The organism is Kluyvera sp. CHPC 1.2972, assembly GCF_036759925.1.
Taxonomy (GTDB): Bacteria; Pseudomonadota; Gammaproteobacteria; order Enterobacterales; family Enterobacteriaceae; genus Kluyvera.
In genome coordinates this window covers 57,672-115,342 of the sequence record NZ_JAPKIB010000005.1, presented here as the reverse complement: position 1 = coordinate 115,342, position 57,671 = coordinate 57,672, and the positions used below count along the sequence as shown (strand labels likewise).

The following is a 57,671-nucleotide window of genomic DNA, read 5'->3' as shown; positions in this document are numbered from 1 at the left end:
TGAGAAACGTTATCTACAAACTTCCCATTTTCATTTTTTCACCCCACATCACTGCGTACCGATGATCTCCCCCTTTCGGACGCGGTGGCACCGGTCTCAGGCGATCGCCGTTCTCATCGAACGCCGCGCTCGCCGGGAAACATGCAGCACCGTGCTGCTTCTTTAACTCACTACGCGCATCTTTGGGCCGATCGTTGTCTGCCCGTGCGCAGGAATGATGATGATTAATAAGAAATATACTCTCTGGGCGCTTAACCCCTTGCTGCTTGCCATGATGGCGCCCGCCGTCGCCCAACAAAGCGATGACGAAAATATGGTGATATCCGCCAGCCGTAACAACCGCACCGTAGCCGAGATGGCGCAAACCACCTGGGTTATCGAAAATGCCGAACTGGAACAACAGATTCAGGGCGGTAAAGAGCTGAAAGACGCGCTGGCCCAGCTGATTCCCGGCCTGGACGTCAGCAGTCAGAGCCGCACCAACTACGGCATGAACGTGCGTGGACGCCCATTAGTGGTGTTGATTGACGGCGTGCGCCTCAACTCCTCGCGTACCGACAGCCGCCAGCTCGACTCCATCGACCCGTTTAACATCGAACACATTGAAGTGATCTCCGGCGCCACCTCGCTGTACGGCGGGGGCAGTACCGGCGGGCTTATCAATATCGTGACCAAAAAAGGCCAGCCGGAAACCCAGGTCGAGTTCGAAGCGGGAACCAAAAGCGGCTTCAACAGCAGTAAAGATCACGACGAGCGTATTGCCAGCGCCGTCTCCGGCGGTAACGAGCATATCTCAGGGCGCATGTCGGTGGCCTATCAGAAGTTTGGCGGCTGGTACGACGGCAACGGCGATGCCACCCTGCTCGACAACACCCAGACCGGTCTGCAGTATTCCGACCGTCTGGATCTGATGGGCACCGGGACGCTGAACATTGATGAAAACCAGCAGTTGCAGCTGGTGACCCAATACTACAAGAGCCAGGGCGATGATGATTATGGCCTCAATCTTGGGAAAAACTTCTCCGCGCTTACCGGTGCCACCAAACCTTACGTCAGCAGCGGGCTGAATTCCGACCGTATTCCGGGCACCGAGCGCCATCTGATGAGCCTTCAGTATTCCAACAGCAGCTTCCTCGGACAGGAGGTGGTTGGGCAGATTTACTACCGCGATGAGTCCCTGAAGTTCTACCCGTTCCCGACCGTCGACAAAAATATGGCATTAACCAGCTTCTCGTCATCTCAGCAGGAAACCAATCAGTACGGTGCCAAGCTGACGCTGAACAGCACGCCGCTGGATGGCTGGCAGCTCACCTACGGGCTGGATGCCGATCATGAGCGCTTTACCTCCAACCAGATGTACTTCAATAAGGATCTGGCGAACGCTTCCGGCGGGATGAACAACCAGCAGATTTATACCACCGGGCGCTATCCGGGATACGACATCAGCAACCTGGCGGCGTTTTTACAGTCAAGCTACGACATCAACGAAATCTTTACCCTCAGCGGCGGCGTGCGCTACCAGTACACCGAAAACAAGGTTGATGATTTCGTCGGTTACGCCGTACAGGAGCAAATTGCTTCCGGCGCTATCAAATCCGCCGATGCGATTCCTGGCGGTTCGACGGACTACGACAACTACCTGTTTAACGCCGGTCTGTTAATGCACATCACCGAGCGTCAGCAAACATGGTTTAACTTCTCGCAGGGCGTAGAGCTGCCGGACCCGGGCAAATACTACGGTCGCGGCAATTATGCGGCGGCGGTGAATGGCCATCGGGCATTGACCAACAGCGTCAACGTCAGCGACAGCAAGCTGCAGGGTATCAAGGTTGACTCTTACGAGCTCGGCTGGCGCTACACTGGCGACAACCTGCGTACCCAAATCGCGGCCTACTACTCGCTGTCGGATAAGAACGTGAAGGCGAATAAAGATCTGACCATCAGCGTAGTGGACGATAAACGTCGTATTTACGGTGTGGAAGGCGCGGTGGACTACTTTATTCCGGACACCAACTGGAGCACCGGCGGTAACTTTAACGTGCTGAAAACCGAGTCGAAGGTGAACGGCAGCTGGGAAAAATATGACGTGAAGGTTGCCAGCCCGTCGAAAGCCACCGCTTATATCGGCTGGGCACCGGACCCATGGAGCCTGCGCGTACAGAGCACGACATCGTTTAAGCTGCGTGATGAAGCGGGGAATCAGATTGATGGTTACACCACTATCGACCTGCTCGGCAGCTACGCTCTGCCGGTTGGTAAGCTGAGCTTTAGCGTCGAAAACCTCTTCGACCGTGATTACACCACCGTGTGGGGTCAGCGTGCGCCGATGTACTACAGCCCTGGCTATGGCCCGGCGTCGCTGTATGACTATAAAGGTCGTGGGCGGACGTTTGGGTTGAACTATTCGGTGCTGTTCTGATAGCGGAGTCGTACTGTCCACTCGGTCCCGATGGAAAAAACCTGATATTTGTGAGTGAGGTGAAGGGTTCCGTTCACTTTACGTCGGGTGGAATATGAAGTTCCATCACCGGTGAACGGGCCAAGGGGTGCGGCCGCGCACCCCTTCGCAATCCCCGCGGCCCCGCAGGGAAATCGGTGCTTCGCACTGCGCTCCCCTACGACTCCAGCCTGCGGCACGGCGAAACTCGACGTCCCTGTCTCGGTTCGCCTCAGTCCGCCATCCATGGCGGACTGACCTTGTCTTTCGTGCTACGGCTCGCCGATTTCCAGCGGGGACTCATCGGTTTCAGTTACTTTGGTTTTTGCTGTTAGCTAAAAGACCGCACGGTTTTTGGTGGCGTCTAAATCGCCGAAGCGTTCCCTGTAGGCCGGGTCAGCCCACATGGATGTGGGCTGAGGGCGTGGTTCACATGGATGTGAACTCGCGCCCGCCCCGAAGCCGGAAGGGATAAGCTGAGGGAACCGCGCAGCGGCGATTTTGCCGCCAGAGCCCGGGGGTGCAGGGGGCGGCGGCGATTGGCCGCCCCTTGCGCGCTCCCTGCGCCCGCGCAGTTTATATGGCTCGCGCTGGAAGGGAGCGCAACAGAGTGATAACCCCAAATGGATCTCCCCTCCATCAAACCACTGCCCCCGTTACAAAACCTTACTTCCCACCCGTTTTCACCGGCGTATCCGGCTTCTTATCATTCCCCGCAATATACGGGCTCCACGGCTGCGCGCGCACCGGCTTATCGGTATTCCACACCACGTTAAACTGACCGTTATCTTCAATTTCGCCGATCATCACCGGCTTATGCAGATGGTGGTTCGTCGCGTCCATGGTCAACGTAAAGCCGCTCGGCGCCGCAAAGGTCTGCCCGGCCATCGCCGCACGCACTTTATCCACGTCGGTCGTCCCCGCTTTCTCTACCGCTTGCGCCCACATATGAATGCCCACATAGGTCGCTTCCATCGGATCGTTGGTCACTACGGTATCGGCGTTCGGCAGCTTGTGCGCTTTGGCATAAGCGCGGTAATCCGCGACAAACTTCTCGTTCACCGGGTTGCTCACCGACTCGAAGTAGTTCCACGCCGCCAGATGCCCCACCAGCGGTTTGGTATCAATGCCGCGCAGCTCTTCTTCACCGACGGAGAACGCCACCACCGGGACATCGGTGGCTTTGATGCCCTGGTTGGCCAGCTCTTTGTAGAACGGCACGTTAGAGTCGCCGTTGATGGTGGAGATCACCGCCGTTTTACCGCCCGCGGAGAATTTTTTGATGTTCGCCACGATAGTCTGGTAGTCGCTGTAGCCAAACGGCGTGTAGACCTCTTCAATATCTTTATCCTGAACCCCTTTCGAGTGCAGGAAGGCGCGCAGGATCTTGTTGGTGGTGCGCGGATAAACATAGTCGGTGCCAAGCAGGAAGAAGCGCTTCGCGCTGCCGCCGTCTTCGCTCATCATATACTCCACCGCCGGAATCGCCTGCTGGTTTGGCGCCGCGCCGGTGTAGAAGACGTTTGGCGACATCTCTTCACCTTCATACTGTACCGGATAGAACAGCAGACCGTTCAGCTCTTCAAACACCGGCAGCACGGATTTACGCGATACCGAGGTCCAGCAGCCGAACACCGCCGCCACTTTATCCTGGGTCAGCAACTGACGCGCTTTCTCCGCGAACAGCGGCCAGTTGGAGGCCGGGTCAACCACCACCGGCTCGAGCTTTTTGCCCAGCACGCCGCCCTTGGCGTTGATCTCATCGATGGTCATCAGCGCCACGTCCTTCAACGGCGTTTCGGAAATCGCCATGGTGCCGGAGAGCGAGTGCATAATGCCGATTTTAATGGTGTCTGCTGCGTATGCCTGCAAAGAGAAGCCCATGCTCAAAAAGGTGGCCGACAGGGCAAATGCTTTCAGTAAAGAACGTCTTTTCATGACCAAAACCCCTAAACGATATTGAGTGATAAAAGTTCCCCACCGGGATGGGGCGGATGCCACATCTACGGTGAAACGGGTTGTAAACGGGCCTGCTGTAGCCGATGTAGGGTTATTTTTCTGACCTCGGCCTTACTCTGAGAAATATGCGCAGTGAGGATCCGCTGCGCCTCTTCGGTTTGCTGCTGCACAATGGCGCGAAGCACCTGTGCGTGTTCGCTGTAGGTCGCGTCCACGCGATCCTCGCGGGTGAAGTCGAGGTGGCGAATAATGCGCATTTTCTCCGTCAACTCGACGTGCACGCGCGCCATCTCACCGTTGCCGGTGGCGCTCACCAGCGCGGTATGAAACGCCTCATCGTGGCGCGAGAGTTCCTTGCCCGGCGGCATCTGCGGCGCATCGCACCAGAAGGCGAGCAGCGGTGCGAGATGGGCCGCGCGCTCCTGCGATGGCATGGCGCACAGACGTTTCACCGCCTCCATCTCCAGCACGATGCGAAAGTCGTACAGCGCTTCGAAATAGGTGAAGTCGAACGGTTTCACCTGCCAGCCGCTGCGCGAATAAACCTGCACGTAGCCTTCGTGCTCCAGCCAGAACAGCGCCTGGCGCACCGGCGTGCGGCTGGCCGCCATGCGCTCGGAGATTTCGTTTTCGCTAAAGTGCTCGCCGGGCATCAGGCGGAAATCAAAAATGTCGTTTTTCAACGCCAGATAGATACGCTCCGCCAGCCCCACCGTGCGCTTTTTGCCGTTCGCTTCCGTCATAGGCTGCTCCCTATTCCAGCCACAGCAGCGCGTCGCCTGGGCTCACCGGGCGGCCCGGCTGGCAGCCGATGCGTTTAACGATGCCCGCCTGCGGGGCGTGAATCGCCAGCTCCATTTTCATGGCTTCCACGATGACCAGCGTCTGACCGGCTTCCACCGTCTCGCCCGGCGCGACCAGCACCTTCCAGATATTGCCGTTCATATCGGCGGTTACCGGCAACGCGTCGTCGTCGATGGCCTCTTCCTGCGTAGGCAGCAGGCTTTCAATGTCAGCCTCCTGGTCGTCCAGATGCCAGCGCTCCACCTCCGCTTCAAACGCCGCAGACTGCAGCTGACGGAAACGGGCGATATCGTCGGCGTTGTCATCGAGGAACTGCAGGTGCTCGGCAAAGTCGAACACCGTCTCTTCAATGCGCACTGCCGCGCGGCCTTCGCGAAAATCATCGCGCAGCAGGGTCAGCTCCGCTTCGCTCACCGGGTAGAAACGCACCTGGTCGAAGAAGCGCAGCAGCCACGGCTCGCCTTCGCTGAACTGCGCGTTTTTGAGGAATTTGTTCCAGATAGGCAGCGTGCGTCCCACCAGTTGATAGCCGCCCGGCGAGTCCATGCCGTAGATGCACATGTACATGCCGCCAATGCCCACCGTACCTTCGGCGGTGAAGGTGCGCGCCGGGTTGTACTTGGAGCTCAGCAGGCGATGGCGCGGATCCACCGGCACCGCACACGGCGCGCCGAGGTAGACGTCCCCCAGCCCCAGAATCAGATAGCTGGCGTCAAACAGGGTCTCCATCACCGCTTCACGGGTCGGCAGGCCGTTAATGCGTTGGATAAAGTCGACGTTGTTCGGCAGCCACGGCGCAGTCGCGCGCACGGTATCGGCGTAGCGGCTGACGGCGTCCAGCGTGGCGCTGTCTTCAAAGGCCATCGGCAGATGGACAACGCGAGATGGTACCTTCATGCGGGTGACATCGCCGATGCGCGCCTCCTGCTCCAGCAGCAGCGCCACCAGCGCGGGCTGGCTGATTTCACGGCTGTCGTAGCGCACCTGCAGCGAACGCACGCCGGGGGAAAGCTCTTTAATCCCCGGATGCGCCCGTTCGCGCAGCTGCTCCATCAGCACGTGAACGCGCAGGCGTAGCGCCAGATCCAGCACATTCTCGCCATACTCAATCAGGATGTAGTTGTCGCCCGCCTGACGATAAACAATCGCCGGGGTGCTGAAGGTCGCAGGCAGCGACACCAGCCCGGTGGCGGAAACGCCGTCGCGGTCGGCAAGCGACGGCATGGCAAATTCCGGCAGCGCGGTGGTTTGCAGGGTGTCGACGCTGCGGTCCATGGCATTTTCCCGCGCCACCGCATCTTCCACGCTAATCGGGTAGAAGCGAATGCGATCGCCCGGCTTCACCTGCCCGACTTTCCACAATTCCGCTTTAGCGATGGTCACCGGGCAGACAAAGCCGCCGAGGCTTGGGCCGTCGCGGGTGAGGATCACCGGGAAGTCGCCGGTAAAGTTAATCGCGCCAATGGCGTATTCGCAGTCATGAACGTTCGACGGATGCAGCCCCGCCTCACCGCCGTTCGGGCGGGTCCAGCTCGGTTTGGGGCCGACTAAACGCACGCCGAGGCGGTTGGAGTTGTAGTGCACCTGCCAGTCGCTGGCGAAGAACTCGTCGATAGCTTCCTGGGTGAAAAAGTCCGGCGCGCCATGCGGCCCGTAGAGCACGCCAATGCGCCAGACTTCGCCGTATTCGGGGATCAGCGCCGTCGAGAGTGCCTTCGGCTCGGAAATAGGCGCGGGCGTAGTGCAGGCCGCCAGCTCAGGACGTGAGATGGGCAGCAGGTCCGCAACCTTCAGCGTGCGCCCCGCGTGGCCGCCAAACTGGCCCAGTGCGAAGGTGGAACGGCTGCCGAGATAGACCGGCACATCAAGACCGTTACGCACCGCCAGATAACCCCGACAGCCGCGTTGCGCGCGGCCCAGACTCAGGGTTTGCCCCGCCTTCACCGCCACCGGCTGCCACATCGGCACCGCTTCATCGTCCAGTGTCGCCTGACAGTCGGCCCCGGTCAGGGCAATCAGCGCGTCGGCGTGGAACTGCAGCACCGGCCCCTGCAGGGTGAACTCCAGCCCGGCCGCCGATTCATGGTTACCGACAATGCGATTCGCCAGGCGGAAGGCAAAATCATCCATCGGGCCGGACGGCGGCACGCCGATATCCCAGTAGCCCTGACGGCCCGGATAATCCTGCACGCTGCTCCAGGTGCCGGGCTGCAATACTTCAATCATCGGCGACTGCGCCACCACGCTGTCGAGCATGCGCGTCCAGGCGGTGCCGCTGACAAACGCCTCGCTGGCGGTAATCTGCCGCAGGTAGTCGAGGTTGGTGGCGATGCCGTGCAGTCGTGTGGCGTCGAGCGCCGTCGCCAGTTTTGCCAGCGCAGCCGCGCGGGTTGGTGCATGGACAATCAGCTTGGCGATCATTGGGTCATAAAACGCGGACACTTCGCTGCCGGTGGTCACGCCGGTATCAATGCGCACATCGTCCGGGAAGACCACTTCGGTCAGTACGCCGGGGCTCGGCTGGAAGTTTTTCAGCGGGCTTTCAGCATAAAGACGCACTTCAATCGCCGCCCCCTGCGGCGCTTTTGCCAGACGCGCCCAGTCGATAGATTCGTCGGCCGCCACGCGCAGCATGCACTCCACCAGATCCAGCCCGGTAACGCATTCGGTCACCGGGTGTTCAACCTGTAAACGGGTATTCACTTCAAGGAAATAAAACGCGTCCAGCGCGGCATCATAGATAAACTCCACCGTCCCGGCGCTGCGGTAGTTCACCAGCTTGCCGAGCTGCACCGCCGCCTCGAGAATGGCTTTGCGGGTGGTCGCCGGAAGATTTGGCGCAGGCGTCTCTTCCACCACCTTCTGGTTGCGGCGCTGGAGCGAACAGTCGCGCTCGCCGAGCGCCACCACGTTGCCTTTGCCGTCGCCAAAAATCTGCACTTCGATATGGCGCGCGCGATCCACGCAGCGCTCAACAAATACCCCGGCATCGCTAAAGAACTGCTCGCCCAGACGACGCACGCTCTCCCACCCCTGCGCCAGCGCCTGCGCGTCGGCGCAGCGCGTCAGGCCTATCCCGCCGCCGCCCGCCGTGCTTTTCAGCATCACCGGGTAGCCAATGTTCTGCGCCGCGTTCAGCGCCTCGTCGAGCGAATTAAGCAGCCCGGTGCCCGGCGTCATCGGTACACCCGCTTCGGCGGCCAGCTCGCGAGCGCGGTGCTTCAGGCCAAACTCGCCAATCTGCTGCGCGGTAGGGCCGATAAACACGATGCCCGCCTTGTCGCAGGCGTCGGCAAACGGCAGGCTTTCCGAGAGAAAACCGTAGCCCGGCCAGATGGCCTGTGCGCCGCTTTCCCGCGCAGCGGCAATCATCGCGTCAATTTTCAGATAGCTGTCGCTGGCCTTTTCGCCACCCAGCGCCAGTGCGATATCGGCCTGCTTAACGTGTTCGGCATTTTTATCGGCGTCGGAGTAGACCGCCACGCTGGTGATGCCGAGACGCTTCAGGGTTCGGATCGCGCGGCAGGCAATTTCGCCACGGTTAGCAATCAGCACGGTGTTAAACATGGTGGCTCTCCTTACGGGCAACCCAGTGCCGCCAGCCCTTGAATTCGGTAATGTCCACGGCATCGTTCAGCGCCGCCGGTTCACAGATAAAGCCTTTCACCCAGCGGCCATCGCAGAGTTCCAGCGAGCCAATGCCCAACGGCGACGGAATTTCCGCCACGAACTCGCCAAAGCGCGCCAACGGGATATCCCACAGCTCAACCTCAATCGCCGCACCGGAGGCATCACGGGCCAGCCCCGGCTTTTGCGGCTGGGTATTGGCCAGCGCGTACAGGCGATAGGTCGCCGCCGTCTGCGTGGCTTCCACAAAGACGGCATGGCGGGTGGTGAGCTGGAAGTTGAGCGGCATACCGCGCAAGTGCGCGCCGACCACCGCAATGCGCACGTGATGCGGGGACGGCGGCAGCGCGGTGGCGTTTGGCGTGAACGGCAGTCCGGTCGCCCCTAATGGCAGCGCCAGCTGTTGCTGCCAGCGTTGACCAAAATCGGCCAGCGCCCGGTCGTGCCACGCGGGGGCAAGCAGGGTGATACCTGCCGGCAGGCCATCGGCGCGAAACGGCGCGGGCAGCGCCAGCGCGCTGAGGTCAGCAAGGTTGGTGAAGTTGGTGTAGGTACCGAACTGGGAGTTGAAGCGAATCGGTTCCTGCTCCATCTCCTTCAGGGTATGGATGGTGGGCGACGTTGGCACCACCAGCGCGTCGACTTCGCCCAGCGTCTGCTGGATTTTTTGCGCCAGCTCGGCGCGCAGGTATTCAGCGTTGTAGGCATCGACCGCGCTGTAGTTAAGGCCCGCAGAGACGATGGTATAAACGGTCGGGTCCATCTGTTCGGGGTGCTGGAGCATGTCGCCCACCGCCGCCGTACGCTCGGCGACCCACGGCCCCTGATAGAGCTGTTCGGCAAGCTGGGTAAAGACGGAGAAGTCGATAGGTTTTAGCGTGACGCCACTTGCACACAACGCATCAATAGCCTGTTCCCACGCCGCCTGCGCCTGCACGTCGCCGAAGAAGTTCAGCGTCTCCGGCACGGCAAAAGTTGGGTTCGGTGCAAGCGTAGCGGGTGCCGTCGCCGGGTTAGCGCGCGAGTAAGCATCCTCAGCATCCGCGCCACCCGCCAGCGAGGCGATATAAAAGGCGTCGTCCACCGTCAGGGCAAATACTGACAGGGTGTCATTGAGGCGGCAGGCCGGGACTACGCCTTTGGCAGAGAGCCAGCCTTTGGTCGGTTTGAGGCCGACGATATTGTTAAACCCGGCGGGCACGCGCCCGGAACCGGCGGTGTCGGTGCCAAAGGCAAACGGCACCAGGCCACGCGCCACCACGGAGGCCGAGCCGGAGCTGGAGCCACCGCTGACGTAATCGGAGTTGAAAGTATTGACCACCGCGCCGTAGGGAGAGCGCGTGCCCACCAGCCCGGTGGCGAACTGGTCGAGGTTGGTTTTGCCCACCACAATCGCCCCGGCGGCTTTCAGCCGGGCAACCGCCGTGGCATCCTGCTCGGCAATATATTCAAACGCCGGGCAGGCCGCGGTGGTCGGCCATCCCGCCACGTCCACGTTGTCCTTGACCGCAAACGGAATACCAAATAATGGCAGGGCTTGCGGGTTATTTTGATACAGCGGAATTAACGCGGCTAATTGTGCCTTCAACTGCGCTTCGCTGGCGATCGCCAGCCACGCGTTATCCTCTGCGGAGAAGGTATTAATATGTTCAATTAAAAGCGTAAGAACGGAGTCGCTGTCCTGACTGATTTGCTGACGCCATGCGGTCAGCGTTTGTCCTGTCATTAATGCCATCGTTGAATTCCTGTTGGTATACAAGATGGAATTCAATTAGCAAGGCACGTGCCAGATATTTAATAGCCTGTTTTTATAGAGTTTTTAAATAAATAATGACGTAGTCATAAAATTAGCACGCACCGTAAAAGCACATCAGGCGCAATAACAGTGCAGCAGGTCATAGGAAAAATAAATAACATAGAATTGGATCAGAATAATCTATTATGAAAATAGCCTCACGAATAACAATGTTATCAATGAGGCTATCTATTTTTTATTTCGTGATAAATTATGCGCCCTGACGGGTCGCCGCCAGCACAATTTCACGGATACAAACGTACTGCGGCTGGGAATAGGCGTACTCGATAGCATGCGCCACATCTTCCGGGCTCAGCACTTTACCGCCCATATCCTGCTTCCAGCTCTGATAACCGGCTTTAATGTCGTCGCTGGTGGTGTGGCTCAGCAGTTCGGTTTCCACCGCACCCGGTGCAATCACCACCACGCGCACATTGTGCGGCGACAGCTCTTCACGCAGGTTTTCGGACAGGCCGTGCACCGCAAACTTGGTGCCGACGTAGACCACGTGGTTGGGGAAGGTTTTGCGCCCGGCAATGGAGCTGATATTGATAATGGTGCCCGCTTTGCGCTCAATCATCCCTTTGGTCACCGCGTGAACGCCGTTCAGCAGTCCTTTGACGTTCACGTCGATCATCTGCTCCCATTCATCCGGGTTTTGATCGTCGATGTTGCCCAGCAGCATCACGCCCGCGTTGTTGACCATCGCATCAACCGGCCCGAACTGCTGTTCCGCTTCGGCAATGGCATCGGCCACCGCCTGACGGTTGGTGACGTCTACTGCACGGCACAGGGTGCGCGGCAGGTTCAGCGCCGTCATACGATCCACGCGACGCGCCAGCAGCAGCAGTGCATGTCCGCGTTCTGACAGCAGTTTTGCAGTGGCCAGGCCAATCCCGGAGCTGGCGCCGGTAATCACGACTAATGGTTTAGATGCAGCGTTCATTGGTATTCCTCATAAATAAAATTGATGGCGCTACTTTAAATCCGGATGAGAATGGTGAAAAATGGTTTGTTTTTTTCACAGCCATAAAATAAATCTATGGATAAGCGACAGCTCAGCGCCTTCATCTGCGTATTTGAAGAGCGCAACATTACCCGCGCGGCTGAACAGTTAAGTCTGACACAGCCTGCGCTCTCTGCCACCGTGAAAGCGCTGGAAGAGGAACTCGGTACGCAACTCTTTATACGTAAGCCCCGCGGCGTGGAGGTGACGGAAGATGCGCGCGCGCTCTATCCACACGCCTGCCGTATGCTTCAGGAGATGGCGACCCTCACCTCACGCTTTCGTAAACGTCAGGACCGCACGCCGCTGAATATCGGCGTCGAGCAGGATATTGCCTCGCCATGTCTGGCCTCACTGCTACAGCGCATTCGTCTTGAAATGCCGGACACGCTGGTCACCCTTGACCCAGGCTGTACCGGAGATATTCGCCTCGGCTGCGAGAGCCTGCGCTGCGAAGACGAGCTGTTTATGCCGCTGTTCGACGAGCACTATATGCTGGCGTTCCCCAGCGACCATCCGCTGGCGCAGGTGGCGGAACTGACGCTGGAGCAGCTCTATAGCTACCCTTGGGTGATGTATCCGGCCCACGATTCTCATCAGCGCTTCCTGCCGTTTTACGGCACGGCAGCCGGTGCGCCCAGCGCCAATGCAGGCAGCTTTACGCTGGCGTTGGATCTGGTCGAGGCGGGATTTGGTCTGGCCATTGCGCCACACTCATTGATAGAAGCCCGCTGCGACCTCAGCGCCCGGGCGCTGCCGGGGTATCCGTTGCTACGGCGAATCGGTATTTGTTATTCAGTTCAGGCGGTGGAGAACCCGGCGGTTAACCGGCTGCTGGAGCTGCTTAACGAGGCGGCAGAACTGGCGGGGTAAAGCGCGGATAATTACGTGCAAATCTTGATTCCGGTCATAGTGACTTTTGTGATCCCGCTCTAATTTATTCACCTTCCTGATTAGAGACCTCCCAAATGTTCATACCTTCTATTGGTGCAACGGCGTTCGTTGCGTCTATTGCCACGCTCGGCATTTTGTCACCCGGCCCGGACTTCTTTATGGTGATTAAAAACGCGGCGCGCTATCGCCGCCTGCCCGCCATGATGACCGCCTTTGGCATCACCTGCGGCGTGCTGACGCATATGTCTTACTGTGTGGCCGGTCTGGCGGTAGTGATCACCACCACGCCATGGCTGTTCGATATTCTGAAGTACGCGGGCGCGGCTTATCTTATCTGGGTGGGTCTGTTGGCGCTGCTGGCGCGCGGGCATAAAAGCATGGACATGACCGGTGTTGTTCAGCAGGAAACCACGCTGAAAAAAGCCTTCCTGCAGGGCTATCTGTGCAACCTGCTGAACCCGAAAGCCACGCTGTTCTTCCTCTCTATTTTCACTCAGGTGCTGAACGTGAAATCCGGTTTTCCGGAGAAAATGTGGTACGCCGGGGTGATCCTTACCGTTTCCGTCATCTGGTGGCCGATGCTGGTGGTGCTTATCCAAAGCGCGCCGGTACGTCGCGGGCTGGCAAAGGCGCAGAAAATTATTGATAAGATGCTGGGCGGGCTGCTGATTGCGCTGGGTATTAAGGTGGCGCTGAGCTGATATCTGGCTATTGGGGTAGCCCATCGGGTTACCCTTTTCTCTTCTCGTTATCATTCCTCGTTTTACCCCTTCGGAAAGAAGAGTGCGGATTTGTGAGCATCAACACAAAACACTATCCATTAAACTTTTTACGACACAAAAGAAAAGAAACCGATTTCATACCCAAAATGAACACCTAAAAAATCGGCAAAAAACCGAGGTTAAATAAATGATAACAATGATAATAAAATGTAAGAAACATTTTTAGTATTAATAACTAATACGTATCTTTCAGAACAATCATGGGAGAAAAATGTGATGCCCGGCATTCTTTAACCGTAATAATGATTCATTTGAAATTTAATTTGATAAATTACACATTAAATTTAAGCCATTTATTGACCGTTAATCAGACGATAATTGCTTGAAAGATCGCCAGATGGTGATTATTAACGACGCAAAAAAATGGTCATCGTTATCGCCATAAAATATTGTTATCCCCCCATTATTTTTTGATTGAAATCAGGGCGAATCGTTATATTAAAAACACTAACTCATTGATACATAATAAATTAAACGAGAAGCAATAGCGCGTGATAATTCATCAAAAAGCAATTTGTGAGTGCTCGCACAAATCCCCAGCCTATTAATTTGTTACACTTATTTCCGTCAACAAAGTAATTAACACGGATTGTTATGAATACATTTAATCTCCCTAAAATACAGAATCTGGTGGTCTTTCAGGAAGTGATCCGTAGTGGTTCTATTGGTTCTGCGGCAAAAGAGTTGGGGTTAACCCAGCCCGCAGTCAGTAAAATCATAAGCGATATTGAAACTTACTTTGGTGCCGAGCTTATCGTGCGGAAAAATACCGGCGTCACGCTGACTCACCCAGGCCAGGTGCTGCTCTCCTGGTCGGAGTCCATCACCCGTGAGATGACCAACATGGTGAATGAGATGAACAGCATGACCGATGATGCCGCCATAGACGTCTCGTTTGGGTTTCCGTCGCTGATTGGCTTCACTTTTATGTCAGACATGATTCAGAAGTTTAAAGAGGTGTTCCCGAAGGTCCAGATCTCAATGTTCGAAGCGCAGCTCTCCTCGTTCCTGCCCGCCCTGCGCGATGGCCGCCTGGATTTCGCCATTGGCACTTTAAGCGATGAGATGAAGCTGCAGGACCTGCACGTTGAGCCGCTTTTTGAGTCAGAGTTTGTGGTGGTGGCGAACAAATCCCGAACATGCAGCGGTAACCCCACGCTGGCTTCGCTAAAGGACGCGCAGTGGGTGTTACCACAAACCAATATGGGCTACTACAGCGAACTGCTTATTACGCTACAACGAAATGGCATCAGCATTGAAAACATTGTTAAGACCGACTCGGTGGTCACTATTTATAATCTTGTTCTCAATGCCGATTTCCTGACGGTGATTCCTTGCGATATGACCGCGCCTTTTGGCTCAGACCAGTTTATTACGCTCGAAGTTGAAGAAGCACTGCCCGTGGCGCGCTACGCCGCCGTATGGTCAAAGAATTATCGAATTAAAAAAGCCGCATCCATTTTGGTGCAATTAGCAAAGGAATACTCGGCCTGCAATGGACGCAGGCAAAAACAAATAATGAATATTAAATAGCCCAGTAGTTTTAAAAGCCCAGTACAAATACCACCGATCTATTTATCGGTCCGTGGTGACGGATATCTATTACCCTAACACTTAGGTTATGAGGTTATAATGCATATTACATACGATCTCCCGGTTGCAATTGAAGATATTATTGAAGCCAAAAAACGCCTGGCAGGGAAAATTTATAAAACCGGTATGCCGCGCTCAAACTATTTTAGTGAGCAATGCAAAGGCGATATCTTCCTGAAATTCGAAAATATGCAACGTACGGGTTCGTTTAAAATCCGTGGTGCCTTTAATAAGCTCAGCTCCCTGACCGAAGCCGAAAGGCGCAAGGGCGTGGTGGCCTGCTCGGCGGGCAACCATGCGCAGGGCGTTTCGCTCTCTTGTGCCATGCTAGGCATTGACGGCAAAGTGGTGATGCCAAAAGGCGCGCCGAAATCTAAAGTGGCCGCCACCTGCGACTACTCTGCGGAAGTGGTACTGCACGGCGATAACTTCAACGATACCATCGCCAAGGTGAGCGAAATTGTTGAAATGGAAGGCCGTATTTTTATCCCACCGTATGACGACCCGAAAGTGATTGCCGGACAAGGCACCATTGGTCTGGAAATTCTCGAAGACCTCTATGATGTCGATAACGTGATTGTGCCCATCGGCGGCGGCGGTTTAATTGCCGGTATTGCTATCGCCATTAAATCGATTAACCCAACCATTAAAGTGATCGGCGTTCAATCCGAAAACGTTCACGGCATGGCGGCCTCTTACTATGCCGGAAATATAACTACGCACCGAACGACCGGCACCCTGGCGGACGGCTGTGACGTCTCTCGCCCGGGTAATTTAACCTATGAAATCGTTCGTGACCTCGTCGATGATATTGTGCTGGTCAACGAAGATGAAATTCGCAAAAGCATGATCGCTCTTATTCAGCGTAATAAAGTCGTTACCGAAGGTGCTGGTGCCCTGGCATGTGCGGCATTATTAAGCGGCAAATTAGATAGCTATATCAAAAATAGAAAAACGGTCAGCATTATTTCTGGCGGGAATATCGACTTGTCTCGTGTATCGCAAATTACCGGTTTAGTTGACGCTTAATTCTACTATTACACTTCGCTGAGGATAGGATATGAGTACTACTGAAAGCATTATATCCAGCCAGACCAAACAATCCGTCTGGCGTAAATCAGATACTACGTGGACCCTGGGTTTATTCGGCACCGCCATCGGCGCCGGGGTATTGTTCTTCCCGATTCGCGCCGGGTTTGGTGGGCTAATCCCCATCCTCCTGATGCTGCTGCTGGCTTACCCGATTGCCTTCTACTGCCACCGCGCGCTGGCGCGGCTGTGCCTGTCTGGCTCTAACCCGTCCGGCAACATCACCGAAACGGTAGAGGAGCATTTTGGTAAGACAGGCGGCGTGGTGATCACCTTCCTGTACTTCTTCGCCATCTGCCCGCTGCTGTGGATTTATGGCGTCACCATTACCAACACCTTTATGACCTTCTGGGAAAACCAGCTGCAGATGCCAGCGCTGAACCGCGGTTTCGTCGCCCTGTTCCTGCTGCTGCTGATGGCGTTCGTTATCTGGTTTGGTAAAGACCTGATGGTTAAAGTGATGAGCTACCTGGTCTGGCCGTTCATTGCCTGCCTGGTGCTGATTTCGCTGTCGCTGATCCCTTACTGGAACTCTGCCGCTATCGATCAGGTCGATCTCAGTAATATCGCGCTGACCGGGCACGACGGTATCCTGGTGACCGTATGGCTGGGCATCTCCATCATGGTGTTCTCCTTTAACTTCTCGCCAATCGTCTCTTCCTTCGTGGTCTCCAAGCGTGAAGAGTATGAGAAGGACTACGGCCGTGAATTCACCGAGCAGAAATGTTCGCAGATTATCTCCCGCGCCAGCGTGCTGATGGTCGCCGTGGTGATGTTCTTCGCCTTCAGCTGCCTGTTTACGCTCTCTCCGCAGAACATGGCGGAAGCCAAAGCGCAGAACATTCCAGTGCTCTCTTACCTGGCAAACCACTTCTCTTCCATGGCGGGCAGCAAGTCGACCTTCGCCACCACGCTGGAGTACGGTGCGTCTATCATCGCCCTGGTCGCTATCTTCAAATCCTTCTTCGGCCACTACCTCGGCACGCTGGAAGGGCTGAACGGCCTGGTGCTGAAGTTTGGCTACAAAGGCGATAAAACCAAAGTCTCCTCCGGGAAACTGAACACCATCAGCATGATCTTCATCATGGGCTCCACCTGGGTCGTCGCTTACGCCAACCCGAACATTCTGGACCTGATTGAAGCGATGGGTGCGCCAATTATCGCCTCCCTGCTCTGCCTGTTACCGATGTACGCCATCCGTAAAGCGCCGTCGCTGGCGAAATACCGTGGTCGTCTGGATAACGTGTTTGTCACCCTTATTGGTCTGCTGACCATTCTCAACATCGTGTACAAACTGTTTTAATCTGTAAACTCAGGATGAGTCGTAAAATGAATGAATTCCCGGTCGTATTAGTGATTAACTGTGGATCATCTTCAATTAAGTTTTCAGTACTGGATGCAACCAACTGCGATGTATTAATGGCGGGTATTGCTGACGGAATTAACACTGAAAATGCGTTCTTATCCGTAAATGGAGGTGAGCCAGCCACGCTGGCTCACCACAGCTACGAAGGCGCATTAAAGGCAATTGCTTTTGAACTCGAAAAGCGTGATTTAAATGACAGCGTGGCCTTAATTGGCCACCGTATTGCCCACGGCGGAAATATCTTTACCGAATCAGCCATTATTACTGACGACGTGATTGAGAATATCCGCCGAGTATCACCGCTGGCTCCGCTGCATAATTATGCCAACCTCAGCGGTATTGAGTCTGCGCAGCAGCTCTTCCCTGGCATAACGCAGGTGGCAGTATTTGATACCAGCTTCCACCAGACATTACCGCCAGAAGCCTATCTCTACGGCCTGCCGTGGAAATATTTTGAAGAGTTGGGCGTACGTCGCTACGGCTTCCACGGCACCTCGCATCGCTACGTCTCTCAACGCGCCCACGACCTGCTTAGCCTGCCAGAGCAGGACTCCGGTCTGGTGGTCGCTCACCTCGGTAACGGCGCGTCTATCTGTGCGGTGCGTAACGGTCAGAGCGTGGATACCTCCATGGGCATGACGCCGCTCGAAGGGCTGATGATGGGCACCCGCAGCGGCGACGTAGACTTCGGCGCTATGGCCTGGGTCGCCAGTGAAACCCAGCAGACACTCGCTGACCTGGAGCGCGTGGTGAATAAGGAGTCTGGTCTGCTCGGCATTTCCGGCCTCTCCTCTGACCTGCGGGTGCTGGAAAAAGCGTGGCATGAAGGGCATGAACGCGCCCAACTGGCGATTAAAACCTTCGTCCACCGCATCGCCCGCCATATTGCCGGGCACGCGGCTTCACTGCATCGCCTCGATGGGATTATTTTCACCGGCGGTATTGGTGAGAACTCGGTATTAATTCGCCGCCTGGTGATTGAACACCTCGCCGTGCTGGGGGTGAATATCGACAGCGAGCGAAATAATTTACCCAACGCCTACGGCGAACGAATTATTTCCACCCACGATGCCCGCGTGGTGTGCAGCGTTATTCCAACCAATGAAGAAAAAATGATTGCCCTCGATGCGATTCATTTAGGCGAAATAAGCGCCTGCGTCGAATACGCGTAATTAACGGTTAGTCAGCAGAGAGAATATCCATGAAGGTAAATATCGATACCGGCGATAAGCTGTACGCCGACGCATGGCAGGGATTTAACGGCACGGACTGGAAAGAGAGTATTAACGTCCGCGATTTTATTCAGCATAACTACACGCCGTATGAAGGCGATGAATCCTTCCTTGCTGAAGCGACATCGGCCACCCTCGCCCTCTGGGAGAAGGTGATGGCGGGTATTCGCATCGAGAACGCGACGCACGCGCCGGTCGACTTCGATACCAATATTGCCACCACCATTACCGCTCACGACGCGGGCTATATCGACCAGAGTCTGGAAAAGATCGTCGGCCTGCAAACCGACAAGCCGCTGAAGCGCGCGCTACACCCTTACGGCGGCGTCAACATGATCAAAAGCTCGTTCGATGCCTACGGTCGTGAGATGGACCCGAACTTCGAATATCTGTTCACCGAGCTGCGTAAAACCCACAACCAGGGCGTGTTTGATGCCTACTCCCCGGACATGCTGCGCTGCCGCAAATCCGGCGTGCTGACCGGTCTGCCGGACGGCTATGGCCGTGGGCGTATCATCGGCGATTACCGCCGCGTGGCGCTGTACGGCATTCAGTATCTGGTGCGCGAACGCGAACAGCAGTTCGCCGACCTCCAGTCCAACCTGCAACGCGGTCAAAACCTCGAAGCCACCATTCGCCTGCGCGAAGAGCTGTCGGAGCACCGCCGCGCGCTGCTGCAAATGCAGGAGATGGCGGCGAAGTACGGCTGCGATATCTCCCGCCCGGCGCGTAACGCCCAGGAAGCGGTGCAGTGGCTCTACTTTGCCTACCTCGCCGCGGTGAAATCGCAGAACGGCGGCGCGATGTCGCTCGGCCGTACCGCGTCGTTCCTCGACGTCTATATTGAGCGCGACTTCAAGGCCGGCTTGCTGACCGAGCAGCAGGCGCAGGAGCTGATTGACCACTTCATCATGAAGATCCGCATGGTGCGCTTCCTGCGTACGCCGGAGTTCGACACCCTGTTCTCCGGCGACCCTATCTGGGCCACCGAAGTGATCGGTGGGATGGGAATGGACGGACGCACGCTGGTGACTAAGAACGCGTTCCGCTATCTGCACACCCTGCACACCATGGGGCCAGCGCCGGAGCCGAACCTGACGGTGCTGTGGTCAGAAGCGCTGCCGGTGGCCTTTAAAAAGTATGCCGCCCAGGTGTCTATCGTCACCTCCTCGCTACAGTACGAGAACGACGACCTGATGCGCGCCGACTTTAACAGCGACGATTACGCCATTGCCTGCTGCGTAAGTCCGATGGTTATCGGTAAGCAGATGCAGTTCTTCGGCGCTCGCGCCAACCTCGCCAAAACGTTGCTGTACGCGATCAACGGCGGTGTGGATGAGAAGCTGAAGATTCAGGTCGGCCCGAAAACAGCGCCGCTGATGGATGAAGTGCTCGACTACGATACGGTGATGGAGAGCCTCGACCACTTTATGGACTGGTTGGCGGTGCAGTATATCAGCGCGCTGAACATCATCCACTTCATGCACGACAAATACAGCTACGAAGCCTCGCTGATGGCGCTGCACGACCGCGACGTTTATCGCACCATGGCCTGCGGCATTGCCGGGCTGTCGGTGGCGGCGGATTCCCTTTCGGCAATCAAATACGCGCAGGTGAAACCGGTGCGCGACCATACCGGGCTGGCGGTCGATTTCGTGATTGAAGGGGAGTATCCGCAGTACGGCAACAACGATGAGCGCGTGGACAGCATTGCCTGCGATTTGGTCGAGCGCTTTATGAAGAAAATCCAGGTGCTGCCAACCTATCGCGACGCCGTGCCAACGCAGTCCATTCTGACCATCACCTCTAACGTGGTGTACGGCCAGAAAACCGGTAACACGCCGGATGGTCGCCGTGGCGGCACGCCGTTTGCACCAGGGGCTAACCCGATGCACGGCCGCGATCGCAAAGGCGCCGTCGCCTCGCTGACCTCAGTGGCGAAGCTGCCGTTCACCTATGCCAAAGATGGGATCTCCTACACCTTCTCTATCGTACCGGCGGCGCTGGGCAAAGAGGATGGTGTGCGGAAAACTAACCTCGTCGGGCTGCTCGACGGTTACTTCCACCATGAAGCGCACGTCGAGGGGGGTCAGCATCTGAACGTTAACGTGCTGAACCGGGAGATGCTGCTGGATGCCATTCAGCATCCGGAGCACTATCCCAACCTGACGATCCGCGTTTCTGGCTACGCGGTGCGCTTTAACGCGCTGACCCGCGAGCAGCAGCAGGATGTGATTTCGCGGACGTTCACCCAGGCGCTGTAACGCTGGAAGCCCCGTGAAATAGCATGGCTGGCCGCGCGGGAACGTGCGGCCAGTTAAGCGATGTGTTGTTGACAAAAAAGTGTGTTTGTCTCTCCTTTGGTGCACCTCTGTGCACCTTTTTTGAGGGCAGACATTCCCCCTCCCCCACCAACTCCCCCAGACAGGCCGTATGCAATGGGCATTACGGGCTTTTTTTTGTATCATGGCCGGATCGACATCAGGGCCAGCCGTTTCCATAAAATACGGCCCATCAATATCACTATCGCCCCCGATAGCACGCTGCAGCGGAGTTGACATTAATGCTGAAAGATATACAGAAACATAACGAATCGGTGGCGCCTAACAGCGCTTTCTTGAAGGAACTGTATAACAAGCTCCCTGAATTTTTCACGCCTGACCAACGCGACGATAATGGCGAACTTATCGCCAAAGGTTCGTTTGATATAGAGAAATTTCAGGATGCGCTCCGGGCCCATAACATTGATGAGCTTAGCAACGGTTATCAACTTGATTTTATTGGTAAAGACTACGCCAAAAAACAGGCGGGTGAAAAATCCACCACGGTTATCGTTCCCGACACTGAACATAATGCGCTGCGCGAAAACAGCAGCAGTCATAACCTGTTCCTGACGGGGGATAATTTAGAAGTCCTGCGCCATCTGCAAAGCAACTACGGCAATGCGGTCGATATTATCTATATCGACCCCCCATACAATACCGGCTCGGATGGCTTCGTTTACCCGGATACCTTCGAATATAGCGATCAGGCTCTGCAGAGCATGTTTTCGTTAAACGACCAGGAACTGGAAAGGCTGAAATCGATTCAGGGTAAGGCAACGCACGCGGCGTGGCTCACCTTTATGTACCCGCGCTTGTGGTTAGCCAAACGCGTGCTGAAAGAGTCTGGCGTTATCTTTATTCATATCGATGAAAACGAACATGCCAACCTCAAACTGCTGTGCAACGAACTCTTTGGTGAAGCCAACGATTTAGGCGAAATCATTTGGGACAAACGCAATCCTAAGGGCGATGCGACGGGGATCTCTCAGCAGCATGAAGTTATCCTGGCGTATTGCAAAAACAGCGAAGCGTTTAAAGCCGTCAACAGCCTGAAGCGCCCGAAAGAAAATGCCTCACGCATGCTGGAAAAAGTGGAAGCCTTGATCAAGAAACATAAAGGCCTCAGCGAGGCGGTGCGCAAAGAGTATAAAGAGTGGATTGCCCAGCAAAACTTCAGCGGTGGCGAAAAAGCCTACAACCAGATTGACGATAACGGCGATATTTTCCGTCCCGTATCGATGGCCTGGCCGAATAAGAAAAAAGCGCCGGACGACTATTTCATTCCGCTAAAACACCCGGTAAGCGGCCACAACTGCCCGGTCCCTGAACGCGGCTGGCGTAATCCATCGGCAACGATGCAGGAGCTACAGGAAAAAGGGCTGATTCTGTTTGGCAAAGACGAAACCACACAGCCGAACCGTAAGTACATCCTGAAAGAAAATATGTACGAGAACGTGCCGTCACTTTTCTATTTTGGCGGCAGCGACGATACCCTGCTCTCGTCACTGGATATTCATTTCGACAATCCGAAGCCAGTGAGTCTGGTGAAGCGCATGCTCAACTCCATTCAGGGCATTGAGAATGGCCTGATTCTGGATTTCTTTGCCGGTTCAGGTACCACTGCGCATGCGGTGATGGAGCTGAACGCCGAGACAGGTAGCCGACATCACTTTATCACCGTTCAGTTGGCAGAACCGATTAAAGAAGACAACGCCGCACGGGCGCTAGGCTTCAAATCTATTGATGAGATGAGCCGCGAACGCCTGAAACGCGCCGCGCAGAAAATTCGTGAAGCACTGCCGAATACCGATGTCGACCTCGGTTTTAAACACTACCGTTTTGTCGTTCCCGCGCAGCAGACGCTGGACGATCTGGACCGCTTCGATATCAACACCGGCAACTTTATGACCACCAGCGGCCAGATGACGGTATTCGGCGAGTCCGGGTTCGATAATATGATCGCCCCATTCTCCGCCAGCGGTCTAGGCTTGCCGGGTCGCACCACGGGTGAGGAGACGATTCTCACCACCTGGCTGGTCGCTGACGGCTACCGGATGGATGTGGAAATCGAGACGCTGACGTTCGCTGGCTATAAGGCCACTTACGTTGACGGTACCCGCCTCTATCTGATTGAAGAACACTGGCGGGCCGCACACACCCGCGAACTGCTGAACCAGATTGGCACTCATCAACTGGCGGTACAGACGGTCGTGATCTACGGCTATTCATTCGACCTCGAATCCCTGCGCGAGCTGGAGATTGGCCTGAAGCAGCTCGACCAGAAGGTCAATCTGGTGAAGCGGTACTAAGGCGCACGCAATGAAAATTTTATTAGAAGAGCTGCCGCATCAGGAACAGGCCATTGAGGCCATTCTCAACCATTTTACCGGTATGGACGCTTCGGCGACGGAGCATAATAGCTTCGCAAACCCGCTCATTAAGGGCCGCTATGAAGCTGAAACCAATATTGACATTAAAATGGAGACCGGTACCGGTAAAACCTACGTCTATACGCGCTTAATGTATGAGCTGCACCGACGCTATGGCCTGTTTAAATTTGTGCTGGTTGTGCCAACACCGGCCATTAAAGAAGGGGCGCGTAGTTTTATTACCAGCGACTACGCGCGTCAGCATTTTTCGCAATTTTATGACAACACGCGCATTGAGCTTTCCACCATCAATGCCGGTGATTTCAAAGCGAAATCGGGGCGTAAAAACTTCCCGGTTCAACTGCTGAATTTTACCGATGCCAGCCGCAATAATAGCCACACCATTCAGGTATTGCTGATCAATGCGCAAATGCTGAACTCCGCCAGCATGACCCGTAATGATTATGACCAGACGCTCATTGGCGGGCTGACTTCCCCCATCGAGGGGCTACAGCTAACCCGCCCGGTGGTCATCATGGATGAACCGCATCGTTTTGCCCGGGACAATAAATTCTATAAAGCGGTGGAGTCCATCAAGCCACAAATGATCGTGCGCTTCGGGGCAACATTCCCGGAAATTGAGGTCGGAAAAGGGAAAAATAAGTTCCTGCGTAAGGACTATTACCGCCGCCAGCCGCAGTTCGATCTTAACGCCGTCGACAGTTTCAATCAGGGCCTGGTCAAGGGCATCGATATTTATTACCCCAACCTGAGCGAAGCCCAGGCGCAAAATCGCTATATCGTCGACGGCGTCAGCGCGAAAAAGCTCATCCTGAAGCAGGGCGATCGCACTTTCGAACTGGGCGTGGGCGATAAGCTCGCGGAGGTGGATGAAGGATTCGAGGGCAGCATTGAATATGCTGGCGGTAAAGTGCTCTCCAACGATCTGGAGCTGGAAAGCGGTATGGCCTTAGTGCCCGGCACCTTTAATGCCAGCTACCAGCAGTTGATTATTCAGGATGCCATCGATAAGCATTTTGATATTGAGCAGGCCAACTTCCTGCGTGGTAATACGGGTGAACACAACGCCCCGCGCATCAAAACGCTCAGCCTGTTCTTTATTGATAGCATTAAGAGCTATCGCGATGACGCAGGCTGGCTCAAACAGACTTTCGAACGTTTGCTCCTGAGCAAACTCACGGCGCTTATCGGTGAATATGAGCTCAAGCGCCTGCCGCGAGAAGTCGAGTATTTATCGTTTCTGCGCGCCACCTTCGCCAGCCTGAATTCTGACGACCAGAACGTGCACGCGGGTTATTTCGGCGAAGACCGCGGCAGCGGCGATGAAGCTATTCAGGCCGAAGTGGACGATATTCTCAAAAATAAAGAGAAGCTGCTCAGTTTTAAAGACCCTCAGGGTAACTGGCAGGTTCGTCGTTTTCTGTTTTCCAAATGGACGCTGCGCGAAGGTTGGGATAACCCTAACGTCTTCGTCATTGCCAAGCTGCGCACCTCCGGGAGTGAAGCGAGCAAAATTCAGGAAGTGGGCCGTGGCCTGCGTCTGCCCGTTGACGAAAACGGTCATCGCGTCCAGCAGGATGAATGGCCTTCCCGCCTCGCCTTCCTGATTGGCTATGACGAAAAAGCATTTGCCCGCCAGTTGGTCGATGAAATTAATAGCGACAGTAAGATTCAGCTTAATGAGCATAAGCTCGATAGCGCTACCATCGCACTGATTGTCGCTGAGCGGCAAAAAACTCAATCTGGCTACAGTGAAGAGACCTTACTGAGCGAGCTGGATGCGAAAGGGCTCATTAAGCGTAATAACGACTTTGTACCGGAAGTCACCCTCGATGGTGAAACCCGCAGCGGATTCGAATGGCTGCTGCATTTCTACCCAGAGCTGGCTCATACCCGCGTGCGCGAAGATCGTATCCGGGAGAATAAACCCGCCGCTAAGCTGCGGGTGAAATTACGCCAGGATAACTGGGCGCGGCTGAAGGACGTCTGGCTGCAGTTCTCACGCCGCTATATGCTTGAGTTCGATCGTATCCCGGATTCGCTGTCGTCCATTGCCGAAGCGGTGATCGGCGATGAATCATACTATAGCCGCCAGAAACCCAATCAGATTCAGCAAAAGCTGCAGATCAACCACGAGCGTAAAATGGCGCTCGCCGAGCGCGAAGGTGATTACGACACGCAGCAGTACCTTCCGGGGATGGCCTATGGGCAGTTCATCAAGCAGCTGGTTATGCGCACCAGCCTCAGCGTTAAGGTGGTGCATCCACTATTGATGGCCGTGCTGCGCGATAAGCTCAACGGTGACGCCCGCTACTTGAGCCAGGCGTCGCTGGAGAATCTGGCGAGCGCGTTTAAAAACCGCTTTGATGAGCGCTTTGCGCAACGTTACGCCTACCAGCCTCTTGAATTCCAGGCCTCGACTTCGATTTTCGACAGCGAACGCCAGGTGTTTAAGGCCGATCTGACCGCCGAGATCCTCGGCACGTTGACCGATGACAGCGCCATCGACGATAAACGCTACCTCTATGAACTTCCACCGTTACGCTATGACAGCGCCGACCCCGAGCTGGCGCTGCTCAAGCATCGCTACCCGGAGAAGGTTACCGTCTTTGGCAAACTGCCAAAACGGGCCATTCAGGTGCCGAAATATACCGGCGGCACAACCACGCCTGATTTCGTCTATATGATTGAACGAGAAGATGCTTCCAGCGTCTATCTCCTCGTCGAAACTAAAGCGGAAAATATGCGGGTTGGCGATCGCGTGATTCTGGAGGCCCAGCGAAAGTTCTTCGAGATGCTGCGAAACAATGCGGTAAACGTCGAATTTGCCGAAGCCACGACGGCACAAGCCGTCTACGAGAAAATTAATACGCTGATTAAAGGGGACGAGGAGTAATCAACGCCCTGGGATAACGCGCTTTATGGGAGCAGCGGCAGAGTCGCGGCGGCTCCCAATCTGATTTTACAATATGAAATACGTGACGTTCAGCGCTGCGCCAGCGTGTTATTCAACGCCAGATACTGCAGCAACATAATGGTTTTCGCATCCATAATATCGCCGCTGGCTACGGCCTGAAGCGCCTGCTGGAGCGGCCACTCCAGCACCTCAATATCTTCACCCTCTTCTGCGACGCCGCCACCGCGGCTAACGCGATCTTCATCCTGGTACTCCGCGATAAAAAACCACAGCTTTTCAGTCACCGAGCCAGGGCTCATAAAAGCCCTGAAGACCGGCTCAATTTGCGTAATCCGAAAACCGGTTTCTTCTTCCGCTTCGGCGATAATACGCGCTTCCGGGGAGGCGCTGTCCAGCAGCCCTGCGGCGGCTTCAATTAACATCCCGCAGCCATCATGAAGATAGACCGGCATCCTGAACTGGCGGGTGAGCACCACCGTCTGTTTACGACGGTTATACAGCAGCACCACCGCACCGTGGCCGCGATCGTAGGCTTCACGGCTTTGCTGTTGCCAGGTACCGTCGCGGCGGCGAAGTTCAAAGGTGTATTTTTTCAGGGTATACCAGTCGTCAGAAAGCAGCTGCGACTGAATATTTTTCACTAACGGCTCAATAGCGCTCATTTTTTCTCTCCTGTCGGTGACATCCTGCAAACTATCACGCATAATCGTGCAACATCAAGAAAAAACATGCACGGAGAAAACATGTTAGCCAGCCAACGAAAGCAGCAGATTCTGGCGATTCTCGCCCGGGATAAACAGGTGCATTCTACCGAACTAAGTCAGCAGTTTCAGGTATCTGAAGACTCTATCCGCCGCGATCTCCGAGAGCTTGCCGCCGCCGGATTACTCCAGCGCGTCCACGGCGGCGCGCTGCCGGTCTCGGCTGCGATTGCGCCGTTTGAAGCAAGAAAAAACGTGCAAATAGCCGCAAAAAAAACCATCGCCCAAAAGGCCGTTTCGCTGATTGGTGCGGGTCAGGTGGTGATGATTGACGGCGGGACCACCACCACCGAGATGATCAAGCTGTTGCCGGTCGACCTCCCCTTCACGGTCATCACCCATAGCCCCAGCATTGCCGTCGGGCTGATTGACTACCCGGCTATTGAGGTGATTTTGCTCGGCGGCACGCTGTTTAAGCACTCCGTCGTCACCACCGGCTCCGCGATGAGTGAAGCCGCCAGCCGCATTAACGCGGATCTGTTTTTTATGGGCGTGACCGGGGTACACCATCGCGCGGGCTTTACCACCGGCAGCTTTGAAGAGGCCGCCGTCAAGCGTCTGCTCTGCGAGCGGGCCTCGGAAACCATCGTGATGGCATCGCAGGAAAAAATTAACGCGGCTTCCGCCTTTGCGATTGGCGGCCTGAACCTCGCCAGCACCCTGATTGTCGACGGCGATCTGGATGCGCCACTAACGGCTGCGCTCGCCAGCAACGGCGTGTCGGTTGTCGCGTAGCGCGGCGCAAATAGCCGTAGTCTTTAAAATGGCTTTACCCCAGAGAATATAGGTAGCTCACAACTCTGCGGTCACTCGATGACGGTTCGTATTTTCGCATGTTAGGCTTTTCGGATGACTCTTTTCTGCGCAGGCCGCGGCGAACCGTATGACGTTCCGATTGACCTTTCAGATGAAGCTATTTTTGTCGCTGCTGGCGTTCTCCTGCCTGCTGCTGGCGCTGCTTGGCACGCTGCTGTTTCATTTTATCGACCGCCAGCTTCATCATGATCTGGGCCAGCGCGCCCGGATTCAGGCCAGCGAAATTGCGCTGATGCCGGGGCTCGCCGCCATGGTCGAACAGCGGGATATTCCCGGCATTGCGCGGTTGATTCAGCCGCTGCGCGCTGAAAGTGACGCCAGCTATATCGTGGTGGGTGACGTGCGCGAGCAGCACCTTTATCACTCAGAATCGCCGGAGCGCCTGAACCTGCCGATGATCGGTGGCGATAACGCCGACGTGCTACAGGGCAAAACCATTATCTCGGTGCGCAAAGGGGGAATTGGCGTATCGCTACGCAGCAAAGCGCCGATTTTTGATAGTCAGCATCGGGTTATCGGCATTGTCTCCGTCGGCTACCTCACCTCTTACATCGCCAATATCAACACCCGCCTGCTGTGGCGCACCGGGCTATACGGCATTGCCCTGCTGCTGTTGCTGTTTGTCTTCTCCTGGCTACTGGCCCGCACGCTGAAAAAACAGATGTTCGGCCTCGAGCCGAAAGATATCGCCCAGCTGGTCCTCCAGCAAAAAGCGCTGCTCGAGGCGATGTACGAAGGGGTGTTCGCGGTCAATGCCGATAAACAGCTGATCCTCATTAACCGCGCCGCCAGGGAGATGCTCAATATCCAGCAGAGCGAACAAGCGCTGCTCGGCAAGCCTTTGGATGAGGTTATCCAGCTGCCGCCATCGTTCTTTGCACCGGGCAATACCGCGTACGATAGCCGCCATCACGATCACATCACCGTCCTGAATCATCGGGAAACCATCGTGAACCGCGTCGCCATCGAAGTGGAGCCGGGAACCCAAAGCGGCTGGGTATTCAGCTTTCGCGACAGAAACGATATTACGATGCTCAGCAGCCAGCTCAGCCAGGTGACCCGCTACGCCGATAACCTGCGCATCATGCGCCACGAACAGCTTAACTGGACCGCGACGCTGGTCGGTCTGCTGCAAATGCAGCGCTATGACGACGCCCTGCGCTATATCCGGGTGCAGTCGGAAGGCGCTCAGCAGGTACTGGATTTCCTGTCGATGCAGTTCGCCTCTCCGGCGCTGTGTGGCCTACTGCTGGGTAAATACGTGAGTGCGCGCGAGAAAGGCGTGGAGCTAACGTTCGACCCGGCCTGCCGGGTATCACGCCTGCCGGAAGGGCTGAGCGAAACCGAGCTGATGTCGGTGATTGGCAACCTAGTGGACAACGCCATCGATGCCACCCTGAACTCGACCGCGCGCACCGCACCGGTGGAAATCTATATTTCGGATCGCAACCATGAGCTGGTTATCGAGGTGGCGGACCGGGGTTGTGGCGTAGATGAAGCGATGAAGCCGCACCTTTTTGAACAAGGATTTACCAGCAAATCCGCCGACGGCAGCGAGCTTATCGGTTCAGAGCACGGCATTGGCCTCTACCTGGTCGCGGGATATGTGCGCCGGGCCGGTGGCAGCATCGAGATCAGCGATAACGTTCCGCAGGGTACCGTATTTTCGGTTTTCATCCCGTTCCAGACCGCGCTTACCGCAGGACCTTCCCATGACTGATATCCGCCCTCTTGAGGTTGTTATTGTTGAAGATGAGCCGCATCTGGCGCAGCTGCATCGGGAGTTTATCGAGCAAAACTTCCGTCTGCGCGTGGTGGGGCTCGCCGGCACGCTGGCGCAGGCACACGAACTGATTCTCCATCACCGACCGCGCCTGGTGCTGTTGGATAACTATTTGCCGGACGGTCAGGGCGTTGAGCTTATTGGTAGCCCGCTGCTGAAGCAGTTTGAGTGTTCGGTGATTTTCATCACCGCCGCCAGCGATATGCAGACCTGTAGCCACGCGATGCGCAGCGGGGCTTTTGATTATCTGATTAAGCCGGTGTTTGCGCACCGTCTACAGGCTTCGCTGGAGCGTTTTATGCTGCTGGAGCACACCCTGCAACAGGTGAAAGTGGTGGATCAACACGCGCTGGATAAGCTGTTCAACCTGCCCGCGGGAGAGCCGTTAGGGCAGCCGTCGACCAAGGGAATTGAACCTGCAACGCTTGCGCGGGTACAGCGGATTTTTAGCGACCGTCCTGAAGTAAGCTGGTCGGTTGAACAGGTCGTCGAAGAGGCGGGGATCAGTAAAACGACGGGACGTCGGTATCTGGAGTACTGCGTGGAGATTGGGTTTATCGTCATTGAGATTCAGTACGGGAATATTGGGCATCCGAGGCGGTTGTATCGGCGGGGGCCTCAGGGGTAGTCGCTACGCCAATAGGTCCGCGCGCCCCTCCCCCTTTAGGGAGAGGGGCTGGCCGTGCTAACGTCTTTACCTTTCACTCCACATCCAACAACCACTTCTGCGCCGGGGTCAACCGGCTCGCCGTTTCCGGTGTTAGCCAGCGGCGCTGATCCTGCTGAGCGGTATCCGCCCGGTCGATATACAGCCCGTGCAGTACCCGGCGGCGCGAGCCTTCGCGGTTGGTGGTGCCGCCGTGCCAGGCGTGGGCGTTGTAGATCATCACGCTGCCTGCCGGCGCCTCAAAAATCACCTCATCCGGGTGCGGTAATCCCACATCCTCCAACACCTCTTCCGGCAATTCCGGGCGCAGATGGGTCGCTGGAATAATCCGCGGCGCGCCGTTGGCGGCGTAGAGATCGTCAATCGCCCAGATGGTGTTGACCAGGTGAACCTTCGGGAAATCCGGGCGCGGCTTTTTCCAGTCGGCGTGCAGCGGCTGATGACCGCCGTTGTACAGCGCCTCACGGGCGTTGAGGCTGGAGATTTTAAACTCGCCCTCAAAGATATAGCGGCAGGCCGACAGAATCAGCGGATGCGACCACACTTTCTCCCACACCACGCCCTTGTTGACGAGATTCGCCACGCGCGTCGCCGTCTCTTCCTGATGGTGCTCCACCGCCAGGTTCTCCCCTTCTTTTTCCACCAGATAATCAATGCGCTCGCGCATCGCCGCCAGCCAGTCGGCATCCGCCACGCCGTGGACGATGGTGTAGCCCTGAGTATCCAGTTCATGTTTCATTGTCGCTGACAGTTCGCCACTCGCGCCCAGCGCCTCCAGCCAGAATGCCGCTTGCTTGTCCATACCGCCCTCTCTTTTGTTAACCATTTCACAACATATATGAAAAGTTACTGCACGAACGGTCGGCATTCTGTATGAGATAGCTACACAACACTGGATTTTTGTGTACAGCAAAATAAAGTGTGATGAGATTCAAAATCCAGAATAATAACCAGGACATGAGCATGTCAGAGCAATCCCTCGTCCCCGTGCTGGAGCAGCTGCTTGCCCGGCAAAGTGACCTTGTCGTGCGGTTTCCGCAAACCTCACAGCCCGCGCCGGAACTGGCGATGAGCGTATCGTTTCCCCGTTTGGAAATCGTGCTGGAAGGCGAGCTTGCCGACGATTGCCTGAGCGCGCCGCTGGGCCCGCTACAGGCGCTCTATCTGCCCGGCGGACGCTGGAACGCCCCGCAGTGGCAAGGCCCGGCCACCACGCTGAGCATTCTGTTCAGCAAACAGAAACTCGGCTTCAGCCTGCAGCGGTATGACGGCAAAAAATTCGTGGAGATTCGTAAGCAGCACGTGGCGCGGCTGGGCCCGCGGGTAGGATCGTATCTGCTGCTGGCGATGAACGAACTGGCTATTCGCCCGGTGATGCCCACAGCGCAGATCGTGCTAAGCGGGCTGCTGAGCCACTGTATCGATCAGCTTACCCATCTGGCGGATACGGTGAGCAAGAGCAAAGAGCTGTTTCTCGCCGTTCAGGAGTATATCGACGAGCACGCCGCCGAGGCGCTCAGCCGGGAGACGGTGGCGAAGAAGTTCCACATTACGCCGAACTACCTGTCGCACCTGTTTCAGAAGTCCGGTTCGGTGGGATTCAATGAATATCTGACCGCCGTACGGCTTGAACTGGCAAAGAAATTACTGCGTGGATATGAGATGAAAATCAAAGAGATAGCCCATCACTGCGGCTTTGAAGACAGCAACTACTTCTGCCGAATTTTCCGCAAGCACACGGCGCGTTCGCCGTCGGAGTACCGCCGTCACTGCCGCACGATGTAGCTATTTTTTCGGGCGATATTTTTCCGGCAGCGCCGGCACCGGACGCCGGTCGTCAATCAGATGGCGGATGGTCAAAATCGGGTGACGCCACAGCATACGCGGGCCAGCCCAGCGCATAATCTGCTTCATCTCTTCGCGTTTGGCGGGCTGATAGCAGTGCACCGGGCACTGCTTACAAGCCGGTTTTTCCTCGCCAAACACGCATTTATCCAGTCGTTTATCGGCATAGGCATTCAGCGCCTGGTAGTGCTCTGCATCGTCCTGCGCCTGCGGGCAACGTTGCTGATAAAGCGCAATCATACTGCGGATGGTCCGTTTCTCACGGTCGATGCGTTTGCCTGCCATAGCCTGTTCCTCACCAATAAAGATGCATTAATAATACACGTTTAATAGTGCTTTCGCAGCCGCTTTATGCCTCGTGCTTGTCCACGTGGCCCAGCGGTTTTTCCGGGAAGCAGACGTCGCGCACCCGGCGTTTCAGCTCGGCGGCATCCGGGAAGCCCTCGTCGCGCTTGCGGTCCCAGATAAGTTCCTCGCCGACGGTAATGGTAAAAATCCCGCCGGTGCCGGGCACCAGGGTCACCGAGGCGATATCGGTGCTGAAAGTGTGCAACAGCTCCTGCGCCATCCAGCTGGCGCGTAGCATCCAGTTGCACTGGGAGCAGTAGGTGACCGTAATAGCGGCTTTCTGCGTCATAGTATTCTCGCGATGAATCAAAGGACTAATTGTAATCAAATTGTTGCATGCATAGAGATTTATTTGCAAACTTTATTGCAAATGATAATTCCTATCATTACCATTCGCATCACATTAAACGGAGTCGTTCGAAGCGCTTAGGGAAAAGCCGACTTCTGGAAGTAGCAAGTGAGCCAATACTAATAACGATGAAAGGCATGGCAACTATGTACAAATCCATTCAATCAGAGGCGTGGTGCAAGAAAAGCCTACTGGTAACCTCTTTGCTTGCAGCGATTTATCAGACTTCTGCCGTTGCGGCTGACACACAGGACAAAACTGCGGCGGTAGACAGCGCCGAGCAGATGACCGTCACAGCGCCCGCACCGGTGCTGAAACCGGGTAGCCAGCACGCCATTAGTGCGCAGGAGCTGCAGGACAAAGGAGCCAACGACTTTGGTTCCATCATGCGCTATGAACCTCTGATTGGCGCGACCGGCTCCAGCGGCGGCTCCGGCAACGGCAAAAGCGGCTTCGACCGCGGCGGCTACACCGGCTACAACATTCGCGGGCTCGAGAGCAACCGCGTCGGTATCGACGTGGACGGTATCGCCCAGCCGAACGCCACCGGCCGTAGCTACGTTAGCCGCGCCGGCCAGAACACCTTCGGCATTGGCCGCGACTACATTGACCCGTACATGTACGGCAGCGTCGATATTCAGTCCGGTGCCACCGATACCGAAACCGCCAACTCTTCTATCGGCGGCAACGTCTCCTTCCAGCCGAAATCGGCGGACGACTATCTGCACCCGGGCAAAACCAGCGCCTTTAGCTACCGCAGCGGTTACGACTCTGCTGACCGCAGCTGGCACAACGGCCTGACGGCGGCAGGCGGTGATGAAACCCTGCGCGGGATTTTCGTCTACAGCCGTCGTGATGGTCAGGAGACCACCACCAATAGCTCAAGCGTCGACGCTTTCCCGGCAAACTGGCACTCTGACGCATTTATGACCTCGGGGATCTGGCAACCAAACGATCAGCATAAACTGACCAGCACCCTCGACTACTACCATAAAACCAACCATACCCATTATGACGTCTGGAACGACAGCGGCAGCAAGACCATTGGTAACGCGCAGCAGACCAGCCAGACCCGTCGCTGGGGGCTGAGCCTGAAAGATGACTGGACGCCGATGAACGACTTCATCGACAGCATGTCCACCAAGGTGTACTACCAGCACACCGAAGCACACGACCAGACCTACATGCCGGACAGCTTCACCAATACCATGGAAACGGTCTACTCGAACTACGACACCGACACCTGGGGTATGCAGACGGCATTGGCAAAAACGCTTGGCCGCCACGACCTGAGCGCTGGCTTTAACGCCAGCACTACCAAAACCCAGCGTCCGTTCAGCCAGTCGCCGGTTCCGAGCGTCTTCACCGAGATTATGCAGCCGGAAGCAGACAGCCGTGAGTACACGGTAGCTGGCTTCCTGCAGGATCAGATCAACTTCGATCTCGACAGCCATAACCTTGCGGTGATCCCAGGCATTCGCGTGGTGCATCAGTCCACCAAGCCGGAGAACCTTAGCAGCCTGACCACTAACAGCACGGTGCTGACGGAGTCGTCGGTTTCTAAGCTGTATGGCAAAAATTCAGATACTCAGGCGCTGCCGTCACTGACCTTCCAGTACGACGTGACGCCGCGCCTGATGACCTATTTGCAGTACAAACGCGGCGCGGAGTTCCCGAACACCAGCCAGCTGTACGGTTCATGGAACCTCGGTTCCAGCTACGCGGGCCGCGGCCAGTACGCGCTGATCGGCAATACCGATCTGAAAACCGAGACCAGCGACAACTTCGAATGGGGTATGAAGGGCGAGGTGACCGAAGGGATCACCATGCGTACCGCGCTGTTCTACAACAGCTATAAAAACTTTATTGCCTACACCCGTTACACTCGCTCAAACAACCCGAGCCAGTTCACTAACGTACCGTCAAACATCTACACCATTTATCAGGCGGAAAACCGCGATAAAGCCTATATCTACGGCGGTGAAATCAGCGCGAAGTTCAACTTCGGCACCTGGTTTGAGCAGGTTGATGGCCTGAGCGCAACTCTGGCCTACGGTTACAGCGAAGGGCAGTCGAAATCCAGCTACTACGGCGACAAATATGTCGACCTTGATAGCGTTGCGCCAATGAAAGCCATCGTCGGCGTGGCGTGGGATGATCCGTCCAAAGTTTACGGTACCGCGCTGACCGCCACCTTCGTGAAAGGCAAACGCGCTACCCCGACCAACCGTGAAAGCTACACCAACACTGGCGGCGCGCTGACGGATTCCACCAGCGAATATATGCGCGTACCTGGCTACGGCATGCTCGACTGGACGGCCTATTGGCGCGTGGCGAAGAACGTCCGTATCAACGGCGGCGTGTATAACCTGACCGACCGTAAATACTGGGACTACCTGAGCAGCCGCAACATTGAAACGTCCACCAACCAGGACGCCAATGATAAATCGCTGGCGGTCATGCCGGGCCGTACCTGGCAGCTGGGCGTTAACGTCGATTTCTGATAACAACATCAATGAAACCTGCCCCCGGCCACTGGCCGGGGTAATTATAAGGAAGAGAGCTATGCAAAACGCACCAACCGAACTGTGGCAGCGCTATCAGGACGTTAAAGCCAATGGTACTGCCAAATACGCTCGCGACATCGCTGCCGTGATGGGCATCAGCGAAGCGGAGCTGACCGAAGCACGCGTCGGCCACGATGCCGTTCGCCTGCAGGATAATGCACGCGCAATCCTCGCCGCGCTTGAAAACGTGGGCGAAACCAAATGCATCTGCCGCAACGAATATGCAGTTCACGAGCAGGTTGGCGCTTTCACCCACCAGCACCTCGACGGCCATGCAGGCCTGGTGCTGAATCCACGCGCGCTAGATTTGCGTCTGTTCCTGAGCCAGTGGGCCAGCGCGTTTCACGTCAACGATCAGGGTCGCGAAAGCATTCAGTTCTTTGACCCGCACGGCGACGCGGTGCTGAAGGTTTATACCACCGACGCCACGGACAGCGCGGCCTGGCAGGCGCTGATTGCTGAACAGACGTCATCAAACCCAACGCCGCTGGCCCTTCGCCCGGTAGAAAATGCCCGCTACGCCGAGACGGCAGACGGTGCGGCGCTGGAAAAAGAGTGGCGCGCGATGACCGACGTGCATCAGTTCTTCGTGCTGCTGCGCAAATACAACCTCTCACGCCAGCAGGCTTTCCGCCTGGTGAGCGATGACCTGGCCTGCCGTATCGACACCGAAGCCCTGCCTCGCCTGCTGGAAACCATCCAACAGGACGGCAACGAATTTATGATTTTCGTCGGCAACCGCGGCTGCGTGCAGATCTTCACCGGCACGCTGGAGAAGCTGACGCCAATGCGCGGCTGGATCAACATCTTCAACAGCACCTTCACCCTGCACCTGCGCGAAGAGACTATCGACGAAGTGTGGGTAACCCGCAAACCGACCGTGGACGGCCACGTGACCAGCGTGGAGCTGTTTGCCAAAGACGGCACCCAGATTGCGCAGCTGTACGGCCAGCGCAGCGAAGGTCACCCAGAGCAAACGCAGTGGCGCAACCAGGTGGATAGCCTGACGGCGGAAGGCCAGACCGTATGAAACGCCTGCTGATACTGTTAGCCGCGCTGCCGCTGTTCTCCAGCGCCGCCGAGCGCATTATCACCCTGGGCGGCGATGTCACCGAAATCGTCTACGCGCTGGACGCGCAGTCTCAACTGGTGGCGCGCGATAGCACCAGCACCTGGCCCGCGGCATCCCAGTCGCTGCCGGATGTCGGCTATCTTCGCCAGTTGAGCACCGAAGGCATCCTCTCGTTGCGCCCGACGCTGGTTCTTGCCAGCAGCCAGGCGCAGCCGTCGCTGGTGCTGCAAAAGGTGGAAGGCAGCAAGGTGAAGGTGGTGAACGTGCCGGGCGGCTACGACGCTGCGGCGATGGACGGTAAAGTGCAGGTCATTGCCGACGCGCTGGGCAAGCAGACGCAGGGCGATGCGCTGCGTAAAACGCTGCATGACGATATGGCGAAAATCCCGGCGCAGCCGCTGAACAAGCGCGTGCTGTTTATCCTCAGCCACGGCGGTTCCGGCGCGCTGGTGGCCGGTCAGCAAACGGCGGCAGACGGCGCCATCAAGCTGGCTGGCTTACAGAACGCCATGCAGGGTTTTGACCACTACCGCACCATGTCGCAGGAAGGGGTCATCGCCAGCCTGCCGGATCTGGTGGTGATCTCCGCTGATGGCCTGAAAGGTATGGGCGGTGAAGCCGCGCTGTGGAAGCTGCCGGGGCTGGCGCAGACGCCTGCCGGGCGCAACAAACAGGTGCTGGTGATTGACGATATGGCGCTGCTGGGCTTCGGCCCGCGCACGCCGCTGGCGTTGCAACAGCTGCGTCAGAAAGCGGAGCAGTTGCACTGATGAACGTCACCGCCTCACGCCAGCTGTGGCTGATGGTGCTGCTGCTCGTTGCCCTGACGCTGTTTGCCACCACGCTAGGCGCCATGCGCCTGCCGCTGGCGAGTATCTGGCCGTCGGGAGATGAGGTGCTGCGCCATATCTGGCTCACCATCCGCCTTCCCCGCGTCCTGCTAGCGCTGCTGGTTGGCAGCGCGCTGGCGCTCTCCGGCTGCGTGATGCAGGGGCTGTTTCGCAACCCGCTGGCGGACCCAGGGCTGCTCGGGATCAGCAGCGGCGCGGCGCTGGCGGTTTCATTCTGGGTGGTGCTGCCGATTTCGGTGCCGGTGCTGGTGGCGCTCTACGCGCCGATGCTGGCGGCGTTTATCGGCAGCCTGGCGGTGATGGCGGTGATTTTTGTCCTCAGCAAAGCGGGAGACGGTTCGCTCTCCCGCCTGCTGCTGGTCGGGATTGCGATTAACGCCCTGTGCGGCGCGCTGGTGGGCATGCTGTCGTGGATTAGCAACGACACGCAGCTTCGCCAGATGTCGCTTTGGGGAATGGGCAGCCTGGGGCAGGCCGAGTGGCCAACGCTGCTGGTCGCCGCCACGCTGATTCTCCCTGCCTCGCTGGTGGTCTGGTGGACGGCAGCGCGTCTGAATTTGCTTCAGTTGGGTGATGAAGAGGCGCACTACCTCGGCGTCAACGTGCGGATGCTACAACGTCTGTTGCTGTTGTGCAGCGCGGTGCTGGTGGCCGCTTCGGTGGCCATCAGCGGCGTCATTGGTTTTATCGGGCTGGTGGTGCCGCACCTGATGCGCATGTGGCTAGGGCCAGATCACCGGGGGCTTATCCCCGGTTCTCTGCTGGCAGGCGCAATTTTACTGCTGATTGCCGATACCCTCGCCCGCACCATCGCCGCACCCGCCGAAATGCCGGTTGGTCTGCTGACCAGCCTGCTCGGTGCGCCGTGGTTCCTGTGGCTTATTTTCCGTCAGGAGAGGGGGATGCGTGGATAACCAGTACATTGCACGTTCGCTATCGCTGAAGCTCGGTAAACGCCGGGTGATTGATAACGTCTCGCTGGCGCTACAGCCCGGTGAAGTCACGGCGCTGATTGGCCCCAACGGCGCAGGGAAATCGACCTTGCTGCGGCTGTTGACCGGTTTTTTAACCGCCGACAGCGGCGAGCAACATATCGAAGGTAAAGCGCTTAGCGCGTGGTCCGCCTCCGCCCTTTCCCGCCGCCGCGCGGTGATGCTGCAGCGTACGCAGCTCAACGCCAACTGGCCGGTAGAAACGGTGATTGCAATGGGACGCGCGCCGTGGGGAACGCAGGTTGATCCGGCGCTGATTGCGCGAGTGATGGCCGAAACCGGCTGTACGCACCTGGCAGGCCGCCTCTACCCGGCGCTTTCCGGCGGCGAACAGCAGCGCGTACAGCTGGCGCGAAGCCTGGCGCAGCTGTGGAGTGAAGATGGCCCGCAGGGCTGGCTGTTTCTGGATGAGCCCACCTCGGCGCTGGACCTTTACTATCAGCAGCATCTGCTGCGGCTGCTGAAAAAGCTGACCCGACGCGGCAAGCTGCACGTCTGCATCGTGCTGCACGACCTCAACCTCGCCGCGTTATGGGCCGACTCAATACTGCTGCTACATCAGGGAAAGCTGGTGGCGCAGGGCACGCCGCAGGAGGTGATTCAGCAATCAGTGATTCACCGTTGGTACGGCGCGGAAATTGCGATGCATCAGCACCCGGAAGCGGCGGTACCGCAGATTTATCTGACACCTTAATAAAGCGGGCGTGGCTTCACGCCCACTTTATTGCTCACGTGGGTCATTATTGCTTTATTTATTAAGTGCAGGCTAAACACCCACTATTGATAATGAGATATACGCATTCGTGACCAAATTCACAATTGAATAAAACGCCAATAGACAAATAAGTTAAATCTAATAATGTATATCCGTGTCTAATGGAGAGCATACATTATGAACTTCCACAATAGAACGTATAACACCGCAAAATGGTTTAATATTGACAACGTTATTGTCAATCACCGTCCTTAGCCCCTCATACGACTTCGCGTCCATATCATTGCAAACAGAAGCCTGAATTCTGTTTCTGATATCACATACCTATCTCAAGATAACTGTTTAATCGCAGCGATGTACCGCACGCATTTTTAATATGCCATGAGCGGGACTTGCCGCTATATAACGTTATCCGGTTAAGGTATTCGTATTGCGCCCAGATAATGGTTTTCATCATAAATGAATAACCTGCGGGACGAGTATGTCTAAAAAAGGATTAAGGATTACGCCATGAATAACTTTAAACATCTGCCAGAACCTTTCCGTATTCGCGTTATCGAGCCGGTGAAACGCACCACCCGGGAACATCGTGAAAATGCGATTATCGCCTCGGGCATGAACCCATTCCTGCTCGATAGCGAAGATGTCTTTATCGACCTGCTGACCGACAGCGGCACCGGCGCGGTCACGCAGAATATGCAGGCCGCCATGCTGCGCGGCGATGAAGCCTATAGCGGCAGCCGCAGCTACTACGCACTGTGCAACGCCGTTAAAGAGATTTTCGGCTATCAGTATACCATTCCCACCCACCAGGGACGCGGCGCCGAGCAGATCTATATTCCGGTATTAATTAAAAAACGCGAGCAGGAAAAAGGGCTGGACCGCAGCAAAATGGTCGCCTTCTCCAACTATTTCTTTGATACCACCCAGGGCCATAGCCAGATTAACGGCTGTACGGTGCGCAACGTCTATATTAAAGAGGCATTTGATACCTCTGCGCGTAATGATTTTAAAGGTGATTTTGATCTGCAGGGGCTGGAAAACGGCATTGAAGAGGTCGGCCCTAATAACGTTCCTTATATTGTTGCCACCATCACCTGTAACTCGGCGGGCGGCCAGCCGGTATCGCTGGCAAACCTGAAAGCGATGTACGCCATTGCGAAGAAATATGACATTCCGGTGGTAATGGACTCCGCGCGCTTCGCGGAAAACGCCTGGTTTATTCAGCAGCGCGAGCCGGGATACCGCGACTGGAGCATTGAAGAGATCACCCGCGAAACCTACAAATACGCCGATATGCTGGCGATGTCGGCGAAGAAGGATGCGATGGTGCCGATGGGCGGCCTGCTGTGCATCAAAGACGACGCCTTCTTTGACGTCTACACCGAATGCCGCACCCTGTGCGTGGTGCAGGAGGGCTTCCCAACCTACGGCGGCCTTGAAGGCGGGGCAATGGAGCGTCTGGCCGTTGGCCTGACCGACGGAATGAACCAGGACTGGCTCTCTTACCGTATCAAGCAGATTCAGTATCTGGTTGACGGCCTGGAGGCCATCGGCGTTACCTGTCAGCAGGCGGGCGGCCACGCGGCGTTTGTCGACGCCGGCAAGCTGCTACCGCACATTCCCGCCGAGCAGTTCCCGGCGCAGGCGCTGGCCTGTGAGCTGTATAAAGTCGCCGGCATTCGCGCCGTTGAGATTGGCTCCTTCTTACTGGGTCGTGACCCGAAAACCGGCAAGCAGCTCCCTTGCCCGGCAGAGCTGCTGCGCTTAACCATTCCACGCGCCACTTACACCCAAACGCATATGGACTTCATTATTGAAGCCTTTGAACACGTGAAAGAGAATGCGCCAAATATTAAAGGGTTAACCTTTACTTACGAACCGAAAGTATTACGACACTTCACCGCAAAACTGAAAGAAGTTTAATTCCCACCGATTCCAATGGCTATATCACTGATATAGCCATTGGAGATTCTGGCACCTGGCATCATTGATTATTTCTGACGACAACAGAAACGTAAACGTAAACGTTATCAATAAGGGAAGGCCATGGAAGAAGCGTCGAATACAAAACATTCCTCCTTCTGGGGAATTATGGTTATTGCCGGCACCGTCATCGGTGGCGGAATGTTTGCATTACCGGTTGACCTTGCTGGGGCATGGTTTTTCTGGGGTGCATTTATTTTAATTATCTCCTGGTTTTCAATGCTGCATTCCGGGTTACTGCTATTAGAGGCCAATCTTAACTATCCTGTAGGTTCCAGTTTTAATACCATCACCAAAGATTTAATCGGCAATAAGTGGAATGTGGTCAGCGGTATTACGGTCGCCTTCGTGCTGTATATTTTGACCTATGCCTATATCTCGGCCAACGGGGCGATCATCAGCGAAACCATCGCCATCAACGCCGGAACGCACGTTAACCCCCGTATCGTCGGTATCGGTAGCGCGGTGTTTGTCGCCAGCGTGCTGTGGGTTAGCTCCCTTGCGGCCAGCCGCATCACCTCCTTTTTCCTCGGCATTAAAATTATCGCCTTCGTGGTGGTCTTTGGCTCCTTCTTCTTTCAGGTCGACTACACCATTCTTCGCGATATCGCCGCGCCGGAAGCGAACAGCACTTATCTCCCCTATATTCTGATGGCGGTGCCGGTATGCCTGGCGTCGTTTGGTTTTCACGGCAACATTCCCAGCCTGATAATCTGCTACGGCAAACGCAAAGACAAACTCATTAAAAGTATCGTCTACGGTTCGCTGTTAGCGCTGGTTATCTACCTGTTCTGGCTCTACTGCACGATGGGCAACATCCACCGCAGCAGTTTTAAAGAGATTATTGCTTCGGGCGGCAACGTGGATGCGCTGGTGAAATCCTTCTTAGGGACCAACCAACACGGCGTGATTGAGTTCTTCCTGCTGATCTTCTCTAACCTCGCGGTCGCCAGCTCCTTCTTCGGCGTTACGCTCGGACTATTTGACTACCTGGCAGATCTGTTCAAGATGGGCAACACCCCGTGGGGCCGCTTTAAAACGCTGCTGCTCACCTTCCTGCCACCGGCGGCGCTGTACCTGATTTTCCCGAACGGTTTTATCTATGCCATCGGCGGCGCGGGGCTGTGCGCAACCGTCTGGGCCGTTATTGTGCCCGCATTCCTGGCGTTAAAATCGCGTGAGCGCTTCCCGGAGAAAACCTTTACCGTTTGGGGCGGCAAGGCCATTCCGGCGGTGGTTATCCTGTTTGGCGTCATGGTGATTCTGTGCTGGTTTGGCAGCACGCTGAATCTGCTGCCGAGATTTGGGTAAAGCAATGCGCCCTCGTCGGACGGCGAGGGCAATAATTATGATGAATATCACAAAAAACAGCATGGTATATTCATCCCCGAAATGACGGGGAACGCAGCGGCTCTATTTCAATGGCGTGAACAATATAAAATCTTTGTTTTGATGATCACAAAAGTAAAAAAACATAACTAGTTAATATGAAAACGCAATAGATTCCCCACAGTTATCTGTGTCAAAAAGAGCGTCTCATTCACTTACAAAAGTCGGGACGTGATTAGAATGCGTAAAAACATAATTCAAAATCGGCATGATGAATATCACAAATTAACACGGGGTGAGCGTATTGGTTATGGCATGGGTGACTTCGCACAAAATCTTGTATTTGGCACAATAGGTGGTTTTCTTGCTTTGCATATGTTAACCGTAAATACCATAAGCACAGCAACAGCAGGGTTTATATTTCTTTTCGTTCGCATTATTAACGTTTTTTGGGACCCAATGGTTGGTACCTATGTCGACAAAAGAAGCTCAAGCGCTGGCAAATATCGCCCCTGGATTTTAAGAGCAGGCATTCCACTCGTTATTCTTTCTGCATTACTGTTTGCCCCTATTCCTGGTGTCCGAGGCTCCGTTCCCTTTGCGTTTATCATTTATTTAGTACTGGATTTAGTTTATTCCGTTGTAAATATTCCTTATGGTTCTCTTAACGCATCATTGACACGAGACCCTGAGTCAATTGATAAGCTGACCAGCACACGAATGATGCTAGCGAACAGCGCTAATCTTCTCGTGTACACTCTGTTCCCTATGTTTGTACAAATGGCTTCACCAAAAGATCGCAGCCTTAAGGATACCGGTTTTTTTGGCCTTGAACTCAATATGGGTAACTATACCGACCCATCAGCAAATTACGCATGGTTTGGCGTATACTCAATTTATATGGTGATCGGCGCAGTAGCACTCTTCCTCTGTTATAAATTCACTAAAGAACGCGTTGTTGCAACAGCGGAACAAACGGCCAACGTCAAAACAACCGATCTCTTTATTGAATTGAAAAATAATCGACCGCTTGTCATTCTCGGGCTGTTTTTCATGTTAGCCTTTACCTTTATGTTCTTCATGAATACGGTTAATGGCTTCTTCAATCAGTTTGTTGTCGGTCATTCAGAATGGATGGGGGCAATTGGTCTTGTCGCTTCAATTCCAGGTATTCTCTTTCCGCTATTTTGGCCCAGACTCAAGAAAATATTTGGTAAAAAAGGATTCTTCCATCTCTTCCTCGGCATGTTTATTGTAGGTGAATTGCTGACTTACATTTGGTCACGTGAAGGCATGCATGATGCTCTTTGGCTTGCTTATATTGCAACATTCATTAAGCAATGGGGCTTAACGTCGGCGACAGGATTCATGTGGGCACTGGTTCCAGAAGTGATTGCTTATGGTGAATTAAAATCAGGGAAACGAAACGCCGCAATTATTAATGCGATCATGGGGCTTTTCTTCAAGATTGGCTTCACTATTGGCGGCGCTATCCCACTGTGGTTACTGGCTGCGTATGGCTTTAGCGAAGCGGGTGCACAACAAAGTGCGAATGCTATCGATGGGATTATTATGACCGCGGTTTGGATCCCTATCATCCTGGCCGCTGTTTCGATGTTCATTATTCAGACCTACCCTATCTCAGACCAAAATGTCACCGAGATTAACCGTCAACTTGATGAGGTACGGGTCTAGTTTAAAATGAAATAAACATGAGAGAATGGTTGATGAAACGCCCTCGCCGAACGCGAGGGCGAGAAGTTACTTCTGAATTAAATAACGGATGGTGGGCCCATCCTGCTGAATATCGAGCACGGTGTAACCGTGATTGCGTGCATCCACCGGGATGTTATTAATCGACTGCGGACAGTCGCTCACCACTTCCAGTATTTCGCCTTTCTTTAATTGTGGCATCGCTTCAAGCGTCGCCACTGCCGGGTACGGGCAAGGTTCGCCCACCATATCCAGACGGTAATCCGGGACGATCGTTTTCATACACTCTCCTTCGCTGCAAGGTTAGCAGTGGCGTTACGACGGAAGAATCGTTTTTCCCAGCCGAGAATTAACAGCAGCGCAATCAGCAACAGGCCGTAGGTGACCAGCAGGCCGCCGAGCGGGCCAAACGTGGTCAGCAGGTTAACTTTGTCCCAGCTCGTCGCGAGCGACGGGGAAATGTCGTCCCAGTAATAGGCCAGAATGGTCGAGCCAATGACGTTGCCGAGCCCCACCCACCAGTAGTGCACCTGTCCTTCAACGGCACGATACATCCAGCCGGTTTCACAGCCGCCTGCCAGTACAATACCGAAGCCGAACAGCAGACCGCCAATCACCGCATTCGGACCAGCCCACATGATTTTTGGTGCCACACCCAGCTGTACATAGCTGAAGATACCGATGGCACTCACTGCCATGCCAAAGATAATGGCCTTCGCCATTTGCGTACGCCCGGTGATCCACAAATCGCGGAACGCCGAGGTAAAGCAAATTTGCGCCCGTTCAATCAGCAGGCCAAAGCCCACGCCGAACAGCATCGCCAGACCCAGTTTCGGACTGCCCGCCGCCGTCAGCAACGCCCAGCCGACCATGCCGATAAACACCAGCATGCCCAGACGGAAACGACGACGCGCCTGCTCAGGACGCTGCGTCAACGGCGATGCCGCCGAGACTTTGACCATTTTGACCGGAATACGGAAGATAGGCAGCAGCGTGAAGCGGGCGCCAAACCATGAGCCGAGGGCCGTCGCCAGCGCGAAGAACCAGGCGTGCAGCGAGAACTGCGGAATGCCCGTAAAGAAGGCCGCGAGGTTACAGCCCATCGCCAGACGCGCGCCAAAGCCGGCAATCATGCCACCGACAATGGCCTGCAGAATACGGATGCGGCTTTTCGGCAAACGCAGCTTAACGTTATTGGCCCATAGCGCCGCGGCAAAGCAGCCGCCGAACATGCCGATAATCATCATGCCGTCGATACGCGTCAGCGGCGTGCCGTCGAGGCCAATCAGCTTGTAATAGCCCCAGGTCTCGGTATGCACGCCCGCCAGTTGCAGCAGTTGCCCGCCCCAGCGCGTGAACTCGCCCGTCACCGCCCAGAAGGTGCCGGTGATGCCGAAGTAATAGGTGGAGAGAATACCGGCCGCGATTACCGCAGGAACCGGAGACCAGAATTTGATCAGGAAGGTATGTTTAAATTGTTGCCATGTCATCGATGTTAGCCTCTGAACTCAGAAGGAGCCTTGTACGAAGAACCGCACAAGAGCCGGGGATTATAGCGGCTAACGCTTTCAGGAGAATGACAACCGTCGCAAAAGGTCGGTGAGATCAATTTGCCGACGAGGCCATTTCAGGACGATGCCCCCTCTTCTGTTTTCCTGTCCTTCAGACTCCGTTATCATGCAGCCTACGTACTCATGAAAAAAGAGGCCGGATTTCATGAGATCCACGGCACCAGATGAGTCCGAACACATTACGCACTCAGTAAAATTCAAGAAAATGGACATCACAAACGGATGAGTACAATCGACAATTTCGACGCACACACGCCGATGATGCAGCAGTATCTGAAGCTGAAAGCGCAGCATCCCGAGATCCTGCTGTTCTACCGCATGGGTGACTTTTACGAGATGTTTTATGACGATGCGAAACGTGCATCGCAGCTGCTCGACATCTCGCTGACCAAACGCGGCGCTTCTGCCGGTGAACCTATCCCGATGGCGGGTATCCCGCACCACGCGGTAGAAAACTACCTCGCCAAGCTGGTGAATCAGGGCGAATCTGTCGCCATTTGTGAACAAGTTGGCGACCCGGCGACCAGCAAAGGTCCGGTCGAGCGCAAAGTCGTGCGAATTGTCACGCCGGGCACCATCAGCGATGAAGCGCTGCTGCAGGAGCGCCAGGACAACCTCCTTGCTGCCGTCTGGCAGGACAGCAAAGGCTATGGCTACGCCACGCTGGATATCAGCTCCGGGCGTTTTCGCATCAGCGAGCCCGCCGACCGTGAAACCATGGCCGCAGAACTACAACGCACTAACCCTGCCGAGCTGTTGTACGCCGAAGATTTTGCCGAGATGGCGCTGATTGAAGGTCGCCGCGGCCTGCGCCGTCGCCCGCTGTGGGAGTTCGAAATCGACACCGCGCGTCAGCAGCTGAATCTGCAATTTGGTACGCGTGACCTGGTCGGTTTTGGCGTGGAAGGCGCACCGCGTGGGCTTTGCGCCGCAGGCTGTCTGCTGCAATACGTGAAGGACACCCAGCGTACCTCGCTGCCGCACATCCGCTCCATCACCATGGATCGCCAGCAGGACAGCATCATTATGGATGCCGCCACGCGCCGCAATCTGGAGATCACCCAGAACCTGGCGGGCGGGCTGGAAAACACACTCGCCTCCGTGCTCGACTGCACCGTCACGCCGATGGGCAGCCGTATGCTTAAGCGCTGGCTGCATATGCCGGTGCGCGATATCAAAACCCTGACCGAACGTCAGCAGACCATCGGCGCGCTACAGGATGTTACTGCCGATCTGCAGCCGGTGCTGCGTCAGGTCGGCGACCTGGAACGTATCCTTGCTCGTCTGGCACTGCGCACCGCGCGTCCGCGCGACCTCGCCCGTATGCGTCACGCCTTCCAGCAACTGCCGGAACTGCGTGCACAACTGGAAAGCGTCGACAGCGCGCCGGTGCAGATGCTGCGCGAGAAAATGGGTGAGTTCACCGAACTGCGCGAGCTGCTGGAGCGAGCGATTATTGATGCGCCTCCGGTGCTGGTGCGCGATGGCGGCGTGATTGCCCCAGGCTACCATGAAGAGCTCGACGAGTGGCGCGCGCTGGCCGATGGCGCGACCGACTACCTCGACCGTCTGGAAATTCGTGAACGCGAGCGCACCGGGCTGGATACGCTGAAGGTGGGGTATAACGCCGTCCACGGTTATTACATTCAGATCAGCCGCGGTCAGAGCCATATGGCGCCAATCAACTACGTGCGCCGCCAGACGTTGAAAAACGCCGAACGCTATATCATCCCTGAGCTGAAAGAGTACGAAGACAAAGTTCTGACCTCGAAAGGCAAGGCGCTGGCGCTGGAAAAACAGCTTTATGACGAACTGTTCGACCTGCTGCTGCCGCATCTGGGGGACCTTCAGCAGAGCGCCAGCGCGCTGGCTGAGCTGGACGTGCTGGTGAACCTCGCCGAACGCGCCTATGCGCTCAACTACACCTGCCCAACGTTTATCGATAAACCCGGCATCCGGATTATCGAAGGCCGCCATCCGGTAGTGGAACAGGTGCTGAACGAGCCGTTTATCGCCAACCCACTGACCCTGTCGCCGCAGCGTCGAATGCTGATCATTACCGGTCCAAACATGGGCGGTAAAAGTACCTATATGCGGCAAACGGCGCTGATTGCGCTGCTGGCTTATATCGGCAGCTATGTCCCGGCGCAGAGCGTGGAGATTGGCCCTATCGACCGTATCTTCACCCGCGTGGGCGCGGCGGATGACCTGGCTTCCGGCCGCTCAACCTTTATGGTGGAGATGACCGAAACCGCCAATATTCTGCATAACGCCACCGAAAACAGCCTGGTGCTGATGGATGAGATTGGTCGCGGTACGTCAACCTATGACGGCCTGTCGCTGGCCTGGGCCTGTGCGGAGAATCTGGCGAATAAGATCAAGGCATTAACGCTGTTTGCGACCCACTACTTCGAGCTGACCCAACTGCCGGAGAAAATGGAAGGCGTGGCGAACGTCCATCTGGACGCGCTGGAGCATGGCGATACCATCGCCTTTATGCACAGCGTGCAGGACGGCGCGGCCAGCAAGAGCTATGGTCTGGCGGTAGCGCAGCTGGCGGGCGTGCCGAAAGAGGTTATCAAGCGTGCGCGTCAGAAGCTGCGCGAGCTGGAAAGCATCTCACCAAACGCAGCAGCGACGCAGGTCGATGGCACGCAGATGTCGCTATTGTCGGCCCCGGAAGAGGTCTCCCCGGCGGTTGAAGCGCTGGAGGGACTGGATCCAGACTCGCTGAGTCCACGTCAGGCGCTGGAGTGGATTTATCGACTGAAAGGCATGGTGTAATTATCTGCGCCGCTTCGCTTATGCTGAAGTGGCGCCTTTACCGCTGTTGAATTTATCGAAAAATAAAAATGTACGCATACGTCAAATGAAAAAAAGCCCTTACCGGTATGGCAAGGGCTTTTAAGGAGCTACAAACTTCTGATTTAACATTAATTAACTTACTGAATTGATACTACAATTTATGCTGCTTTCAAATGCACCCGTTTACTACAGATAATATTGGGCATTAAAACTTAAAAACCTCCCTTTAGTTATCCTGTTACACACACCGCCAGCCTTATCACGAACTTAAGCATGGCGCCTTAAACAAGTACATTCCCCCATCGCGACATATACTCTTTGATGCGTTGCCTTATTACCGTTGCGTTTACCATGATAAGATAATCGCAGTAAATGAATTTAAAACAAGGCGTTACATCGTCGCGCATACTCTACCATTTTGCGTTCCAGCACAATCACTACGAGGCCTTAAAACATACTGCATCCCAAACTACAAACTTCGTGGCCTTATTTACAAAATGGTTAACCCCAGTACTTCTGAATAAACACTTACTTTTATTGTGCTGTTAATACTTAATCTACGCATTTAACGCATGGTGTCAACACTGTTTTTAAAACCATGTCTATATTTACATATCCTGGAATATTGAGCGTCTCATAAATAAGACAAAATCACAGAATGTGAGCTGTACTCCCCATAAAAAAAAGCTACAGCGACGAGGCGAAACCCCATCGCTGTTGAGTGCATTAGCGCTTATCTTCCGCCAGCAGCGGTGGAATACTTGGCACCATTGGCGCGTCATCAATATCTTTCTGTGTCATGCGGAACGCTTCTGGATAATGTTCGCGGCTGGTGCGGCGCAACGGTTCGGTATCGCGCCAGGTGTACAGACAATGCTGGCACTGGTATACGGTCCAGACATCTTTTACCGGCGATGTCGCCATCACTTCAATATGCTCATCGGCGCAACGTGGACAAATCATCTTTTCCTCCTTACTTACGGTTAGCCAGCATAGCGGTCAGTTTTTCAGCCCAGACCTTGGTTTCAGGTAAATCCTGCACCGGCTGGCTGTAGTGACCACGGTTGTCCGGCGCAACCGGCGTGGTAGCGTCGATAATCAGTTTGTCGGTAATTCCCGCAGGGCTTGAGCCAGGGTCGAGCTCCAGCACCGACATATTCGGCAGCTGTACCAGATCGCCCGCCGGGTTCACCTTCGACGACAGCGCCCACATCACCTGCGGCAGGTTGAACGGGTCGACGTCTTCATCGACCATAATCACCATCTTCACGTAGCCCAGACCGTGCGGCGTGGTCATGGCACGCAGGCCAACCGCGCGGGCAAAGCCGCCGTAGCGTTTTTTGGTGGAGATGATCGCCAGCAGGCCGTGGGTGTACATGGCGTTGACCGCCTGCACTTCCGGGAATTCAGCTTTCAACTGCTGATACAGTGGAACGCAGGTAGCCGGCCCCATCAGGTAGTCAATTTCAGTCCACGGCATGCCGAGGTAGAGGGATTCAAAAATCGGCTTCGTGCGATAAGAGACTTTATCAATGCGCACCACCGTCATATTACGGCCGCCGGAATAGTGGCCGGTAAACTCACCGAACGGGCCTTCGATTTCACGCTTACGCCCTTCGATGACCCCTTCGAGGATCACCTCAGAGCCCCACGGCACATCAAAGCCGGTCAGCGGCGCAGTGGCAATCGGATACGGGCTTTCGCGCAGCGCACCGGCCATCTCATATTCGGATTGGTCGTATTTCAGCGGCGTAGCGCCCATCAGGGTAATAATCGGGTCGTTACCGAGGGTAATCGCAATCGGCAGGTCTTCACCGCGCTCTTCTGCTTTGTGCAGGTGCAGTGCGATATCGTGCATCGGCACCGGCTGCAGGCCGAGCTTGCGCTTGCCCTTCACTTCCATACGGTAGATACCGACGTTCTGCTTGCCGAAGTTGTCCGGGTCCAGCGGATCGCGGGAAACGACGCACGCTTTATCGAGGTAGAAACCACCGTCACCATCGTTCAGGCGGAACAGCGGCAGGATATCGAACAGGTTAATATCGTCACCATCAACGGTATTTTCCGCCCACGCCGGGTTAGCACGGCGCTCTGGGGCAATCGGGAATTTGTCCCAGCGGCGAATAAACTCATCAATCTGTTTTTTCACCGGCGTATTCATCGGCAGGCCCAGCGAAATCGCATGGTTTTGCCAGGAGCCGATGGTGTTCATCACCACGCGGGCATCGGTAAAGCCGCGAATATTGTCAAACCATACGGCTGGCGCACCGTCGCCAATACGTCCTGTCGCATTGGCCGCGGCCGCCAGATCCGGCTCGGCATTTACCTCTTCACTGATTTTGAGCAGTTGCCCCTGGTCTTCCAGTGCCTGCAAAAAACCGCGTAAGTCATCAAAAGCCATTATGCATTCTCCTGTGAAAGTTGTTTCGTCGCCGGTAACCCCTGCCAGCGGCGCGCTTTATCGTGTTTGAGGCCGAACTGATCGAGCACTCGCGTCACCACATGCTGGACGATGTCGTCCACCGTTTCCGGGTGGTTATAAAAAGCCGGCATCGGGGGCACCATCGCCACGCCCATGCGAGAAAGCGCCAGCATGTTTTCCAGATGAATGGTGCTGAGCGGCATTTCGCGCGGCACCAGCACCAGCTTGCGCCCCTCTTTCATCACCACGTCAGCAGCGCGCCCGACCAGCCCTTCGGCGTAGCCTGCCCGAATACCGGCCAGCGTTTTCATGCTGCACGGGATAATAATCATGCCGTCGGTCTGGAAAGAGCCGGAAGAGATGGTGGCCGCCTGATCCGCCGGGCTGTGGCTGAAGTCGGCCATGGCCGCGACATCGCGCGCGCTCCACGGGGTCTCCAGTTCAATGGTGGTTTTCGCCCATTTCGACATGACCAGGTGAGTCTCCACCTCCGGCATGTCGCGCAATGCCTGGAGAAGCGCAACACCCAGCGGCGCGCCGGTTGCGCCCGTCATGCCAATAATCAGTCTCATCGCTCACCTCAATTTCGTTCGTGTACGAACAATGTATTTCAACTTACTCCTGTCTCATGAAGCTGACAAGACGGTTCGTCTTTGCTCGCATTTTTTGTTCAAATTGCCGGGAACGGCTATCATAGGCACCCGCCACTGCAGGAGAGCCATCATGAAAATCAAAAACGAAGCGTTCCACCTACTTCGCCATCTTTTTCAGCAGCATACTTCACGCTGGCAGCAGGAATTACCCGAGCTGACCAAGCCGCAATATGCGGTGATGCGCTCTATTGCCGAAAGCCCAGGCATTGAACAGGTGGCGTTAACCAGCGTGGCGGTCAGCACCAAAGCCACGCTCGCTGAGATGCTTAGCCGGATGGAGCTCAAAGGGTTGGTGAGACGCGAGCACGACCCTGACGATAAACGTCGCCGGTTTGTTTTTCTGACAGAAGAAGGTGAAGCGCTGCTGGCGGCCAGCCAGCCGGTGGGAAATCGCGTCGATAACGAATTTTTGCAGCGTTTAACGCCAGAGGAGCGGGAGCAATTTACCCACCTGGTGCGTAAGATGATGGAATAGCGCGGAAAAAAGGCAAAGAAAAAGGCCAGCATTGCTGCTGACCTCTTTGAACAAAACTTTATTACTCGCGGAACAGCGCTTCGATATTCAGCCCCTGTGTCTGCAGGATTTCACGCAGACGACGCAGACCTTCAACCTGAATCTGACGCACGCGCTCGCGGGTCAGGCCAATTTCGCGACCGACATCTTCCAGCGTAGCTGCTTCATACCCCAACAGACCAAAACGACGCGCCAGCACTTCTCGTTGTTTGGCGTTCAGCTCGAACAGCCATTTCACGATGCTTTGCTTCATGTCATCGTCCTGCGTGGTGTCTTCCGGGCCGTTTTCATTTTCATCGGCCAGGATGTCCAGCAGCGCTTTCTCAGAATCCCCGCCCAGCGGCGTATCAACTGAGGTGATGCGTTCATTGAGACGCAGCATACGGCTTACGTCATCAACCGGTTTATCCAGCTGTTCGGCAATCTCTTCCGCACTCGGTTCGTGATCCAGCTTGTGCGACAGTTCACGCGCGGTACGCAGATAAACGTTCAGCTCTTTAACAATATGGATTGGCAGACGAATGGTACGGGTTTGGTTCATGATAGCCCGTTCAATGGTCTGACGGATCCACCAGGTGGCGTAGGTTGAAAAACGGAACCCACGTTCTGGGTCGAACTTCTCTACGGCACGAATCAGACCCAGATTGCCCTCTTCGATAAGATCCAGCAGCGCCAGACCACGATTGCCGTAACGGCGGGCAATTTTCACCACCAGACGGAGGTTACTTTCAATCATCCGACGGCGTGAGGCTACATCGCCACGCAGAGCACGACGAGCAAAATAGACTTCTTCTTCAGCGGTCAATAACGGAGAATAGCCGATCTCGCCTAAGTAAAGCTGAGTCGCATCGAGTACACGTTGAGTGGCACCCTGCGATAAGAGCTCTTCTTCCGCGAGTTCGTTGTCACTGGGTTCCTCTTCACTCAAGGCTTTCTCATCGAAAACCTCTACTCCATTCTCATCAAATTCCGCGTCTTCATTTAAATCATGAACTTTCAGCGTATTCTGACTCATTAAGGTGACTCCTACCCGTGATCCCCAGGCAATGCACCTTAGCATGTTACTTTTCAGGCGGCTCCAGCATCGGCCAGCGTCGCCTGAAAGCGTTCATGTGAAGTACTTTGCCGAATTATCGCTGCGGTAAATACTGCAGCGGGTTGACGGATTTCCCCTTGTAACGAATTTCAAAATGCAAACGTGTTGAACTGGTTCCGGTGCTACCCATGGTAGCGATTTTCTGCCCCGCTTTGACGTCCTGTTGTTCCCGGACCAGCATCGTATCGTTATGAGCGTAGGCACTCAGGTAATCATCGTTGTGTTTGATGATAATAAGATTACCGTAACCGCGCAGTGCGTTACCGGCATAGACGACGCGCCCATCGGCGGTTGCGACGATTGCCTGTCCTTTACTGCCCGCAATATCGATGCCTTTGTTGCCACCGTCGGTGCCGCTAAAGTTTTCGATAATCTTGCCGTCAGTTGGCCAGCGCCATGATGAGATTGGCGAACTGGTTGAAGTACTGCTGGCAGTCGGTACGGTTGTGCTCGCAGTTGGTGCCGTTACAGGCGCTGTGACGGTGCTCGTCGCAGGCTTGTTATTAGGCAACATTTTGTTAGCACTTTGTTCACCTGAATCCTCAGAATACGTAATTGTCGTGGTCGACGCAACAGGCGCGGTTGATTTTTGTGCAGGTTTTGAGACTAATCCGGAACTTCCGCTGCTGGCCTGAGAACTGGCCACCGCAACCGGGTTATTGCCGGTAATTGGCTGCCCGGAAGCGTTGCCTACCTGCAGCACCTGACCAACGTTCAGCGCATAAGGTGCGGCGACGTTGTTGCGCTGGGCAAGGTCACGGAAATCATTGCCGGTGACCCAGGCAATGTAAAACAGCGTATCGCCGTGCTTCACCGTATAGGTGCTGCCGCCAGCATAGCTGCCTTTTGGAATATCACCGTATTTACGGTTGTAGACGATATGGCCGTTCTGCACCTGCACCGGCTGCTCAGCAACCGGCTGAGTAATGCGCGGCTGGGTTTGAACGGGCTGCGTCTGAACCGGCTGTACCGGTTGAATCTGAGGAGTAGACTGCGCCGTGCTGCCCATTTTCGGCGGCGGCGTAATTAACATGCCGGAGTTCGTGCTGCTGGAACCGTTACTGTTCACGGAGCTGACTGGCGCTGGGGCATTATTCGATGATGTACAACCGGCCAGCCAAAGTGAAGCCAGTGATAATGCCACAATACGATTAACGGTAAATTTAGGGCTTCCCGCGCTCATTTATCCCCCAGGAATAGGTTAACTGCCAGTGACTGAATACCGCGCAACGCACGTGCTGAACACTGGAAAACGTGTTCACCATACGCTGAATTGGGCCAAAAAACCTCAGAATAATCCGGGTCTCAGGCCAGTTCCCCTTTCACCAGGGGAACGAAACGGACGGCCTCTACGGTATCGATAATGAATTCGCCTCCCCGCCGATGAACGCGCTTCAGGTACTGCTGATCATCGCCCACGGGCAAAACGAGAATACCGCCTTCGTCGAGCTGCGACATCAGCGCAACCGGAATCTCCAGCGGAGCCGCCGTCACGATAATGGCATCAAACGGGGCGCGCGCTTGCCACCCCTGCCAACCATCGCCGTGGCGGGTAGATACATTGTGTAAATCAAGCTGCTTCAGGCGACGACGCGCGTGCCATTGCAGGCTTTTTATACGCTCAACGGAACAGACGTGATGCACCATGTGTGCGAGGATTGCCGTTTGATACCCCGAACCGGTACCGATTTCCAGCACCCTTGAATCGGGGGTCAACTCCAGCAGCTCCGTCATTCGCGCGACCATATACGGCTGCGAAATGGTCTGTCCCTGCCCTATCGGCAGCGCAACGTTATCCCACGCGCTGTGTTCAAACGCTTCATCAATAAATTTTTCGCGCGGCACCTGCGCCATCGCGTCCAGCACCCGCTCGTCATGAATGCCAAGCTGGCGCAGCTGATTTAACAGGCTCTGGATGCGTTTACTGACTACCATTGCGCATCAACCCTCGCCTGCTCCAGCCAGTCGGTAACCACCTCATGCGCGCTATGGGCAGTGAGGTCAACGTGCAGCGGCGTGACGGAGACGTAGCCTGCATCAACGGCGGCGAAATCCGTATCCGGGCCAGCATCGCATTTATCGCCAGGCGGGCCAATCCAGTAGAGCGTGTTGCCCCGCGGATCCTGCTGCGGGATCACTTTATCCGCCGGATGGCGGCTGCCGCAGCGCGTCACGCGAATGCCTTTGATTTGATCGAGCGGCAGATCCGGAACGTTAACGTTCAGAATGCGCCCGGTACGCAGCGGCTCGCGCGCTAAAGCGCGCAGCAGCGAGCAGGTGATGGCAGCGGCAGTGTCGTAATGCTGATGGCCATTTAGCGAGACCGCCAGCGCGGGAAAGCCCAGGTGACGGCCTTCCATCGCGGCCGCAACCGTGCCGGAATAGATAACATCATCGCCCAGATTTGGCCCGGCGTTAATGCCAGAAACCACGATATCCGGGCGCGGACGCATTAGCGCATTGACGCCCAGATAGACACAATCCGTTGGGGTGCCCATCTGGACGGCGATGTCGCCGTTTTCGAAAGTGAAGGTACGAAGCGAGGACTCAAGCGTCAGCGAATTCGACGCACCGCTGCGGTTACGATCGGGTGCAACTACCTGAACCTCGGCAAACTCCCGTAAGGCTCTGGCCAGCGTCTGAATGCCTGGCGCATGGATCCCGTCATCGTTACTCAGCAATATTCGCATAATCACCTGTTGTATTGATAAGTTCCCTTACCACGCTGGTCGCAAAGCTTCCCGCCGGCAGCCAGAAGCGCAGTTCGACGGTAACGTCGTCCCACCAGTTCCAGCTAAGCTGCTGCGGATAAAGCAGCTGGGCGCGACGTGCAGCCTCAACCTTTTCGCGCAGCAGCAATGACTGCAGCGCGGTCTCTTCGGCCAGCGTCGTTTGTTCAAATTCCAGAGCTGTTCGCTGCGTGCCCCATTCGCCGCTGCCGGGCAGCGCGGCGGTAATCATCAGTTCACGCACGTCCACGCGAGCCTGCAGCGCCGCAAGCTCGTCATCGGTGGCAACAAACCAGCTGCCACGCCCCGCTAATTGTAGCGCATCGCCGTCAACAACTTGATTAAAGTCCGGTTTTTTTAGGCGCTCACTCACAATCTGATTAAACAACGCGCTGCGGGCCGCCGACAACCAAAAACTGCGTTTATTACGATCGCGCACCGGCGCACCGCTTTCGGCCCAGCGCAGCGCGCCAAGCAGGTTGCTGCCGCCAATCCCAAAGCGCTGAGCGCCAAAGTAGTTCGGTACGCCGCGCGCGGCAATCGCCTGCAGCCGCGCTTCAACGTCACTACGACCGCTCACTTCGCGCAGTACCAGCGTGAACTGGTTACCTTTCAGCGCGCCTAAACGTAATTTACGCTTATGACGGGCATATTCCAGTACCTGACAGCCTTCCAGCTGGAACTGGCTTAAATCAGGCATCGCATTGCCCGGTACGCGGGCGCACAGCCACTGTTCGGTGACTGCATGCTTATCTTTTTGCCCGGCAAAGCTCACTTCCCGGGCATGTATCTTAAGGAATTTTGCCAGCGCGTCGGCAACAAATCGGGTGTTGCAGCCATTTTTCAGAATACGAACCAGTATGTGTTCGCCTTCGCCGTCCGGCTCAAAGCCTAAATCTTCGACCACCAGAAAATCTTCCGGATTGGCCTTCAGCAACCCGGTTTCCTGCGGTTTACCGTGCAGGTAGGTGAGTGCGTCAAACGGAATCATGGTTTCGCCTTATGCAGCAGCGCGACCGCTTCACAGGCAATGCCTTCACCGCGCCCGGTAAAGCCGAGTTTTTCGGTGGTGGTCGCTTTTACGTTTACGTCGTCCATATGGCAGCCGAGGTCTTCGGCGATAAACACGCGCATTTGTGGGATATGCGGCAGCATCTTCGGTGCCTGAGCAATAATGGTGACATCGACGTTGCCCAGCGTGTAGCCCTTGGCCTGAACGCGTTTCCACGCTTCGCGCAGCAAGGCGCGGCTGTCTGCCCCTTTAAAGGCCGGGTCAGTATCCGGGAACAGTTTGCCGATGTCGCCCAGCGCTGCCGCGCCCAGCAGGGCATCGGTCAGTGCGTGCAGCGCGACGTCGCCGTCGGAGTGCGCCAGCAGCCCTTTTTCATAAGGGATACGCACGCCGCCGATGATAATTGGGCCTTCTCCGCCAAACGCGTGTACGTCAAAACCGTGTCCAATGCGCATTATGTCTTCTCCAGGTCAACCCAAGCGGGTGAGGTAAAATTCGGCAAGCGCCAGATCTTCCGGGCGAGTAACCTTAATATTATCAGCACGTCCGGCAATCAACTCGGGATGAAAGCCGCAATATTCTAATGCCGATGCTTCGTCGGTAATCGACGCCCCTTCGTTTAGCGCGCGGGTTAAACACGCCAACAGCAGCTCACGAGGGAAAAATTGCGGGGTCAGGGCGTGCCACAGATCGTTACGATCGACCGTGTGCGCAATCGCCGTTTTACCGGGTTCGGCGCGTTTCATGGTATCGCGTACCGGCGCCGCCAGAATGCCACCAACGCGGCTGGTTTCGCTTAAGCGGAGTAGCCGCGCAAGGTCATCCTGGTGCAGACATGGGCGAGCCGCATCGTGCACCAG

46 protein-coding genes (1 of these 46 only partly in view) are annotated in these 57,671 nt (G+C 55.7%); 25 read left to right on the top strand and 21 right to left on the bottom strand.

Annotated elements, in window-relative coordinates; all coding sequences use genetic code 11:
* Window positions 1-217 precede the first annotated feature (217 nt).
* Window positions 218-2,419: a ferric aerobactin receptor IutA gene (gene iutA, locus V6944_RS10720; protein WP_333499050.1), complete on the top strand. Its 2,202-nt coding sequence runs from the start codon at window positions 218-220 to the stop codon at window positions 2,417-2,419.
* 684 nt (window positions 2,420-3,103) lie between these two features.
* On the opposite strand, the gene urtA is transcribed toward iutA, so the two are convergent.
* From urtA to V6944_RS10695, 5 genes are all read right to left on the bottom strand, one after another.
* Window positions 3,104-4,375 carry an urea ABC transporter substrate-binding protein gene (urtA, locus tag V6944_RS10715; RefSeq protein WP_333498936.1) on the bottom strand — a complete coding sequence of 424 codons (1,272 nt, stop codon included), beginning with the start codon at window positions 4,373-4,375 and terminating at the stop codon, window positions 3,104-3,106.
* Between the two features lie 65 nt (window positions 4,376-4,440).
* On the bottom strand, window positions 4,441-5,139 hold the full coding sequence (locus V6944_RS10710) for a GntR family transcriptional regulator (protein WP_333498935.1): 699 nt from the start codon (window positions 5,137-5,139) through the stop codon (window positions 4,441-4,443).
* Window positions 5,140-5,149: 10 nt separating this feature from the next.
* Window positions 5,150-8,767, bottom strand: a complete 3,618-nt coding sequence (gene uca, locus V6944_RS10705; RefSeq protein WP_333498934.1) for an urea carboxylase — start codon at window positions 8,765-8,767, stop codon at window positions 5,150-5,152.
* Window positions 8,760-10,562: an allophanate hydrolase gene (gene atzF / locus V6944_RS10700; protein ID WP_333498933.1), complete on the bottom strand. Its 1,803-nt coding sequence runs from the start codon at window positions 10,560-10,562 to the stop codon at window positions 8,760-8,762. The genes uca and atzF overlap by 8 nt, the downstream gene beginning before the upstream one ends.
* Window positions 10,563-10,833: 271 nt before the next feature.
* Window positions 10,834-11,568, bottom strand: a complete 735-nt coding sequence (locus V6944_RS10695; RefSeq protein ID WP_333498932.1) for an SDR family oxidoreductase — start codon at window positions 11,566-11,568, stop codon at window positions 10,834-10,836.
* Window positions 11,569-11,664: 96 nt separating this feature from the next.
* Here V6944_RS10695 and V6944_RS10690 point away from each other — a divergent pair, with 96 nt between their 5' ends.
* The 9 genes from V6944_RS10690 to V6944_RS10650 all read left to right on the top strand — a co-directional run bounded on the left by V6944_RS10690 (window position 11,665) and on the right by V6944_RS10650 (window position 26,194).
* Complete coding sequence (locus tag V6944_RS10690) at window positions 11,665-12,501, top strand: LysR family transcriptional regulator (protein WP_333498931.1); 837 nt, start codon at window positions 11,665-11,667, stop codon at window positions 12,499-12,501.
* Between the two features lie 95 nt (window positions 12,502-12,596).
* The gene (locus V6944_RS10685; protein ID WP_333498930.1) at window positions 12,597-13,223 is read left to right on the top strand and encodes a LysE family transporter; all 627 of its coding nucleotides are present in this window, start codon (window positions 12,597-12,599) and stop codon (window positions 13,221-13,223) included.
* Between the two features lie 675 nt (window positions 13,224-13,898).
* On the top strand, window positions 13,899-14,837 hold the full coding sequence (gene tdcA / locus V6944_RS10680) for a transcriptional regulator TdcA (RefSeq protein WP_333498929.1): 939 nt from the start codon (window positions 13,899-13,901) through the stop codon (window positions 14,835-14,837).
* A gap of 99 nt (window positions 14,838-14,936) precedes the next feature.
* Entirely contained in the window at window positions 14,937-15,926 is a 990-nt protein-coding gene (tdcB, locus tag V6944_RS10675; RefSeq protein WP_123649952.1) for a bifunctional threonine ammonia-lyase/L-serine ammonia-lyase TdcB, read from the top strand.
* A 31-nt stretch (window positions 15,927-15,957) separates the two neighbouring features.
* Entirely contained in the window at window positions 15,958-17,289 is a 1,332-nt protein-coding gene (gene tdcC, locus V6944_RS10670; RefSeq protein WP_333498928.1) for a threonine/serine transporter TdcC, read from the top strand.
* A gap of 26 nt (window positions 17,290-17,315) precedes the next feature.
* Window positions 17,316-18,524, top strand: a complete 1,209-nt coding sequence (gene tdcD, locus V6944_RS10665) for a propionate kinase (protein WP_333498927.1) — start codon at window positions 17,316-17,318, stop codon at window positions 18,522-18,524.
* 29 nt (window positions 18,525-18,553) lie between these two features.
* Entirely contained in the window at window positions 18,554-20,848 is a 2,295-nt protein-coding gene (pflB, locus tag V6944_RS10660; RefSeq protein ID WP_333498926.1) for a formate C-acetyltransferase, read from the top strand.
* 299 nt (window positions 20,849-21,147) lie between these two features.
* Complete coding sequence (locus tag V6944_RS10655) at window positions 21,148-23,217, top strand: site-specific DNA-methyltransferase (RefSeq protein WP_333498925.1); 2,070 nt, start codon at window positions 21,148-21,150, stop codon at window positions 23,215-23,217.
* Window positions 23,218-23,227: 10 nt separating this feature from the next.
* A complete protein-coding gene (locus V6944_RS10650) occupies window positions 23,228-26,194 on the top strand; it encodes a type III restriction-modification system endonuclease (RefSeq protein ID WP_333498924.1) in 2,967 nt (988 codons plus the stop codon).
* A gap of 89 nt (window positions 26,195-26,283) precedes the next feature.
* On the opposite strand, the gene V6944_RS10645 is transcribed toward V6944_RS10650, so the two are convergent.
* Window positions 26,284-26,877 (bottom strand): NUDIX domain-containing protein, encoded by a 594-nt coding sequence (locus tag V6944_RS10645; RefSeq protein ID WP_333498923.1) that lies wholly within the window; start codon window positions 26,875-26,877, stop codon window positions 26,284-26,286.
* A gap of 81 nt (window positions 26,878-26,958) precedes the next feature.
* Between V6944_RS10645 and V6944_RS10640 the strand changes: the two genes are divergently transcribed.
* The 3 genes from V6944_RS10640 to V6944_RS10630 all read left to right on the top strand — a co-directional run bounded on the left by V6944_RS10640 (window position 26,959) and on the right by V6944_RS10630 (window position 30,203).
* The gene (locus V6944_RS10640) at window positions 26,959-27,711 is read left to right on the top strand and encodes a DeoR/GlpR family DNA-binding transcription regulator (RefSeq protein WP_333498922.1); all 753 of its coding nucleotides are present in this window, start codon (window positions 26,959-26,961) and stop codon (window positions 27,709-27,711) included.
* A 148-nt stretch (window positions 27,712-27,859) separates the two neighbouring features.
* Window positions 27,860-29,512, top strand: coding sequence for a sensor histidine kinase (locus V6944_RS10635; RefSeq protein ID WP_333498921.1), 1,653 nt, complete (start codon window positions 27,860-27,862; stop codon window positions 29,510-29,512).
* Window positions 29,505-30,203 carry a response regulator gene (locus tag V6944_RS10630; RefSeq protein WP_333498920.1) on the top strand — a complete coding sequence of 233 codons (699 nt, stop codon included), beginning with the start codon at window positions 29,505-29,507 and terminating at the stop codon, window positions 30,201-30,203. Before V6944_RS10635 ends, V6944_RS10630 begins: the two co-directional genes overlap by 8 nt.
* A 73-nt stretch (window positions 30,204-30,276) precedes the next feature.
* On the opposite strand, the gene V6944_RS10625 is transcribed toward V6944_RS10630, so the two are convergent.
* Complete coding sequence (locus V6944_RS10625; RefSeq protein ID WP_185668035.1) at window positions 30,277-31,044, bottom strand: phytanoyl-CoA dioxygenase family protein; 768 nt, start codon at window positions 31,042-31,044, stop codon at window positions 30,277-30,279.
* A 161-nt stretch (window positions 31,045-31,205) separates the two neighbouring features.
* On the opposite strand from V6944_RS10625, the gene V6944_RS10620 reads away from it, so the two are divergent.
* The gene (locus tag V6944_RS10620) at window positions 31,206-32,027 is read left to right on the top strand and encodes a helix-turn-helix transcriptional regulator (RefSeq protein WP_333498919.1); all 822 of its coding nucleotides are present in this window, start codon (window positions 31,206-31,208) and stop codon (window positions 32,025-32,027) included.
* On the opposite strand, the gene V6944_RS10615 is transcribed toward V6944_RS10620, so the two are convergent.
* Both V6944_RS10615 and V6944_RS10610 read right to left on the bottom strand, forming a co-directional pair.
* The gene (locus tag V6944_RS10615) at window positions 32,028-32,372 is read right to left on the bottom strand and encodes a nitrous oxide-stimulated promoter family protein (RefSeq protein ID WP_333498918.1); all 345 of its coding nucleotides are present in this window, start codon (window positions 32,370-32,372) and stop codon (window positions 32,028-32,030) included. It abuts the gene before it with no gap.
* Window positions 32,373-32,436: 64 nt separating this feature from the next.
* Entirely contained in the window at window positions 32,437-32,724 is a 288-nt protein-coding gene (locus tag V6944_RS10610) for a SelT/SelW/SelH family protein (protein ID WP_185668032.1), read from the bottom strand.
* 206 nt (window positions 32,725-32,930) lie between these two features.
* On the opposite strand from V6944_RS10610, the gene V6944_RS10605 reads away from it, so the two are divergent.
* The 9 genes from V6944_RS10605 (at window position 32,931) to V6944_RS10570 (ending at window position 43,991) form a co-directional block, all read left to right on the top strand.
* Window positions 32,931-35,288, top strand: a complete 2,358-nt coding sequence (locus V6944_RS10605) for a TonB-dependent receptor domain-containing protein (protein ID WP_333498917.1) — start codon at window positions 32,931-32,933, stop codon at window positions 35,286-35,288.
* A 61-nt stretch (window positions 35,289-35,349) separates the two neighbouring features.
* A complete protein-coding gene (locus V6944_RS10600) occupies window positions 35,350-36,381 on the top strand; it encodes a hemin-degrading factor (RefSeq protein WP_333498916.1) in 1,032 nt (343 codons plus the stop codon).
* Complete coding sequence (locus V6944_RS10595; protein ID WP_333498915.1) at window positions 36,378-37,193, top strand: heme/hemin ABC transporter substrate-binding protein; 816 nt, start codon at window positions 36,378-36,380, stop codon at window positions 37,191-37,193. The genes V6944_RS10600 and V6944_RS10595 overlap by 4 nt, the downstream gene beginning before the upstream one ends.
* The gene (locus V6944_RS10590) at window positions 37,193-38,188 is read left to right on the top strand and encodes a FecCD family ABC transporter permease (RefSeq protein WP_333498914.1); all 996 of its coding nucleotides are present in this window, start codon (window positions 37,193-37,195) and stop codon (window positions 38,186-38,188) included. Before V6944_RS10595 ends, V6944_RS10590 begins: the two co-directional genes overlap by 1 nt.
* Entirely contained in the window at window positions 38,181-38,960 is a 780-nt protein-coding gene (locus V6944_RS10585; RefSeq protein WP_333498913.1) for a heme ABC transporter ATP-binding protein, read from the top strand. Before V6944_RS10590 ends, V6944_RS10585 begins: the two co-directional genes overlap by 8 nt.
* Window positions 38,961-39,158: 198 nt before the next feature.
* Window positions 39,159-39,236, top strand: coding sequence for a tryptophanase leader peptide (gene tnaC / locus V6944_RS23330; protein WP_411000040.1), 78 nt, complete (start codon window positions 39,159-39,161; stop codon window positions 39,234-39,236).
* A gap of 255 nt (window positions 39,237-39,491) precedes the next feature.
* Window positions 39,492-40,907, top strand: coding sequence for a tryptophanase (tnaA, locus tag V6944_RS10580; protein WP_333496675.1), 1,416 nt, complete (start codon window positions 39,492-39,494; stop codon window positions 40,905-40,907).
* Between the two features lie 123 nt (window positions 40,908-41,030).
* A complete protein-coding gene (gene tnaB, locus V6944_RS10575) occupies window positions 41,031-42,278 on the top strand; it encodes a low affinity tryptophan permease TnaB (protein ID WP_333498912.1) in 1,248 nt (415 codons plus the stop codon).
* A 273-nt stretch (window positions 42,279-42,551) separates the two neighbouring features.
* Complete coding sequence (locus V6944_RS10570; protein ID WP_333499049.1) at window positions 42,552-43,991, top strand: MFS transporter; 1,440 nt, start codon at window positions 42,552-42,554, stop codon at window positions 43,989-43,991.
* A gap of 66 nt (window positions 43,992-44,057) precedes the next feature.
* Here V6944_RS10570 and yedF read toward each other — a convergent pair whose 3' ends face one another.
* Window positions 44,058-44,291, bottom strand: coding sequence for a sulfurtransferase-like selenium metabolism protein YedF (yedF, locus tag V6944_RS10565; protein ID WP_035892595.1), 234 nt, complete (start codon window positions 44,289-44,291; stop codon window positions 44,058-44,060).
* Entirely contained in the window at window positions 44,288-45,499 is a 1,212-nt protein-coding gene (yedE, locus tag V6944_RS10560; RefSeq protein WP_333498911.1) for a selenium metabolism membrane protein YedE/FdhT, read from the bottom strand. Before yedE ends, yedF begins: the two co-directional genes overlap by 4 nt.
* Before the next feature lie 303 nt (window positions 45,500-45,802).
* On the opposite strand from yedE, the gene mutS reads away from it, so the two are divergent.
* Window positions 45,803-48,364, top strand: a complete 2,562-nt coding sequence (gene mutS, locus V6944_RS10555; protein WP_185668025.1) for a DNA mismatch repair protein MutS — start codon at window positions 45,803-45,805, stop codon at window positions 48,362-48,364.
* 747 nt (window positions 48,365-49,111) lie between these two features.
* On the opposite strand, the gene V6944_RS10550 is transcribed toward mutS, so the two are convergent.
* From V6944_RS10550 to V6944_RS10540, 3 genes are read right to left on the bottom strand one after another with little or no spacing between them, the layout of a single operon-like run.
* Window positions 49,112-49,348 carry a non-oxidative hydroxyarylic acid decarboxylases subunit D gene (locus V6944_RS10550; RefSeq protein WP_333498910.1) on the bottom strand — a complete coding sequence of 79 codons (237 nt, stop codon included), beginning with the start codon at window positions 49,346-49,348 and terminating at the stop codon, window positions 49,112-49,114.
* Between the two features lie 10 nt (window positions 49,349-49,358).
* Window positions 49,359-50,786 (bottom strand): non-oxidative hydroxyarylic acid decarboxylases subunit C, encoded by a 1,428-nt coding sequence (locus V6944_RS10545; protein ID WP_333498909.1) that lies wholly within the window; start codon window positions 50,784-50,786, stop codon window positions 49,359-49,361.
* Complete coding sequence (locus V6944_RS10540; protein WP_333498908.1) at window positions 50,786-51,379, bottom strand: non-oxidative hydroxyarylic acid decarboxylases subunit B; 594 nt, start codon at window positions 51,377-51,379, stop codon at window positions 50,786-50,788. Before V6944_RS10540 ends, V6944_RS10545 begins: the two co-directional genes overlap by 1 nt.
* A 151-nt stretch (window positions 51,380-51,530) precedes the next feature.
* Between V6944_RS10540 and V6944_RS10535 the strand changes: the two genes are divergently transcribed.
* The gene (locus V6944_RS10535) at window positions 51,531-51,935 is read left to right on the top strand and encodes a MarR family winged helix-turn-helix transcriptional regulator (RefSeq protein WP_185668022.1); all 405 of its coding nucleotides are present in this window, start codon (window positions 51,531-51,533) and stop codon (window positions 51,933-51,935) included.
* 61 nt (window positions 51,936-51,996) lie between these two features.
* Here the strand turns inward: V6944_RS10535 and rpoS are convergent, their stop codons facing one another.
* The 7 genes from rpoS to ispD form a co-directional block, all read right to left on the bottom strand.
* A complete protein-coding gene (gene rpoS / locus V6944_RS10530; protein WP_035892885.1) occupies window positions 51,997-52,989 on the bottom strand; it encodes an RNA polymerase sigma factor RpoS in 993 nt (330 codons plus the stop codon).
* 115 nt (window positions 52,990-53,104) lie between these two features.
* A complete protein-coding gene (nlpD, locus tag V6944_RS10525; protein ID WP_333498907.1) occupies window positions 53,105-54,253 on the bottom strand; it encodes a murein hydrolase activator NlpD in 1,149 nt (382 codons plus the stop codon).
* Window positions 54,254-54,375: 122 nt separating this feature from the next.
* Window positions 54,376-55,005, bottom strand: coding sequence for a protein-L-isoaspartate(D-aspartate) O-methyltransferase (locus tag V6944_RS10520; RefSeq protein WP_333498906.1), 630 nt, complete (start codon window positions 55,003-55,005; stop codon window positions 54,376-54,378).
* A complete protein-coding gene (surE, locus tag V6944_RS10515; protein WP_333498905.1) occupies window positions 54,999-55,760 on the bottom strand; it encodes a 5'/3'-nucleotidase SurE in 762 nt (253 codons plus the stop codon). The genes V6944_RS10520 and surE overlap by 7 nt, the downstream gene beginning before the upstream one ends.
* The gene (gene truD, locus V6944_RS10510) at window positions 55,741-56,790 is read right to left on the bottom strand and encodes a tRNA pseudouridine(13) synthase TruD (protein ID WP_333498904.1); all 1,050 of its coding nucleotides are present in this window, start codon (window positions 56,788-56,790) and stop codon (window positions 55,741-55,743) included. Before truD ends, surE begins: the two co-directional genes overlap by 20 nt.
* Complete coding sequence (gene ispF, locus V6944_RS10505) at window positions 56,787-57,266, bottom strand: 2-C-methyl-D-erythritol 2,4-cyclodiphosphate synthase (protein WP_185668017.1); 480 nt, start codon at window positions 57,264-57,266, stop codon at window positions 56,787-56,789. Before ispF ends, truD begins: the two co-directional genes overlap by 4 nt.
* 15 nt (window positions 57,267-57,281) lie before the next feature.
* A protein-coding gene (gene ispD, locus V6944_RS10500; RefSeq protein ID WP_333498903.1) for a 2-C-methyl-D-erythritol 4-phosphate cytidylyltransferase crosses the window boundary here: on the bottom strand, window positions 57,282-57,671 show its 3' portion. It continues 306 nt past the right edge of the window; only the last 390 of its 696 coding nucleotides appear in the window; its start codon lies beyond the right edge, outside the window; the stop codon is at window positions 57,282-57,284.

Coding starts and splice junctions, on each gene's coding strand:
- iutA (WP_333499050.1), top strand. CDS start 218: ATGATGATTAATAAGAAATATACTCTCTGGGCGCTTAACCCCTTGCTG.
- urtA (WP_333498936.1), bottom strand. CDS start 4,375: ATGAAAAGACGTTCTTTACTGAAAGCATTTGCCCTGTCGGCCACCTTT.
- V6944_RS10710 (WP_333498935.1), bottom strand. CDS start 5,139: ATGACGGAAGCGAACGGCAAAAAGCGCACGGTGGGGCTGGCGGAGCGT.
- uca (WP_333498934.1), bottom strand. CDS start 8,767: ATGTTTAACACCGTGCTGATTGCTAACCGTGGCGAAATTGCCTGCCGC.
- atzF (WP_333498933.1), bottom strand. CDS start 10,562: ATGGCATTAATGACAGGACAAACGCTGACCGCATGGCGTCAGCAAATC.
- V6944_RS10695 (WP_333498932.1), bottom strand. CDS start 11,568: ATGAACGCTGCATCTAAACCATTAGTCGTGATTACCGGCGCCAGCTCC.
- V6944_RS10690 (WP_333498931.1), top strand. CDS start 11,665: ATGGATAAGCGACAGCTCAGCGCCTTCATCTGCGTATTTGAAGAGCGC.
- V6944_RS10685 (WP_333498930.1), top strand. CDS start 12,597: ATGTTCATACCTTCTATTGGTGCAACGGCGTTCGTTGCGTCTATTGCC.
- tdcA (WP_333498929.1), top strand. CDS start 13,899: ATGAATACATTTAATCTCCCTAAAATACAGAATCTGGTGGTCTTTCAG.
- tdcB (WP_123649952.1), top strand. CDS start 14,937: ATGCATATTACATACGATCTCCCGGTTGCAATTGAAGATATTATTGAA.
- tdcC (WP_333498928.1), top strand. CDS start 15,958: ATGAGTACTACTGAAAGCATTATATCCAGCCAGACCAAACAATCCGTC.
- tdcD (WP_333498927.1), top strand. CDS start 17,316: ATGAATGAATTCCCGGTCGTATTAGTGATTAACTGTGGATCATCTTCA.
- pflB (WP_333498926.1), top strand. CDS start 18,554: ATGAAGGTAAATATCGATACCGGCGATAAGCTGTACGCCGACGCATGG.
- V6944_RS10655 (WP_333498925.1), top strand. CDS start 21,148: ATGCTGAAAGATATACAGAAACATAACGAATCGGTGGCGCCTAACAGC.
- V6944_RS10650 (WP_333498924.1), top strand. CDS start 23,228: ATGAAAATTTTATTAGAAGAGCTGCCGCATCAGGAACAGGCCATTGAG.
- V6944_RS10645 (WP_333498923.1), bottom strand. CDS start 26,877: ATGAGCGCTATTGAGCCGTTAGTGAAAAATATTCAGTCGCAGCTGCTT.
- V6944_RS10640 (WP_333498922.1), top strand. CDS start 26,959: ATGTTAGCCAGCCAACGAAAGCAGCAGATTCTGGCGATTCTCGCCCGG.
- V6944_RS10635 (WP_333498921.1), top strand. CDS start 27,860: ATGACGTTCCGATTGACCTTTCAGATGAAGCTATTTTTGTCGCTGCTG.
- V6944_RS10630 (WP_333498920.1), top strand. CDS start 29,505: ATGACTGATATCCGCCCTCTTGAGGTTGTTATTGTTGAAGATGAGCCG.
- V6944_RS10625 (WP_185668035.1), bottom strand. CDS start 31,044: ATGGACAAGCAAGCGGCATTCTGGCTGGAGGCGCTGGGCGCGAGTGGC.
- V6944_RS10620 (WP_333498919.1), top strand. CDS start 31,206: ATGTCAGAGCAATCCCTCGTCCCCGTGCTGGAGCAGCTGCTTGCCCGG.
- V6944_RS10615 (WP_333498918.1), bottom strand. CDS start 32,372: ATGGCAGGCAAACGCATCGACCGTGAGAAACGGACCATCCGCAGTATG.
- V6944_RS10610 (WP_185668032.1), bottom strand. CDS start 32,724: ATGACGCAGAAAGCCGCTATTACGGTCACCTACTGCTCCCAGTGCAAC.
- V6944_RS10605 (WP_333498917.1), top strand. CDS start 32,931: ATGTACAAATCCATTCAATCAGAGGCGTGGTGCAAGAAAAGCCTACTG.
- V6944_RS10600 (WP_333498916.1), top strand. CDS start 35,350: ATGCAAAACGCACCAACCGAACTGTGGCAGCGCTATCAGGACGTTAAA.
- V6944_RS10595 (WP_333498915.1), top strand. CDS start 36,378: ATGAAACGCCTGCTGATACTGTTAGCCGCGCTGCCGCTGTTCTCCAGC.
- V6944_RS10590 (WP_333498914.1), top strand. CDS start 37,193: ATGAACGTCACCGCCTCACGCCAGCTGTGGCTGATGGTGCTGCTGCTC.
- tnaC (WP_411000040.1), top strand. CDS start 39,159: ATGAACTTCCACAATAGAACGTATAACACCGCAAAATGGTTTAATATT.
- tnaA (WP_333496675.1), top strand. CDS start 39,492: ATGAATAACTTTAAACATCTGCCAGAACCTTTCCGTATTCGCGTTATC.
- tnaB (WP_333498912.1), top strand. CDS start 41,031: ATGGAAGAAGCGTCGAATACAAAACATTCCTCCTTCTGGGGAATTATG.
- yedF (WP_035892595.1), bottom strand. CDS start 44,291: ATGAAAACGATCGTCCCGGATTACCGTCTGGATATGGTGGGCGAACCT.
- yedE (WP_333498911.1), bottom strand. CDS start 45,499: ATGACATGGCAACAATTTAAACATACCTTCCTGATCAAATTCTGGTCT.
- mutS (WP_185668025.1), top strand. CDS start 45,803: ATGAGTACAATCGACAATTTCGACGCACACACGCCGATGATGCAGCAG.
- V6944_RS10550 (WP_333498910.1), bottom strand. CDS start 49,348: ATGATTTGTCCACGTTGCGCCGATGAGCATATTGAAGTGATGGCGACA.
- V6944_RS10545 (WP_333498909.1), bottom strand. CDS start 50,786: ATGGCTTTTGATGACTTACGCGGTTTTTTGCAGGCACTGGAAGACCAG.
- V6944_RS10540 (WP_333498908.1), bottom strand. CDS start 51,379: ATGAGACTGATTATTGGCATGACGGGCGCAACCGGCGCGCCGCTGGGT.
- V6944_RS10535 (WP_185668022.1), top strand. CDS start 51,531: ATGAAAATCAAAAACGAAGCGTTCCACCTACTTCGCCATCTTTTTCAG.
- rpoS (WP_035892885.1), bottom strand. CDS start 52,989: ATGAGTCAGAATACGCTGAAAGTTCATGATTTAAATGAAGACGCGGAA.
- nlpD (WP_333498907.1), bottom strand. CDS start 54,253: ATGAGCGCGGGAAGCCCTAAATTTACCGTTAATCGTATTGTGGCATTA.
- V6944_RS10520 (WP_333498906.1), bottom strand. CDS start 55,005: ATGGTAGTCAGTAAACGCATCCAGAGCCTGTTAAATCAGCTGCGCCAG.
- surE (WP_333498905.1), bottom strand. CDS start 55,760: ATGCGAATATTGCTGAGTAACGATGACGGGATCCATGCGCCAGGCATT.
- truD (WP_333498904.1), bottom strand. CDS start 56,790: ATGATTCCGTTTGACGCACTCACCTACCTGCACGGTAAACCGCAGGAA.
- ispF (WP_185668017.1), bottom strand. CDS start 57,266: ATGCGCATTGGACACGGTTTTGACGTACACGCGTTTGGCGGAGAAGGC.